This is a genomic window from Flavobacterium sp. U410 (assembly GCF_053570605.1).
Genome location: NZ_JBSEFI010000007.1, coordinates 1 through 57671, shown reverse-complemented (window position 1 = coordinate 57671; position 57671 = coordinate 1). Strand labels below are relative to the sequence as shown.

Sequence of the window (57671 nt, the reverse complement as noted above, 5' to 3'; positions counted from 1 at the left end):
TTTTATATTTATACCAAATATCAAAAATAAACTTAAAAATGTAACTTATGAAGATAAATCAGTTACAAATTGAAATTGACGATTTGATATTAAGAGGAGAATGTCCAGTGGACATTCGGTAACTATCTACAGTTTTTTTAATTATAATTTAATCCTTATGAAGATAAATCAATTACAAATTGAAATTGACGGAATCGACAAAGAAATTCTACGCGATTTAATGGAAGATGCGCGCAAACCCATTCTCCAAATTGCCAACAAAATAGGAATTTCAGGAGCTGCCATTCACCAACGCTTGCGAAAACTGGAACAATCGGGCGTTATCTCAGGCTCTAAATTTGTGGTCGATACCAAAGTTTTAGGCTACAGTACTATGGCATTTGTAGGCGTTTATTTGGAAAGAGCTTCCAGTAATTCAGAAGCTGTTAGAGAACTTCGTAAAATACCAGAAGTGTTAGAATGCCATTTCACCACCGGAAACTGGAGTATTTTGATCAAAATTATTTGTAAAGACAACGAACATTTAATGCAATTGCTGAATAAAAAAATACAGTCGATTGACGGAGTTTCCCGAACAGAAACTTTTATTTCACTGGAGCAACAAATTGATCGACAAATTCAACTGTAAAACAATTCAGTCTTAAAAAGAGAATATTTCCATAAGAAATATATTTCTCTATTTATATTTGAAACCCAAATGTATTCCAAATGAAGCAAACATTTCTTTTCTTATTCTTTTCGTTAACTCTTTTCGCTCAAGAATTTAAAACCGATTATTTTGTTTACCATCAACAAATAAACAAAGCAGAAGAGTTTCTATATGGAAAGAATAACCTTGACAGTTGTTTTTATTATTACAATAAAACTTTTAAGGAATTTGATTTCATTTTTGCAAAAGATCTCATCAATGCTGCACAATTGGCAAAAGTGAATAAATTACCCTACCAAACCTATATTGAACAAGGCTTTGCGCAGGGATTGAAACCGGAACATTTAGAAGCTTTCCCCATTTTTAAAGACGTTTTAAATCAACTAAAAAAAGATAAAAATCTACAAGAAAAATATGTTGAGGGTCGAAAAAAATATTTAAAACGAATTGATTTTGACTATTTAGACAAAATATATGACTTAGCTATCTTCGAAAGAAAATATCAAGAGCTCGACAAAAGTGAATGCAAAAGTAAACTTTCTAGTAATTTTCAAAACCTGGTAACTTGGATTGAAAAGGAGGGATTTCCGGGCGAAAAATTATTAGGTATTAAAGATTCAACTATTTTTAGAGAAATCAAAAGCATGAAAAACGACTTGGTTTCTAGAAGTCGAAAAATCATTCCAAAATCGAAAGACTACAAAGTAATCCAAGAAAGTGACCTTTGCCAAAACACGATTGAAACGTTTCTTTATAATTTAGATTATTGCTTTTTTAAAAACCTGAACACTAAATTTTTATTGAAAGAAATACGAAAAGGAAACCTCCATCCGCATCAAATTGCCCTTTTAAATGACTTTGCTTTTTACAATGTCTCTTACAATGTCTCTTACAACGGACTGAACTCTTGCGGAGGTTCATTACCTTATGCGCTGTTTACCAATTTTATAAACTCCACCGCGACTTTTAACATGGAGCAAGCCAATCAGTCGCGAAAGATTTTTTACATGAACCCTTACGAAACCGACTATAAGAAAAAGGAATATGAAAAAAAATATCAATTGAATTTATCTTCCGGTAATTTCTTCTTCCGATAAAAGCCTAAAAAAATCCAAACTCAATATGAATTTGGATTTTTATTTTATAAGCAATATTTACTTTTAGTCTCTTCTGCCAAAAACCTGCAATGCCCAATATAATAAAGAAGCTACAGCACCGATCGCTGCTACTAAATAGGTTCTGGCAGCCCATTTTAATGAATCTTCTGCTCCTTCATATTCTTGTTGCGAAAGCATATTTTTATTCTTCAACCAAGCTAATGCTCTGTTGCTGGCATCATATTCCACCGGCAAGGTAATTAACGAAAAAGCCGTTGCTATTGCCATTAACACTAATCCTATAACTGCCACAATATAACCTATTGATAAACCTTTGCTGGCAATTCCTAAAATCAAACCTCCTATTACCAACCATTGTGATAATGAAGACGAAATTTGTACCACAGGAACCAACTTAGAACGCAATCCTAACCATTGATAAGCCGTAGCATGTTGCACAGCATGTCCGCATTCGTGAGCCGCAACAGCAGCCGCAGCCGCATTTCTTTGGTTATAAACCGCTTCACTTAAATTTACCGTTTTATCAGCCGGATTGTAGTGATCGGTTAAACGTCCGGGAGTAGAAATTACTTTTACATCATAAATCCCGTTATCATGCAACATTTTTTGGGCAATTTCAGCTCCGCTCATTCCGTTACGCAAATGTACTTTGGAATAATATTCAAACTTACTTTGCAAACGATTGCTGACCAACCAACTTACTAAAGCTATTCCTCCAATCAGTATATAATATCCTAACATAATAATTTCTTTTTCTTTTTAGCTATCAAATTTTAAACCAAACTATACAAATGTCAGTTTGACAGTTTTTGTATTTATCTATTATACGTAATTTTTGAAAAAAGTTACATTCAAAAATGCAAAAAGCACGTATTAAACGTGCTTTTTAACTGTTTTTAACTTATAACTAACTTCTCAGGATGCCTGCTTCAACTCTTTTACTTTTTTCATTTCATTAAAAAGTTCTCTTCTCAATTTTTGTTCGCGTTCAATGCTTGATCTTCTAAACGCTTCATATTCATCTTCCAAATTACTCAAGATCGATTTAGAACTTTTAGTAACTTCATTGGCTCTTACAAATTTTAGAGCAAAGAATCCGATAACTAATAGACTGGTAAAGAACAATCCCCAAAGCATTGTAATATATGCGTATTTATTGATTGCCATTCCCAAAAAATTAATCGTATGTTTTTCATTTTTCAACTGAATGTTTTCTGTTTGTAAACTTTGTAAACTTTCGTCTAAAGCTGAGATCTGATTCATTTTTCCTTCCAATTCTTTCTGAAAATTAACTCGGGCTTGATTTGATATATTCAAAAAAGATTCCAGTTCATTTTTAAAGCTAAACATCGTTTGCTTATCCACTACTTTATAATTTTTGTAGTTTAAAGAATTGTTAAGCAAATGCTCCACTTGGTTTTCCAACTTAGTCTGAGCTTGTTTTTGGTCAGCAAAAACACTTTCCTTTTCAGACGATAACACAACATTTGGCACAAACACCAAAACAGTAAACAAAATTAATACGAAACTAATTTTTTTCATAGAACAGCGATTTGGGGGGTTAGTAAAATAGTAAGTTTAAAAAACTTGCTTTTGATCTATAAATCAAATTACCCTCCTAATATATAAATTTTTTTTTAAACTGCCATATTATTTTTGCGTAAAATAAAGATTTATAACATATTACGCTTTATTCTTGAAGAAACAAACAAATTATCTTACAGTTTTTACCGAATTAAATAAAAATCATAGATTTTTTCAAAAATGCATCACTCAAAACAACAAAGCAAAGATGTTTTTTCTAAGACGAAAAGAATAACTAGATTTTATATCTATAACACGTTGTTTAAAAACTCCATCTGTTAATCCTGTCAGGAAACAAAAAGCCTCAATTGTTTTGCAAAACAATTGAGGCTTTTTAAAGATAATATCTATTAAAAACAAATATTATCCAACGATATTAATAATTTTACCCGGAACGATAATTACTTTATTTGGTGTTCTTCCTTGTAATTGTGCTTGCGTTCTTTCGTCGGCCATAATGATTTCTTCAATTTGTGCTGCCGTTAAATCCAAAGGCAATTCTACTTTAAAACGCATTTTTCCGTTGAAAGAAACCGGATATTCTTTAGCACTTTCTACCAAATAACTCGCTTCAAACTTCGGATAGGCAACTGTAGAAATTCCTTTATAATCTTTTGGCAAATCTTCATTGTTAACTTCTTTACCAAAAGTTAACCACATCCATAAACTTTCTGAAATATGCGGTGCATAAGGCGAAATTAAAACCGCTAAAGGTTCTAAAATAGCACGGTGATGGCATTTTTGTTGCGCCAATTCGTTAACACAAATCATAAACTGAGAAACCGAGGTGTTGAATGAGAAATTCTCGATGTCTTCCGTTGCTTTTTTGATGGTTTTATGCAACGATTTGTACATGTCTTTTGTTGGCTCTTCGTCTGTAACGTTTAAACCGTTGTCGTCAAAATACAAACGCCATAATTTTTTTAAGAAACCATACACTCCGGTAATACCAGCGGTGTTCCAAGGTTTTGCTTGTTCTAATGGTCCTAAGAACATTTCATACAAACGCAAGGTATCTGCACCGTATTCTTCACAAATATCATCCGGATTGACTACGTTGTATTTTGATTTCGACATTTTTTCGACTTCGCGACCTACAATGTATTTCCCATTTTCTAAAATAAATTCTGCATTTGCATAATCCTTATATAAAGGATGTGTTTTGAATTTTTCAATATCTAATTCATTCGTAATATCATTGATACATGACAAATCAACATGAATTGGGTTTATTTCTTTACGAATTCTATCAATTTCAAAGTAATCATATTCTTCTGTAATAAAATTTCTTAAAAGTATTCTTTCTTTAATTATTTCTTTAATTATTTCATCATCAAATGTTACTTTTTTAGCTATAACTTGTCCATCGTCTGTTTTTAAATCTATAATATTTCCATATGAAATAAAAATATCATTAACTACAAACTCTTTGTTTTTTTCAACATAGCCTACATATTTTAAACCTTCTCCAAAATCTTTAAATAGTTTTATTGTGTAAGTAAAAAATATTCTATAAACAAAAGCACTCATTCCCAAAATCATCCCTTGATTGATCAGTTTTTTAAACGGCTCTTCTGTTGGTGCAAAACCTCTGTCTTTTAAAAATTTATTCCAAAAACGAGAATACAATAAATGTCCGGTGGCGTGTTCGCTACCACCAATATATAAGTCTACATTTTCCCAATAGTTCAAAGCTGCTTCGCTGGCAAATTCGTTCTCGTTGTGCGCATCCATGTAACGCATCCAATACCAAGAACTTCCTGCCCAACCCGGCATGGTATTCAATTCTAACGGGAAAACTTTCACGTTATCTATCAACTGAGAACTAACCACTGAACACTGTTCAACATCCCAAGCCCAATCGGTTGCGTTTCCTAATGGCGGCTGACCGTCTTCTGTTGGCAAGTATTTTTCGACTTCCGGTAAACGAATCGGTAAATATTTCGCCTCAATCATTTTAGGCAAACCATTTACATAATACACCGGAAACGGTTCACCCCAATAACGCTGACGTGAGAAAACCGCATCGCGCAAACGGTAGTTTACTTTTGCCTTTCCGGCACCGATATTTTCTAAAGCTTCAATCGCTTTTTTTGTTCCTTCTTTATACCCTAAACCGTTTAAGAAATCAGAATTGACCAATTCAAAACCTTCTTTGGCAGCAAAAGCCGTTTCTGAAATATCTTGATTGAAAATATTTTTGATTTCCGGCATGCCATTCATTCCTCTAAAGAAATTAGCAAACGCATAATCGCGTTCGTCACCGCAAGGAACTGCCATAACCGCTCCGGTTCCGTAACCTGCTAACACATAATCGCCAATCCAAATCGGAATCGGTTCTTTGGTAATCGGATGTTCTGCATACGCTCCGGTAAACACACCCGAAATGGTTTTTACATCGGCCATACGCTCTCTTTCTGAACGTTTTGCAGTAGCTTCAATATACGCTTCCACTGCTTCTTTTTGTTCCGAAGTGGTAATTTGAGCCACCAATTCGTGTTCCGGTGCCAAAGTCATAAACGTAACACCGAAAATGGTATCAGGTCTTGTTGTGAAAACTTCAACTTGATGAGATTTCTCGACTCCGCTCGAAATGACATTAAATTTTACGCTTGCACCAACTGATTTTCCGATCCAATTGCGTTGGCTTTCTTTTAAACTTTCAGTCCAATCGATGGTTTCTAAACCTTGCAACAAACGTTCGGCATACGCTGAAATTCGCATAGACCATTGTGTCATTTTTTTACGAATAACAGGATGACCACCACGTTCTGAAACGCCGTTTACGATTTCGTCATTGGCTAAAACCGTTCCTAAAGCCGGACACCAGTTTACTTCGGTTTCCGCTAAATAGGTTAATCTATATTGTAATAAAATTTGTTCTTTTTCATCGGCTGTAAAAGCATTCCATTCTGTTGCAGAAAAAGGCGCAATGCCATCAGCACAAACCGCATCTACAACAGTATTTCCGTTTTGTTCAAATTCCTGAACTAAAGTTGCAATGCTTTCTGCTTTATTGGATTTGTTGTTGTACCAAGATTCGAACAACTGAATAAAAATCCATTGTGTCCATTTGTAATATTCCGGATTGGAAGTACGTACTTCTCTATCCCAATCAAATGAAAAACCGATTTTATCTAACTGCTCGCGGTAGCGCGCAATATTTTCTTTGGTTGTTTTTTCCGGATGTTGTCCGGTTTGAATTGCATATTGTTCAGCCGGTAATCCAAACGAATCATATCCTTGCGGGTGCAAAACATTAAACCCTTGATGACGTTTGTAACGCGCCACAATATCAGACGCAATGTATCCCAGCGGATGCCCTACGTGCAAACCGGCTCCCGAAGGATAAGGAAACATGTCTAATACATAATATTTAGGTTTATCGGAATCATTAGAGGCAGCAAATGTTTTGTGTTCTGCCCAATACTTTTGCCACTTGGCTTCGATTTCGTTGTGGAAATATTTCATTCAGCTATAATTATCAGTTTACAGTCTCAGTTTACAGTTTCAGAGATTGTTATCGTTAAATTACTGATAACAGCGACTGCAACTGCCAACTATTTTAAAGCTGCAAATTTACATTTTATAATACGAAAGTTAAAACTTTGTTGTTATATTCTATATATACCAAAATTCTTTTTTACTTTTACCGCATAATTTAACGGAAACTATGGCTTCATCTTTTGAAAATTATCAAAAAAGACGTTTAATATCCTCTTATTTTTCTGTAATTCTGAGTATTTTTCTAGTGCTTTTTTTACTAGGATCTTTAGGGCTTTTTGTGATTAATTCTAAAAAAATAACGAATGATTTTAAAGAAAATATCCCGATGACTGTTTTCTTTAAAAATGAAGCTAATGATAGTATTCTGAATGTTTTTGATGCGGAATTGAAGAATTCGCGTTTCATTAAAGAATATGCTTTTGTGCAAAAAGACAGCGCTGCAAAAAACAACGTAGATATTGTAGGTAAGGATTTTATGGAGTTTTTAGGATTTAATCCGTTGCAAAACTCTTTTGATATTAACTTAAAAGGCGATTATGTAGTTGCTGATAGCATTAAAAAAATTGAAACTAATTTCAAGAAAAACGAATATGTTTCGGAAATCATTTACGACAAACAATTGGTTGATTTGGTTAACGATAACATCAAAAAAATTAGTTTTTACATGTTAATCATCAGCGGATTTTTAGCCGTGATTGCTATGTTGTTAATCAACAGTTCGTTGCGTTTGTCTATTTATTCACACCGCTTTACGATTAAAACCATGCAGATGGTAGGCGCTACTAAAGCATTTATTCGCAAACCGTTTATTTGGCGCGGCATCAAACTGGGCTTAGTCGGTTCTATTTTAGCGATTATTGCTTTATATGCCGGCGTGATGTATATTGATAAATATTTCCCAAGTTTACATATTGCAAAAGATTATACTTCACTGGGAATTGTTTTTGGCGGTGTCCTTTTAATAGGAATTGTGATTACTTCTATCAGTACATTTTTTGCCACTCAACGTTTCTTGAACTTAAGAACAGACGATTTATATTAGTCTTAAATTGAATTTTTATGAAAGATAACACACCTAACGAAGAATTTTTATTTGGTAAAACCAATTACGTTGTGCTATTAATAGGATTAGCTGTTATTGGTCTTGGCTTTTTATTAATGAGCGGTGGCGGAAGTGACGATCCTAATGTTTTTAGCGAAGAAATCTTCAACTTCAGAAGAATTCGATTGGCTCCGACTGTGGTTTTAGCCGGTTTTGGAGTTGTTATTTATTCTATTTTTAAAAAAGATAAAAGTAGTAAATAGTGAATAGTAATTAGTTTTTCTTATACTCTGATTACTCTTTACTAATCACTAATCAATAACACATGAATACCTTACAAGCCATTATTTTAGCTATTATTGAAGGAATTACTGAATTTTTACCGGTTTCTTCTACCGGACACATGATTGTAGCTTCTTCTTTTTTTGGCATTGCCCACGATGATTTCACTAAATTATTTACCATTGTTATTCAATTGGGAACTATTTTATCGGTGGTGGTTTTATATTTCAAACGCTTTTTTCAAAGTTTAGATTTCTATTACAAATTATTTGTTGCTTTTATTCCGGCTGTTATTTTCGGATTGTTGTTGGGCGACTTTATCGACAGTTTGTTGGAAAACCCTATAACCGTTGCCATTTCGTTAATCATTGGCGGATTCATTTTACTAAAAGTAGACGATTGGTTTGGTCACGATGAAGGAACGGAAATCTCCTATTTAACCGCATTAAAAATCGGGTTGTTCCAATGTTTAGCTATGATTCCGGGTGTGTCGAGAAGTGGCGCAAGTATTGTTGGCGGAATGACGCAAAAACTATCGCGTACTACGGCTGCCGAGTTTTCATTCTTCTTGGCTATTCCAACCATGTTAGGCGCAACCGTAAAAAAATCATACGATTATTATAAAGCCGGATTTGAACTAACGCAAGACCAAACTTATTTACTGATTATCGGAAATGTAGTCGGTTTTGTTGTGGCCATGATCGCGATCAAATCATTTATCGGTTTTTTACAAAAGCACGGTTTTAAATTGTTTGGGTATTACCGAATTATTGCCGGAGCTATTATTTTATTGATTCATTTCTTTGTTAAACCGTTAATCATTATCTAATGCAAGCCGAAGACTTTACGGAAGGAAAAGTACTTTTGATTGACAAACCGCTGACTTGGAGTTCGTTTCAGGCTGTGAACAAATTGAAATATGTTTTAAAACGAAAATTCAATTTGTCGAAACGCTTTAAAATCGGTCACGCCGGAACTTTAGATCCGTTAGCAACCGGTTTATTGATTATTTGCACCGGAAAGTTTACCAAGAAAATCAATGAAATTCAGACTCAGGAAAAAGAATACACCGGAACGATTCTTTTGGGAGCTACCACGCCTTCTTACGATTTAGAAACGGAAGTGGACCAAACCTTTCCAACCGAACACATTACCGAAGCTGTATTGCAAGAAACTTTACAGCAATTTATCGGTGAAATTTTTCAGAAACCACCTGTTTTTTCGGCTATTAAAAAAGACGGGAAACGTTTGTACGAACACGCCCGAGCTGGTGAAGAAATTGAAATTGAAGCCCGAAAAACTACGATTTACGAATTTGAATTGACTCGTATTGCTTTGCCGGAAGTGGATTTCAGAGTAAAATGCAGCAAAGGAACCTATATTCGTTCGCTAGCGTATGACTATGGGAAAGCATTGCAATCCGGCGGACATTTAACGGCATTACGACGCACTAAAATCGGCGAATACAGTATTGAAGACGCTATTTCTCCTGAAGATTTTGAAAAAATAATTAACGGTGAAAATTAATTCTTTCCTTTTACTGTTTTTCTTCAGTTTTGTGAGCTTTTCGCAGCACAAAATCGAATTGCAAAACGGCGATTTCATTTTCCAATCGATGCATTGCGGTCCGCTTTGTGACGCTATTAATCAAGTTACGGAAGGTTATCACGGAATTGATTTTAACCACATGGGAATGGTTGTTATTCAAGACCAAAAAATCTATGTTTTAGAAGCTTCGGGTGCAGCCGTTAAACTTACGCCTTACGAAACATTTGTCACTTATACCGATTTACCGATGTATGTCGGCCGATTAAAGAAACGCTACCAAAAATTAATTCCGGAAGCGATTGCTTTTGGTTTACAACAAATTGGAATTCCTTATGACGATGAATATTTGTATGACAATGGCAAATATTATTGTTCAGAACTTATTTATGATTGTTTTTTACAAGCCAATAAAAAACCGTTGTTTACTTTATTTCCAATGACATTTAAAGCTCCGGGATCAAACACGTATTTTGATGTTTGGGAAGCGTATTATCAAAAACTCAATGTCGAAATTCCCGAAGGAAGACCCGGTTGCAATCCCGGCGGGATTTCTACTTCCAAAAAGATTAAGATTTTAGGCATCCTATAAAAAGAAAACCGAAACACATAAAGCATTCCGGTTTTAAAAACAGTAGTAATTTAATCCTATTTCACTAAGATTTCTTGCTCAACCAAAGCTAAAAGCTCTCTTTGTGTCGTTTCGCCTTTGTCTTTTAAATACCATTTTTGGAGTTCAATTTTAATAGGTTCATCCACTACTCCATGTTCTGCCTTATAATCGGCAATCATTTTACGAGCCGGCTCAGGACGTGGTCCCCAACTTCCTATTACTTTGTCGGTTTCATTATCAATTATAACCACTTTAGGAATTGATTTGCTACCATTGGTCAAAAACAAATCCATTAATTCTTCATTCTCATCGCGCAAAACAATCTTCAAATCGATTGTGTTAGCTGCATCAGCCATTTTAGCCAGAATCGGAAGGATTTGAGCCGCATCACCACACCAGCCTTCTGCTAAAACCAACCACGTAAAGTTTTTCGGCAAAGCATTAAGCTGGTCTGACACCTCCGGTAAAACCGTTACTGTTTTATCCAAACGGTGCATGCGGGTTTCATTCAATTTGGTATATTCTAACAAAGCATCATCACTTTGTGCATCTCCAGTTTCTCCTTTTTCAAGCAAAGCTGTAATGTGTTCTCTATATTGAGTGTAGCTAAAGCTATGTTCTAAAGCATTTTTAACAATATTTTCCATCTTTCATTTATTTTGGTATCAAATTTAATTCTATTTTTGGATACTCTTTGTTAGTTTGGTTACAAATGGACTTAAAAAGTAAAACTATAGGTATTACACTTTCCGGTGGCGGTTCTAAAGGAATTGCGCATGCGGGCGCTTTGCAATTTTTGGAAGAAAATGGCATTAAGCCCAAAGCAATGTCAGGAACCAGTGCCGGAGCCATCATTGCTGCCATGTATGCTTTTGGAAAAACACCTAAAGAGATTTTAGCTTTTTTTCAATCCATTTACTTATTTCATTGGAAACATTTTACATTAAAAAAAGCAGGAATTATTGATTCCGAATCTTTCCAAATGTATTTCAATGCTATTTTTGGCGATGCTAAAATCGGTGATCTTCCTATTCCCACAAAAATTACGGCAACTGATTTAGTAAGAGGAAAACTGAAGATTTTTAGTGACGATACCAAAATTACGGATGCTGTTTTAGCCTCGGCTTCCTTTCCCGGTGTTTTATCTCCTTACAAAATAAATGGAAAACTGTATAGCGACGGCGGAATATTAAATCACTTTCCTACTGATTTGTTACAAGGTGACTGCGATAGTATTATTGGTATTTATGTTAGTCCGATTCATAATATTGAGGAAAAAGAACTCAATTCGATTAAATCTGTAACCACAAGGGCTTTCGAATTGCTTTCCGGTCACGCGAATTACCAAAAATTCACTTTGTGCGATTGGGTTATTGAACCTAAAGAATTGGCTAATTTTGGCACTTTTGAAACCAGTAAAAGTAAAATGAGCGAAATATTTACTATTGGATACCAAGAAGCTAAAAAGTCCTTTGAAGAATTAAATACCAATACTTGATTTTTGTTCTGAAAAATAGACCTTATGCTTATTTCTTAACATTTTTTGAGGATTTTGTAATTTTGCTTAAGTTTGCAGCATTAAAGGAACAACACAATGAAATATAAAAGGATTCTTCTGAAACTGAGTGGAGAAGCTCTTATGGGCGACAGACAGTATGGTATTGACCCCAAGCGTTTAGCAGAATATGCTAAGGAAATTAAAACAATTCACGACAAAGGAGTTGAAATTGCTATAGTAATAGGAGGAGGAAATATTTTTAGAGGTGTTGCCGGAGCGAGCAACGGTATGGATCGCGTACAAGGCGACTATATGGGAATGTTAGCAACCGTTATCAACGGAATGGCTTTGCAAGGGGCTTTAGAAGAAGCCGGAATGCAGACTCGTTTGCAAACGGCTCTAAAAATTGAAGCGATTGCAGAACCGTATATCAAAAGAAAAGCAACTCGTCATTTAGAAAAAGGACGTATTGTAATTTTTGGTGCCGGTACAGGAAATCCATATTTCACAACGGATACTGCTGCTGTTTTGAGAGGAATTGAAATTGGAGCAGATGTTATTTTAAAAGGAACTCGTGTTGATGGTGTGTATACTGCCGATCCTGAAAAAGACAGTTCAGCTGTTAAATTTGATTTTATTTCATTTGACGATGTACTTGCCAAAGGATTAAACGTAATGGATACTACTGCCTTTACATTGAGTCAGGAAAATAAATTACCCATTATTGTTTTTGACATGAACAACTTTGGTAATCTATTAAAAGTTTGCGAAGGAGAAATCATCGGTACAACCGTAACTATATAATTTTATAATTGTTAAAACAAGCTATAAAAATAAGTCATGACTGAAGAAATTAACTTAATTATAGACGCTGCAAAAGAATCAATGGATAATTCTATTGCACACTTAGAAAAAGAATTTTTAAACATTAGAGCCGGTAAAGCGTCACCTGCTATGTTAGGTGGTGTTTTTGTGGATTACTATGGTTCACAAACGCCATTATCTCAAGTTGCCAACATCGGTGCACCTGATGCAAGAACATTAACGGTAACGCCGTGGGAAAAGAACATGATTCAACCTATCGAAAAAGCAATTATGATTGCTAATCTAGGATTAAACCCGATGAACAACGGGGAAAGCATCATCATCAACATTCCTGCGTTAACAGAAGAAAGACGTAAAGACTTGGTAAAACAAGCTAAATCAGAAGCGGAAGATGCAAAAATTGGCATCCGTAATGCTCGTAAAGATGCTAATACAGATATCAAAAAAGAAGAAAAAGAAGGAACATCAGAAGACATTTGTAAAAAAGCAGAAGAAGATGTTCAAAAATTAACTGATGGTTACATTAAAAGAATCGATGATTTATTGGTACACAAAGAAGCCGAAATCATGAAAGTATAAATTTTAAGTCCCGATTAATAGTCGGGACTTATTTTTTTATCACCTATAGATAGATTCCTCTTTTCTTCACAAATAAGTATTTTTCTTCTTGTGTAAACCTAATTTCTTACCTTTTCCTAAAATTATCATTTTTTATTAAATTCTTCTAAAATAGCACTTCATTTCAATTAAGTTTTGGCTGGAAAATCTCGTTTCCCTATTTTATATAACGAAAGCTGGCTAAAATTCGTGCTAAAGTTTCTTTTGTAACACCTAACTAAAGTTTACTTATCGATTTTGATTTTATATAAACCATAATTTGTAGCAAAGTTCTACATGAAAAATATTTTGCTACACTTTTTGTAGCATTTTTATATTTCAATTTCATTTTGCTACATCTAGTGTAGCCTTTTAAAATGTAAAAATATTTTGCTACAACCTTTGTTGAACGTTAACAAAATATACATGTATTCTCAACCTTTTAAAAAAAACGAATTGTACCGTCTCAAAAATTTCAGTATTACACAATTTTTAACTCCTTTTATTACAATAAAAACAAAACCGTAAAACATTTTCTGTTAAAATCATTTTTTCTAAAAAAAACAAAAAAAATCTTTTCTTACTATTGTACAAAATAGTTACATTTAGCACATTGTAAAAAACATTTGTACCTAATGCAGCTAAAAAAACTATTAACCACAACTCTTCTTACAGTATCGTGCGTTACAGTACTGTCTGCCCAAGACATTCTCTGGGAAAAATCTTATGGCGGCAAACATGCCGAATATCTTTACGAAGCCATTCCCACGCCTGATTACGGTTTTATTCTGGCGGGAAGTTCCGTTTCCGGAAAGAACGGAAATAAGGAGGAACTGAACAAGGGCGATCTGGATTACTGGATTTGGAAAATGGACGAACACGGCAACTTAGACTGGCAAAAAAGTTTTGGAGGCAATCAAACGGATCTCTTGCAAAGCATTGCTTTGACTAATGACGGCGGGTTTATTCTGGGCGGAACTTCTGCTTCGGACAAGGGTTCGGATAAAACCGAAGCTTGCAAAGGGCAGGAAGACTTTTGGGTGGTCAAGCTCAATGCTAAGGGACAGGAGCTTTGGCAAAGGACCATCGGCGGCAGCGGTATGGAAAAGCTTTTAAGCATAGCCCCAACCCGTGATGGCGGTTATATTCTGGGCGGAAGTTCTTCTTCGGATCAACTGAAAAGTACGACAGGGGTTTTGGATCCTTTCGGAAAATCGGAAAACTCGAAAGGGAATCTGGATTTCTGGGTGGTGAAACTGGATAAAAACGGAACCATCGCATGGCAAAAAACCATTGGTGGGCGCTATATGGATGAGTTGCGAAGCATCCATGAGATCCAATCGGGCGGATATATTTTGGGTGGATACAGTAATTCGCCTGTTTCAGGCAATAAAACGGAAGAAAATCCGGGACTGGGCGACTACTGGGTCGTGCAGCTGGATGAGCAGGGCGAAATAGCCTGGCAAAAGGTATATGGCGGGGAACAGGACGACAATTTAACGGTGCTGATCCCCACGCAGGACGGCGGTTATCTGCTGGGCGGCAGCTCTAATTCTGAACCGGGACATGTAAAGACTAAAAGCAATGGCAGCGGAACGGATTTCTGGGTGGTGAAACTGGATGAAACGGGCGGTATTGTTTGGCAACAAACCTATAACTACGGAAAAAAAGACATTCTGACTTCTTTGATCGAAAATCCGGACGGCAGCTTTTTAATCGGAGGTTATGCCCAATCGGAGGTTGAAAAAAGTGGCAGTAATCCTTTGGTTTCCCCAAAAGACAAGGAAGGCATTAACGATTACATTGCTTTAAAGATCAAAGCTGACGGTGAGGAATTGTGGAGCAAAACCGTGGGCAGCAAAGGCGATGAAGTGCTGAAAAAAGTATTGGAAACCCGTGACGGCGGTTATCTGCTTTGCGGAACGTCTAACGGAAGTGTTTCGAGAGACAAAAAAACAGCCAAAGGCGGTAATGATTTCTGGGTGGTGAAGCTTAAAGACAAGGATAAGGAAGAACAGGAACGCATCAGTCTGGAGGCTGTGCCTAACCCGACGGAGTATTTTACCAATGTGATCGTGAGTTTTGAGTACACTAAAGGAACGGCTACATTATACGATTTGAGCGGAAGAACCATACGCTCGGCTTCTATTAACGGGGAAAAGACGATCCCTATGGAATTAACTAACCTGCCTACAGGGATTTATGTGATCGAAATTAAAACCGATACTCAAACCGGGGGTGTTAAAGTGATTAAGAAATAAAATGAATGTAATGAAAAAAGAAATATTATTATCAATTAGTTTGTTGTTCATAAATGTAATATTGGGGCAGACTAATAGTAACACTCCAGATATTTTTCCAGCATCACCCGATGTAACTAAAATTCAAAAATATGGAGAAATTCCGGTTTCTAATTATACAGGAACTGCTCAAATTAATATTCCAATATTTACAATAAATGAAGATGATTTTAATTTACCCATTACCTTAAATTATGATGGAAGTGGAATTAAAGTTGAAGAAGAATCTAGCAGAGTTGGATTGGGCTGGAGTTTGGGATTACAAGGTGTTATTTCAAGAGAAGTAATGGGAAGAGATGATTTTGATAATTTTGGTACTGTAACTTCCTGTTATGTGAATGCAGAGGATAATTCCGGTAACCCTATTCCTGATTTTATAGGTCTTGCCATTCCAGGAAGAGAGGTAACACCAGGTTTACATACTAGAATGATGCCTACGGATTATGTTTTAGATAATTATGTAGAAGGACCAAATATTGATGCAACAAATGATTTTGAACCAGATATTTTCTATTATAACTTACCAGGTTACTCGGGTAAATTCACTTTAAAAAGAAATGGAACAGCTGTTTTACAACATTTAGAACACAACTTAAAGATTGAGTTAATTGATTCTAATGATGTCATTACTAAAAAATGGAAAATAACTACTCCAAACGGAACTCAGTTCTTTTTTGATATTAATGAACATGGATTTTCTGATACCGGTTACTCATATCAAAATGGTGCTCACCCTTATTCAACAGCTTGGTATTTAACAAAAGTTATAACAAATAAAGACAATATAATTACCTTAAATTATACCGATAGTTATTTAAATCCGGATTTTCCAGTTTCATATTGTGGAAGCCCATTTGCATTGTCAACATTTTACAAAAGGTTATCTACTGAGCAAAGTGATGGAGCGGCATTATCTGATAATAGTTACAGACCTTTTAATTATTTTTCTAAAGTTTTAATTACTTCAATTGATTTTCCAAAGGGTAGAGTTGAGTTTGAATATGATAACAGAATAGATTTTGTGAACGATGTTAGAATTAAAGATATAACCATAAAAAATAATCTTTCTCAAAAGATCAAAAGTTATTCTCTTATTCACGATTATTTTAATGCAAATTTTACAGGAGGAACTATTGGTTATTTTTCTAATGTGGTAAATTTTACAAATGACGCTTTAAATAAAAGATTAAAATTAATAGAAGTACAGGAAAAAGATAAAGATGATAATATGGTAATGAATCAAACTTTTGAATATTTTGATTCGCTTTTACCTCCTAAAAATAGCACAGCTAAAGATCATTGGGGATTTTTTAACGGAGTTACTTCAAATATCAGTAACACCATACCTGATATGACTTTCTCATGTCCTATCTATACAAGTACTAATCAATATGCTAATTATATTAACTCTAATACAGAATATACAAGACATAACATTGGGGCTAACAGAGAAGTAAATACGTTATATGCTAATGCTTTTTTACTAAAAAAAATTACGTATCCCACTAAGGGGAGTACAGAATTTGAGTACGAATCAAACACTTATGATCCTACTAGTTCATTTACAGAAGATTCTAATGCAAGTAAAATTTCTATTTTTCAAAACAACAATATTAATGGAAATAAATTTAATTACTGTGGAGGGGTTCGTATAAAAAAAATCACAAATAGTGATAATAATGGAAATATTTATACAAAAAAATTTACATATCATTATACTGAAGACAGAAATAATGATGGTATTTTAGAGAGTTATTCCTACGGAAAACTACTTTCTCGTCCTAGATATTTTGGACATACTGATTTTAATCCTAGTATAGCTGTATATTCTGTTGCAAGTACAATAATTTTAAAAGATAATCCTTCTTATGAAAATGAATTTATTGGATATGATAAAGTTATAGTATATGATGAGAATGGTAACAATGTAAGTAAAGGTAAAAGTATTTACAGTTATAAAAACAGGCCTCCTTATGTCCCTAAATATTATATAGATATAGGTTTTGCTTATAGTGATCAGGGGATAACAAATGATCCAAATAATATTTATGTTCAATATTCCGCTAAAAGACTAGTTCTCATGTTTAATTCGATTTGTTTGATAAATGGGAGTTCTTATTTAGTTAGAAATTATAGTTTTGACTATAAACCTGACGGAGTAAAAGACAGAGTTTATAGCGGAAATGGATCTTTATTAGAAGAGGCAATTTATAAATCTGAATCATCAAACTTTATACTACAAAATCTTAAATCGTACGAATATAATAATACTTCGCTAACAGATGTTAAGATTTGGGGTGTTAAGTTATATCGACCTTTAAAAAGTTATAGTAACGAATCTCAATTGGATTGGGATCTGAATTATATTGGTCCAGCTCCTTTACAATATAATATAGGCACTCCCCCTTATGCTATGGCTTATAATAATATAGTTAATATTACATATCAGTCGATGTTATCTTCCTATATACCGGGACCTAGTGTGGTTAAGGAAAAAAAATATTTTGATACTGGAATTGTAGAAACTACAACGAACTTTTTTTATAACAATTATAAAAATCTAGCTTCAGAAAGAAAAACAACTTCAACAGGCGATATTCTTGAAACCAATTACTATTATGCTCAAGATGCATCTATGTCTGCTGAACCTAATGTAACCGCACTAATAAATAGAAATATGGTTGACCTTCCGTTGAAAGTAGAAAGAAATAAAATTATTAATGGAACAACTGAAAAAATTGATTCACAAATTACTAAGTATGGTAGTTTTCCATCATCTATTTCCGGTCAAAGTTTGTTATTGCCACAATATATTTATGCTGGTAAAGGTACCATGACTGAAAACAAAATAACCTATAACAATTATGATGCATTTGGAAATATATTACAATACACCCCCGAAAGTGGAATATCTACTACAGTAATCTGGGGATATAATAAAACCCAACCCATAGCCAAGATAGAAAATGCTACTTACAATCAAGTGCAGCCATACGAATCTAATTTGCAAACATTATCTAACGGAACAGATGAGAATGCTTTACTCACTGCTTTGAATAGTTTAAGAACGGCTTTACCCAATGCCATGATAACCACTTATACCTATAAACCATTGGTGGGAGTCAGTACCATTACCGATTCTAAAGGTAATAAGATAACTTATGAATATGATAGTTTTAACAGGCTACAATATGTCAAGGACAAAGACGGCAATATCCTAAGCGAGAATGAATATCATTATAAAAACTAAAGCAAGATGAAAAAACTATTTTATTTATTGTCAGTTATCCCTGTTCTTGCTTTGGGACAAAGTCAGGATCAGAATTATATTAAAACCACTAATTATAAGCAAGCCACAACTACACCTATAAGCACTCCCGATATAGATGAGGCTGCCGTGCAAGTAACATATTATGACGGACTGGGAAGACCCGTTCAGCAAATAGCCCATAAACAATCAAATTCAGGAAAAGATATAGTGACACATCTAGAATATGATGCCTTTGGCAGACAAACCAAGGAATATCTACCTTATGCCAACAGCACACCGAGTTTAAATTATATAGATGCCACAACCGTTAATAGTAATCTGAACAGTTTTTACACCTCTTATAACGGGGGAACTACAAATCCTTTCAGCGAAAAGGAATTGGAATTATCCCCTTTGGATAGGGTTTTAAAGCAGGCAGCCCCCGGAAATGATTGGGCTTTAGGTAGCGGTAAGGAGATCAAGTTCGATTACCAGACCAATATTGCTAATGAAGTCAAACACTTAAAGGCTACTGCAACATGGGACGTTTCTTTAGGAGTGTTAACAGATAATGGATATTACTCGGCTAATGAACTTTATAAAACAATTACCAAGGACGAGAATTGGACATCAGGTCTTAATCACACAACCGAAGAGTTCAAGAATAAAGAAGGAAAGGTTATTTTAAAACGCACCTATAATAGCAATGTTGCACACGACACCTATTATGTATATGACCAGTACAACAACTTAACCTATGTCATTCCTCCGCTTGCCGGCGGAGCCATAGACCAGACCACACTGGACGGTTTGTGTTACCAATATAAGTATGATAAACGAAACCGCTTAGCGGAAAAGAAACTACCCGGCAAACAATGGGAGTTTATAGTCTATGACAAACTGGATCGTCCGGTTGCTACAGGACCCGCCTTTAATCCGTATGGCAATGGAACTACAGGTTGGCTAATTACCGAATATGACGTCTTTGGCAGAGTGGTAAAAACCGGATGGAAGCAAATGACTGCCGATGCCAATGCCCGAACTACCCATCAAAGCAGCATCAACAGCGGTAGTAATCCGTTTACTTTATCGCAAAATGAAACGCTTACTCAGAACTATTATGATGATTATAGTTTTACGGGAGCTCCTACCCTGCCCAATGATGTAGAGGGACAGACATTAGCCACCAATGTAAAAGGACTACCTACAGGTTCCTGGGTGCGGGTGCTGGACAGCCCCGGAAGCAGTACGGCTGAAATTTCTTATACGCTGTATGACGAAAAATACAGACCGGTGCGCACCCACACCACCAACCATCTGGGTGGTTATACCCAAGTGGATACCAATCTGGACTGGGCGGGTAAAACCATTTATACCGTTACCAGTCATAAGTATGATGCCGGTGCTACAACGCTTAGCATTATTGATATGTTCACGTATACCGAACAGGACAGACCGCTAAAGCATAAACAGAAAATTGACGGAGCATCGGAAGAATTGATTGCGCTGAACGAATATGATGCCTTGGGACAACTGGTGGTTAAGCTGGTAGGCGGAACCGGAACAAACGGACTGCAAAAAATAAACTATTCCTACAACATCCGCGGATGGCTTAACGCAATTAATAACACGAACAATCTGGATGATGACCTTTTTGCCTTTGCCATTAAGTATAACGATGCCGAAGAAGCAGACAAGCTCTACAACGGGAATATCAGTGAAACCTACTGGAAAACCGCCAATGACGACATTTTAAGAAGCTACGGGTATACCTACGATCATTTGAACCGCCTTACCGAGGCGAATTACACATGGCCCAATATTGCCCATGCCGATAGTTTTATGGAATCGGTGCGGTATGACAAAAACGGGAATATCACAAAATTAAGACGTAACGGAGACGGTGATGACGTGAGCTATGCCATTGAAATTGACAATCTGGAATATTCTTATGACACTGAAAACAAAAACCGACTGCTCAAAGTAATTGATTATTCAAACGTTCCGCAAGGCTTTAAAGACGACAGCAACGGCATAAGCGATCCTGAAGACGATTATAAATATGACGCTAATGGCAACCTGGTTGCAGACCAGAACAAAGACATTGAAGACATTACCTACAACCATTTAAATTTACCCGTAACAATAAAATTTGCAACTACCGGTAATAAAATTTCGTATCTTTATAACGCTGCAGGCACCAAAGTAAGAAAAATAGTAAGTACTAATTCCGAAATCATTACAGATTATATGGCAGGCGGCTTTCAGTATCTTGAAACCAAATTAAACTATTTTCCTCATCCCGAAGGCTATGTTACCATTGTTGATGACAAGTTTCGTTATGTGTATAATTATACAGACCATTTAGGAAATGTAAGGCTCTCTTATTCTGATGCTGACGCTGATGGAGCCATTGACTCCCATGAAATCATGGAAGAAAACAACTATTATCCTTTTGGGCTGAAACATCAAGGGTATAATAGTGATATGGTGCTGTCGAGTAACTATAAATACAACTCCAAAGAGTTCCAGGATGAGTTGGGGCTTAATGTTTATGCTTATGGTTGGAGGGATTATGACCCAGCAATAGGGCGTTTTAATAAAATGGATAGATTTAGTGAAAAATATTACCCATTAACTCCATATGGGTATGCTGGAAATAATCCAATTATATTCAACGATATTCAAGGAGATAGTATTGGTGTTGGTAAGGACCTTTTTGAAAGATTTAGAACAGAAGTTCAAAATAGAAGAAATGGAATAATTAATGAAAGACAATCAAGAATTAATGATGTATTGGCAAAAGGGAAGTCTGATAAAGCTCAAAGGTTAAAAGAAAAATTTGCAAGTGAAGATGCTAAAGCAGGTTCAGAAATGAGTGTTCTAAATAATACACTAAGTGAATTATCTTCGCTTGAAAGTTCTTCTCAGGTTTATAACCTTTATGAAAATTCTAGTGATGTATCTTCAACAGCTGATGGTAATACAACTTATGATGTTAATTCAGATGCCGTCAACATAAGCTCGAAAGGAAAATTTAGTATGGGGGTATTTGCTCATGAATTAAAACATGCGTTTCAATTTGAAACAGGAAAGCTCTCTTTTGGAGCTGGTGGTAAAGTAGGTGGAGCTTTGTATGATTTGACTGATGAATATGAAGCATTTGATAGGGGCTCTTTCTTTGGTGGTTTAAATTTATCTAGAAGCGAAATAAATGCAGCATATCCAAATAGACCACAAGGACCATTAAACTTAAGCACACCTGGAAGTAAAACTAGTCTTGGTCAACAAATGAAAATTCAAACATATTCAAATTCTATAAGGGGTACGGCGCAACAACAATTTTATATAAACTGGAAAAATGATAAAAAATAATTTAAAATTAGCTCTTTATCTTTTAACTGGCACCTTTTTTTCGTGCGGTTCATTGACAAAAGATGATGTTTATGGTAATTATGAGTATAATTCAAAAATTTCAAAAGGAAGTTTAGTACTGAGTAAGGATTATTTTGAATATTCATATGAGGCTCCAATGGAAAGTTATGAAAGTAAAGGTAATTGGAGTTTTAATAATAATAGATTATTATTAAAAAGCTATGAAAACTATAAAAACAATTTTATTATTGTTGAGGAAGTTTTAGATGAAAATAAAAGATTTGTAAGACTAATTGATGATACAGATGCTCCAATTATTGGAGCAACAGTGATTATTAATTCAGATTTGATATTTCAAACGAATGAGTTTGGAGAGATTAATTTAAAAGATAATAAAATTAATAATATCCTAAAAATTGAAGTTGAATTGATTGATTTATTGAAAGAAGATAGGGTATATATACCAAATGATAAAATTTCAAAAAGTTTTATAATTAAAGATATACCAAAAGATTATAAAAAAGTTTTCTTTAATGATTCAATGAGAATAGATAAAAATAAAGTTATTATTTTTAATCAAGAGTATATTAAAAATAATAATTAGTATAATTATGAAAAGGCGATTCCTAACCGTTTCGCCTCAATCCACAAACCCATTACAAAGCACATATAAACCCCAGACCAACAAAACCAATACACATCATTCAAACGATTTAAAAGGTCTTAAATGAGCCGTATTGGGGTTGTGGGAGTTAACAGTTAAGTTGATTAGAATATAAAAAAACTCCAACCATTGACTGTTAATAGATTGCCCAAAAAGTCAGATATTATTTGGTGCTATTTTTATGAAAAGAAAAGCAACATACAATTTGTCATTTAATAGAAAGTGTATTAAACAGATTCTGAAATAAATTTTAAGTCCCGATTAACAATCGGGATTTTTATTTTGAATACCTTTGCATTGAAATATGTAATCCAATAGATGTCAAAAAAGCTATTAGTCCTTTTTTTATTTTTCTTTGTTCAGTTTTCTATAGCCCAAACCTTCATCAAAGGTCAAATTATAGATTTTGACACTACTATTCCTATTGCTTTTGCTAAAATAACCTATAAAGGAGAAACTTTTAAAGCTGATTGGGAAGGAAAGTTTTCCATATATGTTAATGAGTTTGACAAACCACTTATCATTGATTACAAAGGCTATTACCAAAAATACGCTTATCCGCAAGACAACAATAAACTTTGGGTGATTCGTATTACGGAAAATGAAAATGCACCGCAAAAAGAAATTTATTCCGAGCATCAGGTAGATCAAATGATCAAAAAGGTCATTGAACGCAAAGCGAAAAACAATCCGGAAACCGGATTAAAAAGCTTTGAATATAAAAACTACGAACATTTACTAGTTACTGCAAATCCGGATAGCATTTCTGACAAAGTTGACAGTATTATCAAGAAAAATATCTTTGGAAAACAAATTGTCAAACTTGACTCTTCCAATTATAAATTCAAAAAATTTGTCAAAAAACAGCACATTTACCAAACCGAGAAAGTTAATTTAATCCAACATAATGACCAAGGCACTAAAGAAACTGTTTTAGGCGCTCGAATGGCCGGATTAAAAAAGCCTCTTTATGAATTTTTAGGTTTAAAATTAGTTTCCTATTCCGTTTACGACAATCCTTTTGAAATTTTAGAAATTCCGGTACAAAATCCATTGTCTAAATTTGGTCGAAACCTATATTCATTTCATTTAGTTGATTCGGTAAAAATTGACAACCGAAAAACGTATCGCATTTATTTTCAACCCAAAAAATTAAAACTAAACCGTCTTAGAGGTTTGCTTTTTGTAGATGCTGAAAATTTTGGCATTGCCAAAGCCTACTATCGTATTTACGGTATGGTAAATATTGATGCTACTTATACTTTTGATTACTTAAAACCGTATCAGATTTGGTTCCCTAAAAAACGAACTTTTAATGTTACCAAAGGCAGTAGCAATTATGATTTAAAACTATTTGGACAAACCATAGAATTCAATTCCAGTCTGGAAACTGAAATTAGCAAAAATGCTTCTGACCGAATTTATCTTCATTTGGAATCAACACCTTCCGATATTAAAATAAATCAAGATTTTACGATTTCTCAGCCTGAAATAATGATTGATGTTCCCGAAAAAAGTCTGACTCAAAAAGAATCATTTTGGCAAAAATATCAAAAAGACACACTAGACACCAGAAAGCATAGAACTTATACTTCTTTGGATAGTATTTCAAATGCCGGAGATATTGAGTACAAACTGTTCTTAGGAAAGAAAATAATCAATGGTTATTTACCCGTAAGTATTGTCGATTTAGACCTGCGAAGCTTAATCAAGTACAATAATTATGAAGGATTTCGTTTAGGTGTTGGAGGAATTACCAATCCTCGACTATCTAAAAACTACAAACTGGCTTTTTATGGCGCCTTTGGTTTAAAAGACGAAAAATATAAATTTGGAATTACACCTTCTTATTTAGCGAATAAAGAAACTGAAACTTGGCTGAGCGCTTCCTATAGTGATGATGTTTATGAGATTGCGCAAACAACTTTCGCAACCGATTCGCGCCGATTTAAAATCTACGATCCGCGTCCTATCAACATTTCTACCTTTTATAACAATAAAATGGCTTCCGTTTTTGTAGAAAGTAAATTTTTAACCAAAGCCGACACTTATTTTTCGCTTTCCAGAAGCGCCATTACACCTTTATTTTATTACGAATTTGTAAACGACGGAAAACTTTATAGCAAATATACCATTACAGCTGCCCAGTTTGCCATACAGTGGAATCCATTTAGTGAATATATGCAAACACCAGAAGGAAAAATTGAAATCGAAAAAAGACATCCTAAGTTTTCCTTCCAAGTTACACAAACCTTACCAGGAAGTTTAGACAATGATTTCACGTTTACCAAATTTGATTTTAAAACATTTTACGAATTACCTTATTTATCAGGACAAAAAAGTTCGCTTTTATTACAAACCGGTGTAGCTTTAGGTGATGTTCCACTGACACATTTGTACAACTTACAACCCAACAACTTAAACAGAGATGCGGTTTTACAACGTATTACTTTTTCCGGAAGAAACAGTTTTGAAACCATGTATTTTAATGAGTTTTTCTCTAACCAATATGTTTCATTACAATTGCGTCATACGTTTAATAAAATTCGTTTGGGTTATTTATTATCTCCTGAATTTAGTGTTGTTACTCGAATGGCTTGGGGAGATACCAATCACAAAAATGAACATCTTGGGATTACTTACAAATCTTTAAACAAAGGTTTCTTTGAAAGCGGAATTGAAGCCAACAAATTATTTAAAGGACTTGGTATTTCAGTGTACTTTAGATATGGTCCAAACCAATTAGCTCATTTTGATGACAATTTAGCACTCAAAATTTCGTATCATATCGACTTGTTTTAAAATCAACTGAGTCAAGCCTTTAAATTTATCTTAATTCTTTGCATTGTCATCTAGCTATTTAAGCAATAATATGTACCTTTGCGCTTCAATTTTTTTACAATGTTAAAGTGGTTAAGTACCAGTTTCTGGGATTTCATAGCTCGAAAAATTTTACGCAATAGAATTGCGCTTCTTATAGTCATAATTGGCTTCACTGTTTTCATGGCTTCGCAATGGAAATACATGCGTTTTACATACACTGAAGCTAACCTTTTACCTGATCATCATGAGGTTAATCAACAATACAAAAGCTTTTTAGATAAATTTGGAGAAGAAGGCAATTTAATTGTCATTGGTTTCAAAGATTCTACTTTCTTTACATCTAAAAATCTCAAGCTTTGGGAAAATTTTATTTCCGAAATTAAAAAGGATAAATCGGTTGAACTTACACTTTCTATTGAAGATTTAAAGGTTTTAGAAAAAGATACGGTAAACCAAAAATTTAAATTGGTTCCTTTCATCAATTCTGAAAAAGTTACCGATAGTTATTTAAAAGAAAAACAAGCAGAACTTTTTAAAGACTTGCCTTTTTACGAAGGTATGTTGTTCAACAAAGAAAGTGGCGCTGTGCGTTTTGCTATTTATTTAGACAAAAAGATAGTCAACACTTCTATTCGTAAAGATTTCATTGACAAATATCTAAATCAAGATAAAATAGACGCTTTTGAAAAAGCATCAGGAATTGATTTACGTGTTTCAGGAATGCCTTATATCCGAACGTTAAACTCTCAAAACATTATAGACGAAATCGGTTTATTTGTTGGAGCTGCATTAGGTATAACCTCTTTGTTATTTTTCTTCTTCTTCAGAAGTTTTAGAGCAACCCTACTTTCTATGACGATTGTGACTATCGGGGTTATGTGGTCTTTCGGAACTTTAGGCTTGTTAGGTTACGAAATCACAGTTTTAACAGCCATTATTCCTCCGCTAATTATTGTTATTGGAATTCCAAACTGTATTTTCCTAATCAATAAATACCAGCAAGAAATTAAAAAACATGGTAACAAAATAAAATCATTACAACGTGTTATTTCAAAAGTTGGGAACGCTACTTTAATGACCAACTTAACAACGGCAGCCGGTTTTGCAACTTTTATTGTAACCGAAAGCGAATTGTTAAAAGAATTTGGAATTGTAGCTTCGTTAAACATTTTATTCTTGTTTTTATTGTGTCTTATTATCATTCCTATTGCATACAGCTACATGCCTCTTCCTAAAGAAAAACATTTAGCGCACTTAGGTAAAAATTACATGAATTCTTTCATCCAATGGATCGAAAATACCATCAGAAAACATTCGGTTGCAGTATTTGCAGTGGCTACTGGTTTGTTGGTCTTTGGAATTATTGGAATTTATAAAATCAAAATTTCGGGAAGTTTAATTGAAGACATGCCTAAAAAAGCAGCATTTTTCAAGGATATTGTTTTCTACGAACAAGAGTTTGATGGTGTAATGCCGTTAGAAATTATGATTGACACCAAACGTCCGAAAGGCGCTTTGAAATCAACGACATTAAAACGTATCGAAGAATTACAAGAAGTTATTCATGAAATTCCAGAATTATCCAAACCGCTTTCAGTGGTGAATTTAGTAAAATATGCTAAACAAGCGTATTACAACGGAAATCCCGAGTTTTACGAATTGCCAACACGTCAGGAAGAAGCTTTCATTTTATCGTACATCAAGAATTCGACTAAAAAAGGAAGTGAAAACATGTTGAAAAGCTACATTGACAGCACCGGACAATATGCGCGTGTAACAACTTTTATGCGTGACATTGGAACGGATAAAATGGCTAAAATTGAAGAGAAACTTCAGGAAAAAATAAACAAACTTTTCCCAGAAGAACGCTATACTGTTACCATGACAGGAAAGGCTTATGTATTTGAAAAAGGAACGCATTACTTGGTTCACAACTTAGTTTTATCGCTACTATTCGCTATTTTCTTAATTTCATTATTAATGGCTTATTTGTTCCGTTCGTTCAAAATGATCATTATTTCATTGCTGCCTAACATTCTACCTTTAGTAATGACTGCCGGATTAATGGGCTTTTTAGGAATCCCTATTAAACCTTCTACTATTTTAGTATTCAGCATTGCTTTTGGTATTTCGGTTGATGACACCATTCACTTTTTGGCTAAATATCGCCAAGAGTTAAAAGCAAATAACTGGAGAATTAAACGTTCGGTTTATGCTACAGTTAAAGAAGCCGGAATAAGCATGTTCTACACTTCTGTAGTGCTGTTTTTCGGATTTTCGGTATTTACCTTGTCTAGTTTTGGCGGAACCGTTGCCTTAGGAAGTTTGGTAGCAACCACTTTGCTTTTCGCTATGTTATCTAATCTTATTCTCCTTCCTGCTTTATTGCTCTCTTTAGAAAAGTCAGTAGCAAGTGAAGAAGAATTTCCTGAACCTACTTTTGATATTTTAGCAGAAGATACCGAAGAAGATAGTACAAAAAAACAATAAAGTTTATATTTGCATAAATTTTGATTTCCATGAAGAAACACATAAAAATTGTAGACCTTTTAAACAACACAAAAACATTACAAGAAGTTACTGCTAAAGGATGGGTTAGAACCTTTAGAAACAACCAGTTTATTGCGTTAAATGACGGTTCTACTATTCACAATATTCAATGTGTTGTCGATTTTGAAAACACACCTGAAGAAACTTTAAAACGCATTACAACCGGAGCTGCCGTTGCAGTAACCGGAACGCTTCAAGAAAGTTTAGGAAAAGGACAAACAGTAGAAATTCAAGTAACCAAATTAGAAATTTTAGGAGATAGCGATGCCGAAAAATATCCTATCCAACCTAAAAAACACTCTTTAGAATTTTTACGTGAAAATGCACACTTGAGAGTTCGCACCAATGCTTTTGGTGCCATTATGCGTGTGCGTTCTAAACTTTCTTTTGCTGTTCACCAATATTTCCAAGAAAGAGGCTTTTTCTATGTAAATACACCTATCATCACAGGATCTGATGCGGAAGGTGCCGGAGAAATGTTTAAAGTTACGGCTTTGCCTTTTGACGGAACACCAAGAACAGAAGAAGGAAAAGTGGATTATAAAGAAGATTTCTTTGGTAAAGAAACGAACTTAACGGTATCGGGACAGCTAGAAGCCGAAACGTATGCTATGGCTTTAGGTCAGGTATATACTTTTGGTCCAACATTCCGTGCTGAAAATTCAAATACATCGCGTCACTTAGCAGAATTCTGGATGATTGAGCCGGAAGTTGCTTTCAACGACCTAGATGCCAACATGGATTTGGCTGAAGATTTCATTAAATATGTGATCAAATATACGGTTGAAAAATGCGAGGATGATTTAAAATTCTTAGAGCAGCGTTTAGCAGAAGAAGAAAAAAACAAGCCACAAGCAGAACGTAGCGAAATGAGTTTGTTAGAAAAGCTAAACTTTGTTTTAGAAAACAACTTTAAACGCGTTTCTTATACAGAAGCTATTGAGATTTTAAGAAATTCAACACCAAATAAGAAAAAGAAATTCAATTACTTAATTGAAGATTGGGGTGCTGATTTACAAAGTGAGCACGAACGTTTCTTAGTGGAAAAACACTTCAAATGTCCGGTAATTTTATTTGATTATCCGGCAAATATCAAAGCATTTTACATGCGTTTGAATGAAAATACAGAACCAGGAAAAGAAACCGTTCGCGCTATGGACATTTTATTCCCGGGTATTGGAGAAATCGTAGGTGGTTCTCAAAGAGAAGAACGCTATGATGTTTTAATTGAGAAAATGAAAGCTTTAAATATTCCTGAAGAAGAAATGTGGTGGTATTTAGACACTCGCCGTTTCGGCTCAGCCGTTCACTCAGGTTTCGGTTTAGGTTTCGAACGTTTAGTGCTTTTCGTAACCGGAATGACTAACATTCGTGATGTAATTCCTTTCCCTAGAACTCCGCAAAACGCAGAATTTTAAAAATAAAAAGAGGTCATTAAAATGACCTCTTCTCTTTTTAACAAAACCCAAAATTAATCCATTCTTTTTTCAAGAATGTTACCATTATTGCTAAAAAGTACTTTCCAATCTTCCGAGAAAGAAGAATCTAGCTCTACAAGATAATTTACACTTGTTGGCGCTGTAATTTTCTTTACATCATCAATTGTATAATTTCTATACTCTGTTTCTATTTTTGCCAAGACTTGCTTTGGAAGATCACTTTTTGAAATTTCTTCTTCATGTCGTATCCATTTTCCTGAATTATCATACCATATTTCGTGATCTGTTCCTAACAATCCTGTTTCAAATTCTACTTTATATTGATTTCCTTCTATTTCCCATTCTATATCGTGTGCCTTAGGGTATTTTTTTTGAAAATCATTGACAATTACTGATGGTACTTGGCTTTGAGAAATTTCTTGCCCAAAAACAACAGTTGTGAACAATACTACTAATGCCGGAATTAAATTATTTGCTTTCATCTTTATTTGTTTTTAAATTAATATTGTAAAACTACTATCCAATTCTGGAAAGAATTTGGAATCTCTAAAGCTCATAGATAATTCTGAGAAAAGAGTTCATTTTTTCGCCTTTACTTGTTACCGGAATTCCTGCTACAACACCAATAGCCAATTGCTTATTTACTTTCATTTTGAATTGAGGATGTGCTACCAAATTGAACGTACCTTTTTCCCATTCCTGATTACATTCTAGTCCTATGAAATGTTTTGATCTTGGAAAAACATAATGAATAGACGCATTTAATAACCAATTTGTATTAAAAATCTTTTTTCCAAATTCTTGTTCAATCAATGGTGAAAAAAACAACAAGGTATGTAGATTTTTACCTAAGCGCTTTGCTGCAACAAAATAGGGTGCATAAATTGTTCCTGTAAAAAGATTCTGATTGCCGTATTCTTTAAAAGTAGTCAGTTCAAACGACTGAGTATATCCTATAGCTGTAGTAGCAGTATAATATTTAGATACCCAAAAAGAATACTGCGCTGAAAATTTAACGCTTTCCAATTTATTTTCAGGTACTTCTGCCACATTTCCTGAAGAATTATAAAACGAAAAATCGGCTTCTGCTTCTAAACCTAAACGATTTACGGGAGCCCATTCATATTCGGCCAGAAACAAATATTCGCTATAGCTATTTTTATCTGTGAATTCGCTACCAATGTTAATTTCTTTTTCTCCTTTCCTCGCTCCGAGATCTCTCGCCAAATCCATATATAATGGTTCTGCGTGAGATACTTTTTCAGGAAGAACAACTTTGTTTAATTCTTGCGCTTGAACTTTTGAAAAAATTGCAACAATACACGTTACAACTACGACTTTAAAATATTGCTTTATCTTATTCATAGGACAAAGCAACAAAACGATACTGGAAAGAATTTGGAATAAAATCTGATGCGATCAGGCTATTCTAATGTGGTGTCAAAAACAACAGTAAAAGAATGTAATTGGTCTTCATCAAATTGATATTTCAGCTGAAACCCATATAAATTACAAATGGCTTTTACAATAGCCAATCCTAATCCGGTTCCGCCATTATTGACAGATGATTTATAAAAACGAGTAAATACTTTTTTATCGTCTAATGGCACTATACTTCCTGTATTACGAACTGTAAAAGAATTATTTGATAACTGCATTTTTACTTCACCATTAGTTTTATTGTGAATAATGGCATTTTTTATAAGGTTTGAAGCAATAATTGATGCTAAGGATACATCCATTTGTAGCATTACTTCCTTTTCTTCCTGTAATTTAATTGTAATATTTTTAAAGTCTGCAAACTCCTGAAAATCTATCATTACTTGTTGAACTACAATATTAAATGCAACAGGTTCATTATTAAAAAACTGTTTATTTTCAATTTTAGCTAAAAATAATAGTGATTGATTTAACCGAACCATTCTTTCAATTATCTCTAAAATTTCAGCAATATTTCCCGCCTGCTCTTCTCCCAGATTATGCTGTTCCAGAAGCAACTCTAATTTATTGGTAGTAATTGCCAATGGTGTTTGCAATTCATGAGATGCATTTCCTATAAATTGTTTCTGCTGTTCAAATGCCTCCACACTATGCTGTAATAATGTATGAACTGCTAAACTTAAATCATTAAATTCTTTTGTATTACTGATAATCTGGGGCAGTTGTTTTTTAGTGTTTAATCGGAATTTCTTCAGTTGTTCCAAGAAATCATAAAAAGGCTTCCATAACCTTTTCAAAACCAATCCATTTACTATAATAATACTGACAACCACTATTATATACAACCAAAAAATACCCCAAAAGAGACTTTTTATTAAATCGTCTTCTTCTACCATTGGGTTAATAATCTTTAATTGATAGTAATTTCCATTACTTTCAAATACTGTTGAAAGCATTCTAACCGGCTCTAATTCCATCTCTTGGTCATCATCATCCTGCATATAAACCAGAGTATCCTTATACTGAGTTCTTGCTGAAAGAGCTAATCTTTCACCAATTGTTTTAACAGTATAATTTCTTTCATCAAAATAATTGTTTTCTTGAATAGTATATTTATCCGCTCTTAAAATAATCAATCGTTTATGATTTTCTAACTCTTCATCAATGCTACTTTTAATCTCACTAAGCATATTGAAATAAAAAATAACAGACCAGACAGCTACAATAAATAATATTGAAGCAGAAAGGTAAAAAAGAGACTGGTTCTGTAATTTCATTTTCATTTTTCAACAACTTTGTAGCCAATGCCATAAACCGATTCTATCTCTATTTGAGCATTTGATTCCTGTAATTTTTTACGCAGGTTTTTTATCTGGTAGTAAATAAAATCAAAATTATCGGCTTCATCAATATGGTCTCCCCAAACATGTTCTGCCAATGCCGTTTTGACCACCAATCTATTTTTATTCAATAAAAAGTAATTGAGTATATCAAATTCTTTTCGGTTTAAAGAAACATCGTTGTTATTGATTAGTAATTTCCGCTCAGTTACATCCAAAACAACATTAGCCATTTCAATTGTATTCTTTCCTTCAAAGGTCTTTCTTCTCAATACAGCTTTTACCCGGGCATTAAGTTCTGCTAAATGAAAAGGTTTTATAAGATAATCATCGGCTCCGAGTTCTAATCCTTCCAATTTGTCATCCAATGAATTTTTAGCTGAAATAATAATCACATTTGCTAATTTCCCTGATTCCTGAAGTTCTTTTATCAGTTGCAATCCATTTCCATCCGGCAGCATAATATCCAGTAAAATACAATCATAATCATAGAGTGCAATCTTCTCTGATGCACTCATAAAGTCGGAAACGGATTCCGTAACAAATTGTTCCTTTTCAAGAGAAATAACAATTGATTCAAGTAAATCTTTTTCGTCTTCTACTACTAAAATCTTCATGACATACAAAGTTATATTAAAAATCTGGAAAGAATCGGGAATAACAAAATCAATATTTGTACTATCTTTGCCTTATAGGTAAATATTATTATTTATGTTAAAACAGAATCTACAATTAAAACTTTCACAAAAACTTTCGCCTCAGCAAATTCAGTTGATGAAGTTGATCCAATTGCCTACTCAGGCTTTTGAACAACGATTACAAGAAGAATTAGTTGAAAATCCCGCTTTGGAAAATGGCAAGGAAGACACTGTAGATTTTGAGGACGAATACAGCAGTTCTACCGAAGAAGACTATGACGATTATGACAACGAACGCATTGATGCCGAAGATATTAACATTGACGAATATCTAAGCAACGATGAAACACCTGATTACAAATACCAAAGCAACAATTTTAGCGATGACGATGAAGACCGCAGCATGCCTTTTGTAGCAGGCGTTACCTTTCATCAGGATTTGTTGAACCAATTAAACACGTTTATCTTAACCGATGACGAAAAAAATATTGCCGAATTTTTAGTCGGTAGCATTGATGATACGGGTTATTTGCGAAGAGACATTCAGGATATTGTAGACGATTTAGCTTTTACCCAAGGTGTTTATACCGATGAAGCTACTGTAGAACGCATTCTTTTAACGGTAGTTCAAGAATTAGAACCTGCCGGAGTTGCGGGTCGCGATTTACAGGAATGTTTGTTGTTGCAGCTCAAACACAAAACTCCTACCGATTCTATAGCTTTAGCTATTGACATTATCGAAAATCAGTTTGATGCTTTTACCAAAAAACATTACGACAAACTGATTCAGAAATATGAAGTTTCCAAAGAGCAATTGCGCAAAGCGATTGACGAAATTGAAAAGCTGAATCCGAAACCGGGCGGCGCTTATGACGGAAACCAAAAACCCATTGAGCATGTAGTTCCTGATTTTACCATACGAATTGTGGATGGCGAATTAGAATTGAGCTTAAACGGAAGAAATGCACCAGAGTTGCATGTTTCTAAAGATTATCAGGAAATGTTGCAAACCTATAAAGATTCGAATGAAAAATCGAATTCTCAAAAGGATGCGGTACAGTTTATCAAGCAGAAATTAGATTCAGCTAAATGGTTTATTGATGCCATAAAACAACGTCAGGAAACGCTTTTTGTGACCATGAATGCCATTATGCATTATCAGGAAGAATATTTCCTAGACGGCGACGAAACGAAGTTAAAACCAATGATTTTAAAAGACATTGCCGACATGGTTGGTCTTGATATTTCTACGGTTTCGCGTGTGGCCAATAGTAAATATGTAGAAACGCCTTATGGCACTAAATTGATTAAAGAATTCTTTAGTGAAGCCATGAAAAATACCGAAGGTGAAGATGTGTCAACTATTGAAATTAAAAAGATTTTACAGAATGTTATTGAGGAAGAAGACAAACGAAAACCGCTTCCTGATGATAAGCTTGCCGAAATATTAAAAGAAAAAGGATACCCTATTGCCAGAAGAACTGTTGCCAAATACAGAGAGCAGTTGGATATTCCGGTAGCACGATTGCGCAAGAAAATTTAACAAAAGAACCTATAGCTGACTCTATAGCCCCGGTTGAAGCCAACTGCCGTGCAGTGCGAAAAACGGGAATAGAGTTTGCTGACACCACTAAAGATTCGCTTCATGAAAATAGAAAAGTTTTTACCGCTTTTTTCGTATATCTTCCATCCTATTTTTATTCCGCTATATGGTTCTGTTTTTTATTTTTTGACGATACCTAATGTGCTTTCCACTACTACAATCTATATGATTTTAGTTCAGATCAGCATTATCACATTAATGTTACCCATTGCGCTATATTTCTTGTTGATTTCTATGGGGTTGATCAAATCGTTTACGGAAGCAACGATTAAAGAAAGGCGAATTCCCGTTTCTATACAGGCAATTCTCTTCTTTATTTTGCTTAAATTCAGTATTACAATAGAGAATCTTCCGGAATTATTTTTGTTCTTTTTCGGGGGACTTTTGAGTACTATTTTGGCTCTGATCGGTATTATGGGGAATTATAAGGCAAGCCTTCACATGATTGGCATTACTTCGTTAGTCACATTTATGTATTATGTTTCAGTAAATTATCAATTACCTTATATTAATATGGTTGCTTTTGGTTTTATTTGTGTGGGTTTTGTGGCTTCTTCAAGATTATATATGAAATCCCACACTCCAAATGAGTTAATTATCGGGACTTTAATCGGAACTATTCCTCAAATCATTTTATGGCATTATTGGCTATAAAATATAGAACATAAATCCGATATTAAAAGAACTCATTTTTAAGTCCTGATCTTCAATTTTCACATCTTTAAAAATAGGTGTTAAGCCATAATAAGCATACATATTCACCGTGTTATACCCGAAACTGATATACGGTCCAAATTGCCATTTATTAACATCATTGCTATTCTTTATTTTATAATTAGCAGAAGAAGATTGAAAATCAGTTTTACTCCCTATTAAATAACTAGCTTTAAAGCCGGTATAAATACGCCAGAATTTATGATTTAAAGGTGTGGCATTTCTCCAACGAATTTCTAACGGGATATCAATGTAATGCAATACTAACTTATTTTTATCGTATGAATTTTCAATAACATACACATTAGGATCAGCATTTTGTACTTGTACATTGTGCTTAATATTGTTATAAGAATAGCCTAAACCTAAAGCTACAGACCAATCTCTACTTTTTGAAAAAGGGATATCTCGTAAAAAGCCTAAAGCAATTCCTGTTGAAAAAGAATATTGCTTGTATCCTGCTGGTTTATTCTGTAATAAGTTATAACTTATAGAAGCATAAAACTGGTCTTCTCTAAAAAGAGAATCTATTACTTTATAGGGGGCATTTAATCCTTCTTTTAGAGTTTCTGTTTCCTGTGCTTTTACTAAAGACATACTAAAAAGCAAGATCATCAAAAGAAATTTCAGTTTCATACACATTGTTTTTTGCTAAATTACTACAAAAATAGCTAGTAATAAAAAAGGTGCATCAATTGATGCACCTTTTTATATAAATTCATAAGACTAATTATTCTCCTACTGGGTTACCTTGCGTAGTTGTATAATTTACCTTTAATTGATCTACTTTACGTAATTCTGTTTTGATATCTTGTACCAGACCCATTTTCACATCTTTATCAATCTTCAAAGATGCTGTTAAATATTTTTCATCTTCAGAGTTTCTAGAAGCTCTTTCTGTAAACACAAAGTTTCTAATATCTCCTACTGAAGAAATTTTATCATTTAACTGAATACGGTCAGATGATCCTAAACTTGATCTGTAAGTTTCTTTTGCTTTACCTGCATAAACATACATCACGTATTGCTTTTTATGTAATTTAGCCGTTTGATCTGCTTTCGGCAAACGGTTTTCAATCTTCAAATCACTATCTTTCATTGTTGTAGCAGTCATGAAGAAGAACAATAGCATAAATACAATATCCGGTAATGATGCTGTAGAAATTGCTGGCAGGTCGCCTGATTTTTTCTTTTTAAATTTAGACATGTTTTCTAAAATTTAAAGGATTAATAGCTCTTTTTCGGTTCTGCTTCAGAAAGACGCATTGGATACATATTCTGAATTTTTTCCACTTTCGGCTTTAAGTCGTCCACTAAGCCCTCAACCGCTTTTGAAGCAGGATCGTTATAAACATACTCCATTTCTCTGTATGTTTTTCCATATCGCTTCATTGACTCTCTATCTCTCAAAATATAATAAGCAGCTACTAATTCATTTTGCACAGCAATGTATGTTTCATAAGTAGTTTGCCCATCATTCATTAAAGAAATAACTGCTTTGTCAGGATTGTCAGAAGAATTAGAATCTCCTTTTCCTTTACAATATGCACAAGTTCCATCTCCATTATTATCTAGAAAATCAACAGCAGCTTGTCTTAACTCTTTTAAAGTCATCAGTTTTTCGTTAACTAACAATTGATTGTCTTTGTTAACTAAAACACGCATGATGTTTCTTTCATTAATTGGTGGAGCTGGAGGATTTTCCTCATATCTAGGCAAAAGACGATTGATCCCTTGATCTACTCCAATAGTAGTAGTAACCAAGAAGAAAATTAAAAGCAGGAAAGCAATATCTGCCATTGAACCGGCATTTACCTCTGGTGCTACTCTTTTTGCCATAATTATTTTTTAATTTTATTAAAACCGGTCCATACCATAGTTCCTACAGCTACAATTGCTAAAAGATAAAATGTATTTAAACCAGTACTTACTAATTTTGATGTCGTTCCTGATACTACTCCTGCATTTGTCTTTACATCAGAGCTGTCTGCAATAACAAAAGAAATCACAACTACTGCCAAGAATAAACCAACAGATATTAATGTTTTCTTTAAAGTATCTTTGTGTGTAAACAAATTTTTCAACACAAATACCAAAACAATGGCAATACATGCTATAAATGCGATATAAGACACATTGATTAGCGGAGAAATCCAAGCGCTGTCTTTGTCTTCTGAAGCCAATATTCCTCCAAGGAATACCACGCTCAAAACACTCATTACAGCAGCTATAATTTTTACTATTTTATGTAAATTCATAAGAATGAATATTAAAAATTGAGTTTATTATTTTTTACTGTAATCAGACAAAATATCGATTAAGCTGATAGATGCATCTTCCATATCATTTACGATTGAATCGATTTTAGCAACGATATAGTTATAGAAAATCTGAAGGATAATTGCAACGATCAAACCAAATACAGTTGTTAATAAAGCAACTTTAATACCACCTGCTACTAATGAAGGCTCCATTGAACCTGCAGACTCGATTTGGTCAAATGCTTCAATCATACCAATTACCGTTCCCATGAATCCTAACATCGGAGCAAGAGCGATAAATAATGATAACCAAGAAACGTTTTTCTCTAATTGTCCCATTTGTACTCCACCGTAAGCTACAACAGATTTTTCTGCTGATTCCATACCGTGAGAATATCTATCTAAACCTTGATAAAAAATAGATGCTACCGGACCAGCTGTATTACGACAAACTTCTTTAGCAGCTTCAACACCACCTGAATTTAAAGCATCTTCTACCTGTGAAACTAATTTTTTAGTATTAGTAGTTGAAAGATTCAAGTAGATAATTCTTTCGATTGCAATAGCTAAACCTAAAATCAAACAGATTAATACGATTCCCATGAATCCAGGTCCACCCTCAATAAATCTTTTCTTCAACTCTTGAGTAAATGTTACATTCTCAGCGGTTTGATCGTCTGTAGCTTCTTCAACTACTGCTACTTCTTCAGTTGTAGCCGGAGCTTCCTGTACTTGTTCTGTTGCAGGCGCTTCTGTTGCTGTAGAATCTTGAGCTTGAACATTTCCAAAAGTCATAAGCCCTGTGATTGCCAAAATAGAAAATAATCTTTTCATCGCTTTTGTTCTTAAAATTTAATTAGTTAATTGGGTTTAAAAGTATAAAATATTTATTAATTTAAAATTCATTTTTAATGGCAGAGAGGAAGGGATTCGAACCCTCGATGCTCTTTTGAAGCATACACACTTTCCAGGCGTGCGCCTTCGACCACTCGGCCACCTCTCTATCAAATACATTTGATTTCAAGGACGCTAAATAACGTAAAAATTCTCAGGTATGAAAATTTTAACTTCATTTTTTAATTCATTTCTCCTCTTAACGAGGTTTCAAATATCGTTTTAAAAACATCTGTAGCTATTTTTTGACCTAATAAATACATCAATTTTGTAATTGCCGCTTCGGTTGTGATATTATGTCCTGAAATTACGCCAATGTTTTTCAGCCGTGTACTTGTCTCATATTTACCCATGTTTACAGAGCCCCCACTACATTGTGTAACATTAATAACGCAGATATTCTTTTTTATTGCCTTTTCTACTTCATTTAAAAACCATTCCTCAGATGGTGCATTACCGGAACCGTAAGTCTCTAACACTATTCCTTTTAAATTTTTTATATTTAAAAGTGCTGCAAAAACCTCGGCATTAATACCCGGAAACAACTTTATAATAATAACATTATTATCGAAGGTTTTATGTACTTTCAGTTTTTTATTTCCTGCTTTTCGCCATAAAATATTTTTATTGACTTTTAAATGTACTCCGGATTCGGCGAGTTCAGGAAAATTCGGAGATGTAAAAGCATTAAAATGTTCGGCACTTATTTTTGTTGTCCTGTTTCCTCTATATAACTTATATTCAAAATAAAGCCCTACTTCCTGTATTATTGGCTTCCCGTTTTCTTGCAGAGATGCAATTTGGATGGCCGTAATCAAGTTTTCCTTCGCATCAGTTCGCAAATCTCCGATAGGCAATTGAGAACCTGTAAAGATTACCGGTTTTGCTAAATTTTCTAACATAAAACTTAATGCTGATGCGCTATAAGACATGGTATCTGAACCATGAAGTACAACAAAACCATCAAAAGAAGTATAATTTTCTTCAATCAATAACGCCATTTTTTGCCAATGGGCTACACTCATGTTTGAAGAATCAATAGGATTATTGAAAGAAACCGTATCGATTTCGCAGTCTAATAATTTTAACTCAGGAATATTACTTAAAAGTTCTTTAAAGTCAAAAGCTTTCAGCGCACCGGTGTCACTATCTTTTACCATTCCGATAGTTCCTCCTGTATAGATCAAAAGTATTTTAGCCTTTGATACTTGCATTTTCATACTTCATTTTATTTACCACAGGGTTTGCATACATCGCTAAAAATCCATTTTTCATCGTTTCATTTTCTGCATCAATACGCATTTCTAATCGGCGCTCAAAAAGCTGCTTTTCTTTTTCTGTATACTGTGATGTAAACTGCTGATTTCCATTTAAAAGATCGTAAGCAATATAATTGGTAGGCCAAAGTTTATACGATTGCAAAATAGAATCGTCTATAACTTGTGCCAAAGCTTGTATTTGTTTGTTAGCGTTATCTGTTTCTACTTTTATAGCATCAAACTCCTTATTCAGCACATCGCCAACATGGATATGAATCCGTTTCTTTTGCCCTATGATTCCGCTGATTAAGTTCACGAAATCTTCGTTTTTCTCCTTCACATAAACCTCATCTTTTGCCTGAGCTAATAACTGTGGCATTTTCAAAGCATCTGTAGGATCATATTCGTAAGAAATAGAAACCGGAACAATTTTTAATTTTTTAAAGTAATCCAAACAACATGTTTCATCTGAAGCCATTGCTATCATTTTGAGAACTCCTTGATGGGTTGCATCATTTCCGTCTTTAGTTCTACCTTCTCTTTGCGCTACCCAAACCGAACGGTTTTCTTTCGCTAAAAGCTGGTACATATATTCAGACATCAATTTAGAACTTTGCAACAATTCTCTTGGCGGGAGATTACGTTTTACCAAAAAATTTCGGTTTAACCTTGACAATTTCAATAAAATATCTTTCTGAACCAGATTATCTCCAATAGCTGAAGCTGTCATGATTAATCCGTGTTCAAACAAAGAAACGTTTAATAAAGAAGTATCCAGAATAATATCTCTGTGATTCGAAATAAATAAATAGGAAGTATTGGGTTCTAATTTTTCAAAACCAGAAGTGGTCAATCCATCCGAACTTTTTTGCAATACCTTTTGAATAGATTCATAGATAAGATTGACTTGGAAATCCCGGATAGAATGTGTTTTTTTTAATTGCTCTTGCCAAACTTCCTCTTCCATATCCGGAAACGTAAAATTCATGATAGCCTTCAACATAGGATTACCCAGAATAGAACGCAACGCTTCGTTTACTTCCGAATCATAATAAGGCCTAATGTCATCAAATTTTGTCATAATGGTAAAAACAAAGCACAAAAAAACAAAAAAAATAGCACATACACCTTATGAATACGTTAAATTCCAAAAACTTCGCAAGCGCTTTGCGTTGTTATTTCTGCTATTTCCGCATCAGAAACTCCATAAATCTCTGCTAATTTTTTAGCAACCAATGGAATATAACTACTCTCATTGCGCTTTCCTCTGTAAGGAACCGGGGCCAAATAGGGCGCATCTGTCTCTAAAACAATATGTTTTAAATCAATTTCATTTAAAAACTGATCTATTTTTCCATTCTTAAATGTTGCCACACCTCCTATTCCTAATTTCATATTGCAATCTATAGCTCGTAGTGCTTGATTGTAATCTCCTGTAAAACAATGAAAAACTCCTGAAAGTTTCTCGTCTTTCTCCTGTTCTAGAATTTCAAAAGTTTCATCAAAAGCATCTCTACAATGAATATTAATAGGTAAGTTATATTGTTTTGCTAAATGGATCTGATGTTGAAAAGCTCGCTGCTGTTCTTTCAAAAAGGTTTTATCCCAATACAAATCGATTCCTATTTCTCCAACCGCATAGAATTTCTTAGAAGCCAATTCTTGTTCCACAAAAGCTAGTTCTTCCAAATAATTTTCTTTTACATAGGTAGGATGCAAACCCATCATCAAAAATACATTTTCCGGAAACTCATTGGCAACTGCATACATTTCTTGACTATATGACGAATCTATAGAAGGAACAAACATTTTGGTTACACCAGCTTCAATAGCTCTTTGCATCATTAATGAACGATCTTCTTTAAACTCTTCAGAATATAAATGAGTGTGAGTATCTATTAACATTAGCTTATTTCATTTTTTCGTTTCGGGCACAAATTTACAAAGATTAAATCAGGTTTATTCTAATCTAATATTAAGACTTTCTTCACTTTTTAGAAGTGAAAAAATTATTATGTTTGATCCATGGAAGATTTGCAAGATTTTTTAAAGGAAAAGAAATACAAAAAGATACGTTTTAAGGTTCTAAAAACTCAACATTTGTTAATTAAAGCAAAAATAAATGACGTTAGCGGACTTTTTATCCTTGACACAGGTGCCAGTAATAGCTGTGTGGGTTTTGAAGGGATAAAAAAATTCCATTTGCAATCGGAAGAATCAGAGACCAAAGCATCAGGAGCAGGTGCTACAGGTATGAATACGCTTTTGGCTAAAAACAATCTTTTACAAGCCGGAAGATGGAAAGACAAAAAATTACATCTTATTGTTTTTGACATGAGTCATGTAAACAACGCATTAGAACAATACAAAATAAAACCTGTTGATGGTATTATTGGTGCTGATATTCTTTTAAAAGGAAAAGCAATTGTGGATTACAGTAATCATTTATTGTATTTAAAATAAACACGCAACTGTTAATCTAAGGAATTATTTTCATTACTCAAAAACTTCCTTGAGTACGTCTAATGATTTCGGTTTTTGAAAACCTTCTATATTTAAGGTATAATAATCTAAAAGTATTTTTAAAAGCATCTTTCTTTGCTTGCCTGAAAACAACTTTTGTTCGTCCGAAAATTTAAGTTCCACTAATTTTTTAAACCAATTGGTTTCCTCTTCCGACAAACAGGTCAATGATTGGAAAGGAACAAAAACACCTTCTGTCATTTCAAAAAAAGGCCGTTCACTATTTGTTTGCGGATAAAATCCCAAATAACGTGTAAGTTGCAATAAGGTTATCAAATGAAAATTAGAAATCTCTTGGTGTGTATCAAGCCAAGTCAATGCTGTTTCTAAAAACGTAAATAACGTTTCATTCTTCCCGTCTTCTTTAAGAGCATGATGCAAAACATCTGAAAGAAAAAGTGTAATGGTTGTTTTATATATATCTTGAGGAATGGTTTGAAATGGAACTTCTATTCTAACTTCTTTGAAACGTTCTAAAGTTCCTTTATTTTTATGATACGCTTCTATTCCTAAGATAGTCAACGGCTGAAAAAAAGCATTTTTTTGTTGGTTTCGCTTTCCCGAAAAAGCATTAGGCACAAAATAAGACTTTATACCATCTGAAAGCGTAAAGCATTTCACAATTAGGCTTTTCTCCTGATATTTTAGAGACGATATAACTATTGCTTTGGTTTTAACAAGCATAATTTATCGGATAATCATAACTTTTTTTACTGTAGTATCCATTCCGTCTTCAGTAGCCACAAAAATCATATACACTCCGGAAGCAACTTTGTATTTTCCAAAAGCTGTTCCATCCCATTCAATAGTTCCTCCTGCCGAAGTTGTTTCAAAAACCAAATTTCCTTCTATATCTGTAATTTTCACGTTTGCTTTATCTGTTAATCCCGCTATTTTAATAGTTCCGTAATAGTTTGGCCTTACCGGATTAGGATAAACATATACATTGGCTAAATCACCACTAGGCTTAGTAGAAGTTCCTAGAAAAGACACCATTCCCTTATCTGTAGCAAAAAAAACTTCTCCTGTTACACCGTCAATTTCGATGTCGTTCACGTTATTACTCGGAAGTGGCGAATTACTTTTGTTAAATTGATATATGGTTTGTTGTCCGTTTGCAGACACTAAGAAAACCCCACCGTCAGCTATAGACACCCATTTTCTGTTTGCTCCGTCTACTTCTATATCCAATAATGGCTGTTCATAGAACAGTTCTTGTGCTAAATCTCCTTCTTGAATCACAATATTATTTACCGTTAACTCACTTTCATTTGTAAAAAGATTGACATTTGACAAGACACATAATCCCCTAATAGTAGCAATCCAAAGCTGATTATTATTATCAATAACCAATGCTCTAACATCATTACTCGGCAACCCTTGGTCTGTTTTTATTTGAATGAATTTATTACTTTGTGTATCGTTAAAGGCAATTAAACCATCATTACTAGTAGGAATCCATTTGGTTAAATTTTTATCAATAGCCAAAGAGGCAAATTTAAACGCTCCGGATGTCATATAATCTGAAAGATTATAGGATTGCCACTGTCCGTTTGACCTCATAACTTTTAATCCTCTTTCTATAAAGCCATTTGTTACCCACAGATCTCCATTTTTATCAAAAGTAGGACTATTTACCCTAACATCTATAACACTAGGGTTGTCATTATCTACTAACGATTCCAGACCATTTGTCCCTGTGTTTGATTGATTATAAAGTGTAAACACCTCTTCTTCTAATTTCAACAATCCCGAATAGTACGAACTAAAGTAAATCTGATTAGCATTATTGGGGTTAACACCTATTCCTGAAATTGATTTTGCATTTAGAACATCCGAATAAGTATAATTAAACCAGCCTGCTTCTTCTCCGTAATTGCTTACTCCTAATTCATCTAGCGGATAAGGATTATAGTCAATATCATAATTTCCATAAGCCACCCAGAGATTGTTTGTTGCTTTTTTTACTCTGAAAATATAATTTTGAATAGGCCCGTTGGGCGACAGATTTTCAAAAACACTTAGATTTGACAAAGAAGCCGAAAAAAGTCCGTTTGCTACTGTACCTATGAACAACTCATCTCCGACCACTGTTGCTGCAGAAAACGTTACAGTATAATCCGGGATATTTGTCACATGAGCAACTTGAAGAAATGTTTCATCTAAAACGTAAATGTGATTTTGAGTGGTTATTGTTAAGTGATTTTGGTTTACTTTAAAACTAATTCCTCCTTGACTTAGACTCAAAACATTTACAAAACTACTTCCATTATATCTGTAAACTATTGAATTCATATTTAATGCCACTAATTGATTGTTAAAAGTTGTTATTCCACTCCAATATCCTGAATCAAAAGTTTGCCATTGCGAATAGTCGTAAATAAACGGATTGGTTAACAGCGCTTTTCGCATTCCAAAATTTTGCGTAACTGCGTATAAGTCGCCATTAAAAACTGTCGTTTGATAGACTTTTGTTTCCTCTCCAGAAGTTCCTATGAAATAAGTAGAAACGAATTCGTTCGTTGCTAAATTTAAAACAGAAATTCCGTAATCAGTTGAAATATAAAGTCGTCCTTCATATTCATAAAAATTATTAATTCTCTTGATATTTGGTGAAACCGGAACTTCTTCTATAATATCTACTTTGGTCACAACTGTTCCGTCTTGATTCACAATCAAAAGCAAACCGTTATCATTTCCTGCAATTAACTTTTTGTACGTATCCGAATAATATATTGTTGTTATTGAATTTGGCTTAAATCCGGAAATAGAAGTGATCTGATCTACATTCGACAGAAGCAAATCCTTGTAGAACACAGAGACCTCTGTAGCTGCATAAATCTTATTTGAAGCAGAAGCTACATCAACAATCTCATTATATGAAAAATAGCCTTTCCATAATTGGTTGTTTTGCGAATAAAAAACAGTTATCCAGCATAAAAAACTAAAAACAAAAACGACTTTCTTCATCTGATTTACTTTTTACAAATATAGTATAAACGAAAGAATTATTCTTTCGGTATATTTAGAGAACAAAAAAGGCTCTCAAATTGAGAACCTTTTCTATTTTTTTATTATTTAAGAAGCTTATACAACCCCTTGAGCCAGCATAGCGTCTGCTACTTTAACAAAACCGGCAATATTAGCACCTTTTACATAATTTACATAACCATCTTCTTCTACACCGTATTTTTTACATTGGTTATGAATTCCTGCCATGATTTCTTTTAAACGAAGATCTACTTCCTCACTTGTCCAATTCAAACGAATTGAATTTTGTGTCATTTCTAAACCAGATGCTGCTACACCACCAGCATTAGCTGCCTTACCCGGAGCAAAAAGAATTTTTTTAGTTAAAAACACTTTTATAGCTTCTAATGTAGAAGGCATATTTGCAGCTTCAGTAACACAAAGCACACCATTATTGACAAGATTAATTGCATCTTGCTCGTTTAATTCATTTTGTGTTGCACATGGAATGGCTATATCTACTTTTACTTCCCAAGGGCTTCTTCCTTTCACAAATTTAGCATTAGGATATTTCTCCAAATACATTTCTGCTTTGTTTTTACCACTAGCTCTCATTTCCAGCATAAAATCTATTTTCTCTCCCGAAATTCCTTCTTCATCATAAATATATCCATCAGGACCAGAAATCGTAACTACTTTCCCTCCTAATTCCGTTACTTTTAATGCTACTCCCCAAGCTACATTTCCAAAACCAGAAACAGAAACTGTTTTGCCTTTAATAGATTGACCAATTGTTTTTAACATTTGATCCGTAAAATAAACGACTCCATAGCCCGTTGCTTCAGGACGAATTAATGATCCTCCGTAAGCCAAACCTTTACCTGTTAAAACACCGGTAAACTCATTACGAATTCTTTTATATTGCCCGAACATATATCCAATTTCTCTAGCTCCAACACCAATATCTCCAGCAGGCACATCTAGAGCAGGACCTATGTGTCTACACAATTCTGTCATGAAAGATTGGCAAAAACGCATAACCTCTGCATCTGATTTTCCTTCCGGATCAAAATCAGAACCTCCTTTACCGCCACCCATTGGAAGAGTTGTCAAACTATTTTTAAAGATTTGTTCAAAAGCTAAAAACTTTAAAACAGACAAATTTACTGTCGGATGAAAACGAATCCCTCCTTTATAAGGACCAATCGCTGAATTCATTTGAATTCTAAATCCTCTATTCACTTGAATTTCTCCCGAATCATCTACCCACGGAACACGGAAAGTAATTGATCTTTCTGGCTCAGCAATTCTAAGTAAAAGATTTTTTCCATCATATTTTTTTTGCTCAGCAATGAAGGGAATTACAGTTTCTGCAAATTCTCTTACAGCCTGAATAAATTCCGGCTCATTAGGATTTTTGGCTTCAACCTGAGCCATGAAATCACTTATTTTCTGTTCAACTAATTGTGACATTTTTTAAAAAAATAAGAATAATAAGATTTTTTTTGTTTTTTTGTTTTTAGAAAATCATTTATAAAACGGAACAAATATACATCTTATTACGAAAAAAGATTTTTTTTTGGCAAAATTTTATCAAATTGTTAATTAGAGATGTTCTATGTTTTAAATTAGCTTTTTTTAAACAGAATTTTAAGTTTTTTTTTTGAAGTGTACATTGTTTTTATATATTTGTCAGATAATAGAAAACTTTTAGTGATGACTAAAAAAATAAAACACCTACTGTTATTGTTACTTTTGGCTCCATTTACTATTCACGCTCAATTTGGTTTTTCTCATGAGATTGGTGCATTTATTGGAGGAGTTGCTTTTCAGTCTGACTTTGGAGTACGTAATGACTTCAAAACAAATTCTGGGAATACTGGTTTTGCCATCGGTTTAGTTCATTATATGAACTTCTCTTATCGTGCGGAATGTAATTGTTATACTCCTGATACTTATTTTAATGATCACTTTAAACTACGTTCAGAGTTGTCATATAATAGTACAAAGCTTGAGCATTTTGGAAAATGGGCCGACAAACAAAATATATATGGCGCTCAGTTAAAAGCCATGAAAGGGGAAGCTAAAGTGACAGATATAGGAATGCAATTGGAATATTACCCTTTAAGCATTAGAGAATTTACTTCTTCTGAAGGATCTTTTGCTCCATTTATCGGATTAGGGGCTCACTTTTCTATTTTTTCAAATGACACCTACTCTACATTAGGTCCATTAGGAACTACAGCAACTACTTATCCTGATTATTTACCGGATGGTTGGTCTAACGATGGCGGTACTACTTGGTCTGTAGTTTCATCTGTAGGATCTCGTTATAAATTAACTGAACTTTCAGACTTATTTGTTGAACTACGTTGGCAATATTATTTTTCTGACTGGGTTGATGGTTTGAGAAAAAATCCTGATATCTATAGTGAAAACAAAGCAAACGATTGGAATCTTTGGTTAAACTTTGGTTATATCTACTATTTAGATTAATATTCTTAAGTATACAGTACAGCAATAAAAAAGAGAGATCTATTAGATTAGATTTCTCTTTTTTATTTAAACTTTTTTAGAAAACAAAAGTAACCTTACATGTAATTAACCAAGAAACAATAAAATATGTTTCTTGGTTGAAAAATAAGAATTAACTGTTTTTTTTAATACGCAACCTTTTTTATTATCCTACATCTAATAGATAATATAATAAAAATATAATTGCTATGAAAAAAATTCTCAAACATCAAAAAACAGTACAAGGATTTATTTATTTAATCCTTTTCTTACTTATCAGTTGTAATGATGATGACAACCCAAAAACTAATGTTTACGTCCCTACTGCGGCTGAATTCAGTTCACTAAGAGATGATGCTCTGGAAACATTGACTCAACATTTTCAATTTGATGTTGAAAATGGCTACACTTCAATAATTACAGAAAAGGAGTAACAATTAGTATTGATCCTAACTGCTTACGTTTAAACGGGAATTCAGTTACCGGAACTATTGATTTAGATTATGTAGAAATCTTTGATGGTGGAAACATGATTACAACAAACAAGTCTACTATGGGATTAATGAATGACGGAAACAAATCACTTCTGATATCTGGAGGAGAATTTTATATCAATGCAACACAAGGCGGTCAACAATTAAGTATTAACTGTCCTATGACATTAGCAATCCCTACTTCATTAACTAACCCAGGAGGAGACAATACAATGTCTTTATGGAACGGAGTGATTGATGAAAATGGCAATATAACCTGGGAAGAAGACACAGCGAACCCTGTCGGCAATGAAGGCGTTTTTATTGAAGGTCAAGGTGAAACTGCCGTTTATTACGCTTACTTCGATAGTTTCGGATGGACAAATGTAGATCGTTTTTATAATGATTCCAGACCTAAAACTACAATCTTAGCAGATGTCCCGGATGGTTATAACAATGACAACTCTGCTATTTATATTCATTATGACGGAGAAGGAAATGCCTTAGCTCATTTAGACAGATATGATGAAGAAACAGAACTGTTTTCTGAACACTATGGCCAAATACCTATTGGTTTGGAATGTCATATTATTTTTGTTTCAGAGCAAAATGATAATTGGTTATATGCTATAAAAGAAGTTACTATAACAGCCAATACTGTCTATAGCTTTTCAATTTCCGAAACCAGTGTAGTTACTGAAGAACAATTAATAGATGCAATAAACGCTTTGCCTTAGAAAATAAGATTATTAACAAACTAAAAATGGCTCATAATGAGCCATTTTTAGTTTGTATAGATGTTTTCTCTCAATTGTTTAAACATTTCTGTTGTCATTGACTCCATATCATAATCATTCTTCCATCCCCAATCTTGTCTTGCTGAAGAATCATCAATGCTTGCAGGCCAGCTATCAGCTATCTTCTGTCTGAAATCAGGTTCATAAGACATTTCAAAGTTCGGATAATGTTTTTTAATCTCTGCTGCAATTTCTTCCGGTGTAAAACTCATTGCCGCTAAATTATAAGATGAACGAATCTTTATTTTTTCTGCAGGCGCTTGCATAATTCCAATCGTTGCTTTAATTGCATCATCCATATACATCATAGGAAGCTCTGACTTTTCGGATAAAAAACTGGTAAACTTACCTTCCGTAATAGCCTTATGATAAATATCAACCGCATAATCTGTAGTTCCTCCTCCTGCTTCTGTGCTCCAACTTATTAATCCCGGATAACGAATACTTCTAACATCTACTCCGTATTGGGAATAATAGTATTCACACCAACGTTCACCACATTGTTTTGAGATTCCATATACTGTAGTCGGCTCCATAATTGTGAATTGAGGCGTAGTATGTTTTGGGGTAGTAGGCCCAAAAACAGCAATACTAGAAGGCCAGAATATTTTTTGGATTTTCCCGGCTTTAGCCAAATTCAATACATGGAACAAAGAATTCATATTCAAATCCCATGCAAATGCAGGGTTTTTCTCAGCTGTAGCTGAAAGTAATGCAGCCATCAAATATACATCTGTAATTCCATATTGTTCTACTAAATGTTCAATTTGATTATAATCTAAAGCATTAACCACTTCAAAAATTCCGTTGTTAACTACATCATTATTTAATTTTCTAATATCTGATGCTACTACATTCTCAACACCATAGGTTTCACGAAGTTTAGCCGTTAATTCAGTACCTATTTGACCACAGGCTCCTATAATAAGAATTTTAGTTTTCATTTCGCTAAATTTGCAAACAAATATAGTTTATTTCCCAATATGCTTTTTGTTAAAATTTAAAATATTCAGACAATAAGTAGGTAATTTGTGAAATATTTTTAAAATATGGCGCCAAAACTAATTATTCAATAAATTTAAATGCACTCCCTTATAAACTTTGTTAAGTTTTTTTTGAAATAGAATGCTAAAGCTCAAACATTTGTATTTTTGTCCAAATTTCACATCATGAAAAAGATATCATTATCACTTATTATACTCATCAACTTATTTCTTTCCAACTGTGATAAATTTACAGATGAAAAAGAAATTGCAAAACGAGAGCAAATCAAGAAAGATTCTATCTTTGCTGCCATTTCAAAAAAATGGATTTTTAATTTTCCTTCTTCGGGAATAGAAGTAACCCAAGCAATGGATGAATGGAATAAATGGACTCAGTTTAAACAAGAATTACAACAAAAGCCCAAAACTTCTCTATTAGCTTTTCAAATGAAAGTCAAGAATGTCTCTACAAAATCAGACAGTTTATATTTAACCGTCCCAAATGATTTCAACAATGCTCAAGTACGAAGCAGATTAAGAACTTTAGATACTAAAATAAAATCACTTGATACTTATATCCATTTGCAAAGCATTCCTCAACAGAAAGTTATCAGTCTCATTTCTGAAATTAACGAGGAAATCAAAGGGGTTTATAATCAAATGGAAGAAGTAGTGATTAAAAAAGCTATTCCAAAAGAAGTGGGCGAAGATGAAATGCTTAGAGCTTTGGATACTACGAGAAACGCTAATTTTGAGAAAATGCAAAATGCTATGCAAGAAAAGGAAAAATAAATACTACTTTTATTCTAAATGTGTCAACAAATGAAAAAAACTTTACTTTTTTTAACTACTGTCTTCTTCTTTATAACTTTTTCAAATTTTGCACAAAGCATTATTTTTGAAGATAATGCTTCTAACTATTCTGGAAGCTGGACAAACGGAAGCAATTTTGGAACTGGATTTACAACTTGGGATTTATGGACGCAAAACACAGATGTTTCTAATTTTGCCGGACATTTTTTAGCCAGTTCAGCAAGTAATGGATTTGGAGATATTGATTCTTCCGGAGTAAGCTTTGGAATGTATGGAAATCCAAATGGTGCAAATGTTCAAGCCAATGCGCAACGCTTTTTAAACAATACAGGTTCAACTGCTGTTGGAGGAAGAGAATATTTGCTTCCGGGACAAAGTTTCTCAATTGATTTAGCCGTTGCTTATCGAAATGGCTATAAAGGCATTGACTTAATGGATCAAAATTATGCTATTTTATATAATTTTAATGTTGCCAACGATATTTATAGCACGACTGACTCCGCTGATTTAGGGTGGGCTTACAATCAAGCTTCTGTTTTCAATATAACCGTTCATCAATTTGACACCAATTCCTTTGAAGTAATAATCGATCATGGAACAGACTCACATTCGTCAGGAGCTTTAACCGGACAATTTTCAGGTTTCAAATTATATGTAGGCAATACAACTGATAGTAATGTGTTAAACAATTTATTCTTTAACAACTTGAAAGTAGAAGAATGTGCTATGACTACCACTTGGGACGGAACATCTTGGAGTTTTGGATTACCTACTAACAAGAAAAAAGCCGTATTCACCGGAAATTACACAGCAACAACTGATTTTAGTGCTTGTTCTGTTCAAATAAGCAACAACGCCACCGTAACCGTAAACAGTGGAATTAATGTTACCTCTACGAATGAAGTTATTGTTGATAATGGTGCGCACTTCATCTTTGAAAACACTTCTGCTTTATTGCAAACCAATTCCTCTGCTGTTAACACCGGAAATATAACCTATAAAAGAGATTCATCTCCTATGCGCATCTATGAATTTACATATTGGGGATCTCCTGTTAACGGGCAAGCTCTAAGTGTTTTTTCTCCTTTAACATTATCAGATAAATTCTTTTCATTTGATACTGCTACGAACAATTGGGTGTTAGAAAACTCCGGAAATACTATGATTCCCGGCAAAGGCTATGCTGTACGTGCTCCTCAGGGATTTACAACCACTGCTCAAGTTTATAACGGAGAATTTATTGGCTCTCCTAACAATGGCGACTATAGTATTTCATTGATTGACCATAGTATTGCCGGAGCTTATAACTTTATAGGAAATCCATACCCTTCTGCTATTAGTGTAGCTTCATTAATCAATAATTCTACAATAGGAACCCTTTATTTTTGGACTCATAATACTGCTATTTCTAATAATGAATTTACTTCTGATGATTATGCAGTTCGAACTAAATTATTTGGAACAGCTGCCGTTTCAGGAGGAACTATTCCCGGAGCTTATGTTTCTGCAGGGCAAGGATTTTTTGCCTCATCCAGTGCGAATTCTACACTTACTTTTACTAATGCAATGCGAGTTAGCAGCAATAATACCCAGTTCTATAGAAGCACTACAAGTTGCTCCGATCCTGCTTATTATTCCTTTTATTTAAATATGACCAATACAGGAGGAGCATTCAAGCAATTAGGAATCGGCTATGTTGAATGTGCTACAGCCGGTTATGACAATGGTTTAGATGGAATTTATGCCGCCGGAACTTATATCAGCTTCTATTCTGTCATTTCAAATTATAATTTGCAAATTAACTCCTTAGCTTATCCTTGGAATATTACCGATACTATCCCGCTAGGATACATTTCTAACATTACAGGGAATACTACTTTCCAAATAGAATTTGACGCTTCAAATCCTAATTATGATCATTTTTTTGATGATAAAGACATCTTTATTGAAGATACAGAAACAAATACTTATCATAATTTAAAAACAAGTCCGTATGTTTTTAATTCTAATGAAGGAACTTATAATAGTCGCTTTGTCATTCATTACCAAAATAGTACATTGACTAATCCTGCTTTTAGCTCCCAACAAGAAATTGTATTTTACAATCAAGACAATCAATTAGAGATTCATTCTAGTCAATCAGAAATTCAGCATGTAATGGTTTATGATATTAGCGGAAGACTTTTAGTAAACCAAAATAACATCAATAACAAAATCTTCGCTATAGCGAAAAACACGATACAAAAACAAGTTGTTTTAATTACAACTATTTTAAAAGACGGAACAACGTTAAACAAAAAATATATTTTTTAACTTTTGTTTCACGAAACTTAACCATCGCCTGATTCCATTTAGTGCGATGGTTTTTTTATTTTTGTACCTTACTTATTCTTAAAGTTTTGAGCAAAAGCGATATTTTACATTTATACGAAAAAAACGGAACGGTTTCGGCTGTTAGTGAAGCTATTACTAACCGAAAAAAAGTTGCTGTTACCGGCTTAACGGGTTCTTCTCTATCTTTCTTTAGCAGCGCCTTATTCCAAAAAAGCGATTTGCCTTTGCTGTTGCTTTTCAATGATAAAGAGGAAGCTGCCTATTATTTGAATGATTTAGAAAACCTCATTAATAAAGATGATGTTTTATTTTACCCCGGTTCGTATCGCCGTCCTTACCAAATTGAGGAAACCGACAATGCCAATGTTTTGCTTCGTGCCGAAGTTTTAAACCGAATCAACTCGCGAAAGAAACCGGCTGTTATTGTTTCTTATGCCGAAGCGGTTTTTGAAAAAGTAGTCACCCGAAAGGAATTAGAAAAAAACACACTCAAAATACAAGTTGGCGAAAATCTATCCATTGATTTTATCAACGAAACGCTATTCGAATACAACTTTAAACGCGTTGATTTTGTTACCGAACCCGGAGAATTTTCCGTTCGTGGCGGAATTGTAGATGTTTTCTCGTTTTCCAATGACAATCCATACCGAATTGAATTTTTCGGAGACGAAGTAGATAGCATCCGTACGTTTGATGTAGAAAGTCAGCTTTCTGTTGAAAAACTAAAAAAGATCAGCATTATTCCTAATGTTGAAAACAAATTACTAGAGGAAAATCGCGAAAGCTTTTTGGAATACATCAATGAAAAAACGATTCTAATTATCCAAAATACCGAATTTTTGGTTCACCAATTGGATAAATTATTTAGCAAAGCCAATGAAGCTTTCGATAAACTATCGGCTGATATTAAACACAACAAACCCGAAGAATTATTTGTAAACCAAAGTGCCTTTTTGAAAAAAGCACTCGATTTTTCTGTTATTGAATTAGACAAAAAGCCTATTTTCAAAAGCGATAAATCTTTTGAATTTCACACGCTTCCTCAACCGTCATTCAACAAACAATTTGATCTTTTGCTGAATAATTTAAGTGAAAATCACTTTAACGGTTATACCAACTATTTGTGTTGTTCCAATGAAAATCAGGCATCGCGCTTTCATGATATTTTTGAAAGTATTGACGAAGAACAGCACGAATCCAATCGCAAACAATACAAAACCATCGTTTTACCTTTATATCAAGGATTTATTGACGAAGAAAACCGAATTGTTTGTTACACCGATCATCAAATTTTTGAGCGCTACCACAAATTCAGCATTAAAAACGGATATTCTAAAAAACAGACTATTACGCTTAAAGAACTAACCTCACTTTCTGTTGGCGATTATGTAACGCACATCGATCACGGAATTGGGAAATTTGGCGGTTTGCAAAAAATTCAGGTGGAAGGCAAAACACAAGAAGCTATCAAATTAGTCTATGCCGATAACGACATTGTATATGTTAGTATTCATTCGTTGCATAAAATTTCCAAATACAACGGTAAAGATGGTGCGCCGCCAAAAATATATAAATTAGGAAGCAGTGCTTGGAAAACTTTAAAGCAAAAAACAAAAGCGCGCGTCAAACACATTGCTTTCAATTTGATTCAATTGTATGCGAAACGCCGATTAGAAAAAGGATTTCAATATGCTCCGGATAGTTATTTACAAAAAGAATTAGAAAGTTCTTTTATTTACGAAGATACTCCCGATCAAATAAAAGCTACAGCCGATGTAAAAGCCGATATGGAAAGCGAAAGACCAATGGACCGCTTGGTTTGTGGTGATGTTGGTTTTGGTAAAACGGAAGTTGCTATTCGTGCTGCTTTCAAAGCGGTTGACAATGGAAAACAAGTTGCCATTTTGGTTCCTACGACTATTTTGGCTTACCAACATTATCGAACATTTTCTGAACGATTAAAAGACATGCCGGTTACAGTAAGCTATTTGAATCGTTTTAGAACAGCCAAACAAAAATCGGAAACTTTAAAAGGTTTAGAGGAAGGGAAAATCGATATTGTTATTGGTACACATCAATTGGTCAACAAAAATGTAAAATTCAAAAATTTAGGATTACTGATTATTGACGAAGAGCAGAAATTTGGTGTTAATGTCAAAGACAAATTAAAAACGATTGCAACCCAAGTAGATACTTTAACGTTAACGGCGACACCTATTCCTAGAACACTTCAGTTTTCTTTGATGGCAGCTCGAGATTTATCGGTTATTACCACACCGCCGCCTAATCGTTATCCGATAGAAACTCAGGTGGTGCGTTTTAACGAGGAAATTATTCGTGATGCTATTTCATACGAAATCCAACGTGGAGGCCAAGTCTATTTCATCAACAACCGTTTAGAAAACATTAAAGAAGTTGCCGGAATGATTCAACGATTGGTTCCCGGAGCTAAAGTGGGCATTGGTCACGGACAAATGGACGGAAAAAAACTGGAAGAATTGATGCTTGCTTTCATGGAAGGCGAATTTGATGTTTTAGTAGCTACAACTATTATCGAAAGTGGATTAGATGTACCGAATGCCAATACCATTTTTATTAATAATGCCAATAACTTCGGTCTTTCTGATTTGCACCAAATGCGCGGTCGTGTGGGTAGAAGTAATAAAAAAGCGTTCTGTTATTTCATTACGCCACCTTATTCGGCAATGACGGAAGAAGCCAGAAAACGTATTCAGGCCTTGGAACAATTCAGCGAATTAGGAAGTGGTTTTAACATTGCTATGAAAGACTTAGAAATTCGAGGTGCCGGAGATTTATTAGGCGGAGAGCAAAGTGGTTTTATCAATGAAATCGGTTTTGATACCTACCAAAAAATCATGAATGAAGCTATTGATGAATTGAAAGAAAATGAGTTTAAAGATTTATACCAAGAAGAAAATAATATTGAAACCAAAGAATTTGTAAAGGATATTCAAATTGATTCTGATTTTGAATTGTTGTTTCCTGACGAATACATCAATAATATTACCGAGCGTTTGAATTTATACAACGAGTTAAGTACCTTAAAAACCGAAGCTGAACTAGAACGTTTTGAACAGCACTTAATTGACCGTTTTGGTCCGTTGCCTAAACCGGCTTTGGCTCTTTTGAACAGTGTTCGTATTAAGTGGAAAGCAACCGCTATGGGAATTGAACGCTTGATTTTAAAACAAGGCAAAATGGTGGGGTACTTTATCAGCGATCAACAAAGCGATTTTTATCAGAGTAACCGCTTTATGAAGGTTTTACAATTTGCCCAACAAAATGGAAACATCTGTAAAATAAAAGAGAAGCAAACTAAAAATGGTTTGCGTCTGCTTTTGAGCTTTGATCAAGTTAAGAGTATAAGCAAAGCTTTAGAATTGTTGAAAGCGTTTTAAAATTTTTTAGGAGGAACAGAATTTGTCAATATCATTATTGTGAACATGATAAATCCAACCCAATAAAAGCATTTTGCGAACTTTATAAGTTTAGTCTTGTTTTCTAAATAGAATTTTATTGGCTGCCTATTTAGATTATCCGCATTGTGTTTCTTATGGAATTTTTCCGGTCGATTGAATATGTATTCTACAATATATTTATTCCAAAAAAATACAACTATAAAGAGAATCAGAATAGTTAAAAGCTTATTTAAGAATTCCATTTAATTAATTTTTACATTTTCAAAGATAAAAAAAACAAAAAGTCCCGAAATCTTCGGGACTCAATGTTTCTTTGATAAGAAATAAAATTACTGCTATTAACCGAGACAAACTTAACACTTCAAATGTTAATCTTGGTACAGTTTTTCTGTATATTTTGTTAAAATGTGTTTTTTATCATTGAAAAGTAAAAAAAGTCGTTGAAACAAAAAAATTGAATCTACACTTTTACTCCCTTATTAAAGTATAATCGCCAAAAGGAACAGAAAAAGAACGCGCCACAGAGGGTGTTCCGTCTTCTTTATACCCACAATAATTAGTCTCTAATCTGAACTGCACTTTTAATTTTTGAACACCGCCTTCAGCGACAACTCTCATTGTCCAGAATCCCTGAAGACAATCATCATCATTTGCCGGTTCTGTAAAAGACATTCCCAATCGTTTTTCATCAGTACTGCACTCCTCACATACCGGATAACTCGTCTTCCTCATTTGACTTAATGACCACATATTATAAGCATAAGCACTGGTATAATTATTACTTAAATTACTTAATGTATTTGTCTTTTCCACCCCACTTTCTATATACTGGAATTCGCCCACTAAACAATCTTCATAATATTTATTGCTAACATTCATCATTTCTCTTTTCACAAAAGAAACTTTTAGGATAGTGGTTCCTTCCGTATAGCTCCAGGCTCCCACAAACTGATCAAAATAATAATCTACATCTTTATAATAAGCTCCATTTACATCTCCTAGATAAAAATTCGG

General features: G+C 34.0%; 47 protein-coding genes and 1 tRNA gene. 26 read left to right on the top strand and 22 right to left on the bottom strand.

The annotated features are described in order from the left end of the window. Positions 1 to 157 precede the first annotated feature (157 nt). Entirely contained in the window at positions 158 to 628 is a 471-nt protein-coding gene (locus tag ACUSJC_RS06725) for an Lrp/AsnC family transcriptional regulator (RefSeq protein WP_449268792.1), read from the top strand. An 80-nt stretch (positions 629 to 708) separates the two neighbouring features. After that, the gene (locus ACUSJC_RS06720; RefSeq protein ID WP_449268791.1) at positions 709 to 1746 is read left to right on the top strand and encodes a hypothetical protein; all 1038 of its coding nucleotides are present in this window, start codon (positions 709 to 711) and stop codon (positions 1744 to 1746) included. A gap of 63 nt (positions 1747 to 1809) precedes the next feature. Here ACUSJC_RS06720 and ACUSJC_RS06715 read toward each other — a convergent pair whose 3' ends face one another. The 3 genes from ACUSJC_RS06715 to ACUSJC_RS06705 form a co-directional block, all read right to left on the bottom strand. Next, positions 1810 to 2508, bottom strand: coding sequence for a zinc metallopeptidase (locus ACUSJC_RS06715; protein ID WP_449268790.1), 699 nt, complete (start codon positions 2506 to 2508; stop codon positions 1810 to 1812). Positions 2509 to 2682: 174 nt separating this feature from the next. Continuing rightward, on the bottom strand, positions 2683 to 3309 hold the full coding sequence (locus tag ACUSJC_RS06710) for a hypothetical protein (RefSeq protein WP_449268789.1): 627 nt from the start codon (positions 3307 to 3309) through the stop codon (positions 2683 to 2685). Positions 3310 to 3714: 405 nt separating this feature from the next. Then, positions 3715 to 6822, bottom strand: a complete 3108-nt coding sequence (locus ACUSJC_RS06705; RefSeq protein WP_449268788.1) for a leucine--tRNA ligase — start codon at positions 6820 to 6822, stop codon at positions 3715 to 3717. Positions 6823 to 7024: 202 nt separating this feature from the next. Between ACUSJC_RS06705 and ACUSJC_RS06700 the strand changes: the two genes are divergently transcribed. The 5 genes from ACUSJC_RS06700 to ACUSJC_RS06680 all read left to right on the top strand — a co-directional run bounded on the left by ACUSJC_RS06700 (position 7025) and on the right by ACUSJC_RS06680 (position 10319). Further along, positions 7025 to 7900 carry a cell division protein FtsX gene (locus ACUSJC_RS06700; RefSeq protein WP_449268787.1) on the top strand — a complete coding sequence of 292 codons (876 nt, stop codon included), beginning with the start codon at positions 7025 to 7027 and terminating at the stop codon, positions 7898 to 7900. Between the two features lie 17 nt (positions 7901 to 7917). Then, on the top strand, positions 7918 to 8163 hold the full coding sequence (locus ACUSJC_RS06695; protein WP_449268786.1) for a DUF3098 domain-containing protein: 246 nt from the start codon (positions 7918 to 7920) through the stop codon (positions 8161 to 8163). 62 nt (positions 8164 to 8225) lie between these two features. Further along, a complete protein-coding gene (locus tag ACUSJC_RS06690) occupies positions 8226 to 9011 on the top strand; it encodes an undecaprenyl-diphosphate phosphatase (RefSeq protein WP_449268785.1) in 786 nt (261 codons plus the stop codon). Then, positions 9011 to 9709, top strand: coding sequence for a tRNA pseudouridine(55) synthase TruB (truB, locus tag ACUSJC_RS06685; RefSeq protein ID WP_449268784.1), 699 nt, complete (start codon positions 9011 to 9013; stop codon positions 9707 to 9709). The genes ACUSJC_RS06690 and truB overlap by 1 nt, the downstream gene beginning before the upstream one ends. After that, entirely contained in the window at positions 9699 to 10319 is a 621-nt protein-coding gene (locus ACUSJC_RS06680) for a YiiX/YebB-like N1pC/P60 family cysteine hydrolase (protein WP_449268783.1), read from the top strand. The genes truB and ACUSJC_RS06680 overlap by 11 nt, the downstream gene beginning before the upstream one ends. A gap of 56 nt (positions 10320 to 10375) precedes the next feature. Here the strand turns inward: ACUSJC_RS06680 and ACUSJC_RS06675 are convergent, their stop codons facing one another. Continuing rightward, entirely contained in the window at positions 10376 to 10987 is a 612-nt protein-coding gene (locus tag ACUSJC_RS06675; protein WP_449268782.1) for a thioredoxin family protein, read from the bottom strand. A gap of 65 nt (positions 10988 to 11052) precedes the next feature. On the opposite strand from ACUSJC_RS06675, the gene ACUSJC_RS06670 reads away from it, so the two are divergent. The 10 genes from ACUSJC_RS06670 to asnS all read left to right on the top strand — a co-directional run bounded on the left by ACUSJC_RS06670 (position 11053) and on the right by asnS (position 29640). Then, entirely contained in the window at positions 11053 to 11838 is a 786-nt protein-coding gene (locus ACUSJC_RS06670; RefSeq protein ID WP_449268781.1) for a patatin-like phospholipase family protein, read from the top strand. A gap of 96 nt (positions 11839 to 11934) precedes the next feature. Beyond that, the gene (gene pyrH, locus ACUSJC_RS06665) at positions 11935 to 12642 is read left to right on the top strand and encodes a UMP kinase (RefSeq protein WP_449268780.1); all 708 of its coding nucleotides are present in this window, start codon (positions 11935 to 11937) and stop codon (positions 12640 to 12642) included. 36 nt (positions 12643 to 12678) lie between these two features. Then, positions 12679 to 13242 carry a ribosome recycling factor gene (gene frr / locus ACUSJC_RS06660; protein ID WP_449268779.1) on the top strand — a complete coding sequence of 188 codons (564 nt, stop codon included), beginning with the start codon at positions 12679 to 12681 and terminating at the stop codon, positions 13240 to 13242. 653 nt (positions 13243 to 13895) lie between these two features. Next, entirely contained in the window at positions 13896 to 15521 is a 1626-nt protein-coding gene (locus ACUSJC_RS06655) for a T9SS type A sorting domain-containing protein (protein WP_449268778.1), read from the top strand. A 10-nt stretch (positions 15522 to 15531) separates the two neighbouring features. Next, a complete protein-coding gene (locus tag ACUSJC_RS06650; RefSeq protein ID WP_449268777.1) occupies positions 15532 to 18810 on the top strand; it encodes a hypothetical protein in 3279 nt (1092 codons plus the stop codon). A 6-nt stretch (positions 18811 to 18816) separates the two neighbouring features. Further along, entirely contained in the window at positions 18817 to 22185 is a 3369-nt protein-coding gene (locus tag ACUSJC_RS06645; RefSeq protein ID WP_449268776.1) for a DUF6443 domain-containing protein, read from the top strand. After that, positions 22172 to 22789 carry a hypothetical protein gene (locus ACUSJC_RS06640; protein WP_449268775.1) on the top strand — a complete coding sequence of 206 codons (618 nt, stop codon included), beginning with the start codon at positions 22172 to 22174 and terminating at the stop codon, positions 22787 to 22789. Before ACUSJC_RS06645 ends, ACUSJC_RS06640 begins: the two co-directional genes overlap by 14 nt. A gap of 378 nt (positions 22790 to 23167) precedes the next feature. After that, positions 23168 to 25651, top strand: coding sequence for a DUF5686 family protein (locus ACUSJC_RS06635; RefSeq protein WP_449268774.1), 2484 nt, complete (start codon positions 23168 to 23170; stop codon positions 25649 to 25651). A gap of 99 nt (positions 25652 to 25750) precedes the next feature. Continuing rightward, positions 25751 to 28162 carry an efflux RND transporter permease subunit gene (locus ACUSJC_RS06630; protein WP_449268773.1) on the top strand — a complete coding sequence of 804 codons (2412 nt, stop codon included), beginning with the start codon at positions 25751 to 25753 and terminating at the stop codon, positions 28160 to 28162. A 29-nt stretch (positions 28163 to 28191) separates the two neighbouring features. Then, positions 28192 to 29640, top strand: coding sequence for an asparagine--tRNA ligase (gene asnS / locus ACUSJC_RS06625; protein ID WP_449268772.1), 1449 nt, complete (start codon positions 28192 to 28194; stop codon positions 29638 to 29640). A 53-nt stretch (positions 29641 to 29693) separates the two neighbouring features. On the opposite strand, the gene ACUSJC_RS06620 is transcribed toward asnS, so the two are convergent. The 4 genes from ACUSJC_RS06620 to ACUSJC_RS06605 all read right to left on the bottom strand — a co-directional run bounded on the left by ACUSJC_RS06620 (position 29694) and on the right by ACUSJC_RS06605 (position 33058). Then, positions 29694 to 30143, bottom strand: a complete 450-nt coding sequence (locus tag ACUSJC_RS06620; RefSeq protein ID WP_449268771.1) for a PepSY-like domain-containing protein — start codon at positions 30141 to 30143, stop codon at positions 29694 to 29696. Between the two features lie 64 nt (positions 30144 to 30207). Beyond that, the gene (locus tag ACUSJC_RS06615) at positions 30208 to 31026 is read right to left on the bottom strand and encodes an HAEPLYID family protein (RefSeq protein ID WP_449268770.1); all 819 of its coding nucleotides are present in this window, start codon (positions 31024 to 31026) and stop codon (positions 30208 to 30210) included. 59 nt (positions 31027 to 31085) lie between these two features. Next, positions 31086 to 32378 (bottom strand): sensor histidine kinase, encoded by a 1293-nt coding sequence (locus ACUSJC_RS06610; RefSeq protein ID WP_449268769.1) that lies wholly within the window; start codon positions 32376 to 32378, stop codon positions 31086 to 31088. 2 nt (positions 32379 to 32380) lie between these two features. After that, entirely contained in the window at positions 32381 to 33058 is a 678-nt protein-coding gene (locus tag ACUSJC_RS06605; RefSeq protein WP_449268768.1) for a response regulator transcription factor, read from the bottom strand. A gap of 94 nt (positions 33059 to 33152) precedes the next feature. Here ACUSJC_RS06605 and rpoN point away from each other — a divergent pair, with 94 nt between their 5' ends. Next, positions 33153 to 34622 (top strand): RNA polymerase factor sigma-54, encoded by a 1470-nt coding sequence (gene rpoN, locus ACUSJC_RS06600; RefSeq protein WP_449268767.1) that lies wholly within the window; start codon positions 33153 to 33155, stop codon positions 34620 to 34622. Positions 34623 to 34724: 102 nt separating this feature from the next. Continuing rightward, entirely contained in the window at positions 34725 to 35336 is a 612-nt protein-coding gene (locus ACUSJC_RS06595) for a hypothetical protein (RefSeq protein WP_449268766.1), read from the top strand. On the opposite strand, the gene ACUSJC_RS06590 is transcribed toward ACUSJC_RS06595, so the two are convergent. The 9 genes from ACUSJC_RS06590 to ACUSJC_RS06550 form a co-directional block, all read right to left on the bottom strand. Further along, the gene (locus ACUSJC_RS06590; protein WP_449268765.1) at positions 35331 to 36032 is read right to left on the bottom strand and encodes a porin family protein; all 702 of its coding nucleotides are present in this window, start codon (positions 36030 to 36032) and stop codon (positions 35331 to 35333) included. The two genes, ACUSJC_RS06595 and ACUSJC_RS06590, sit on opposite strands and share 6 nt — an antisense overlap. Before the next feature lie 94 nt (positions 36033 to 36126). After that, the gene (locus ACUSJC_RS06585) at positions 36127 to 36603 is read right to left on the bottom strand and encodes an ExbD/TolR family protein (RefSeq protein ID WP_449268764.1); all 477 of its coding nucleotides are present in this window, start codon (positions 36601 to 36603) and stop codon (positions 36127 to 36129) included. Positions 36604 to 36623: 20 nt separating this feature from the next. Next, entirely contained in the window at positions 36624 to 37235 is a 612-nt protein-coding gene (locus ACUSJC_RS06580; protein WP_449268763.1) for an ExbD/TolR family protein, read from the bottom strand. A 2-nt stretch (positions 37236 to 37237) separates the two neighbouring features. After that, positions 37238 to 37654, bottom strand: a complete 417-nt coding sequence (locus ACUSJC_RS06575; RefSeq protein WP_449268762.1) for a hypothetical protein — start codon at positions 37652 to 37654, stop codon at positions 37238 to 37240. Between the two features lie 27 nt (positions 37655 to 37681). Continuing rightward, positions 37682 to 38491, bottom strand: a complete 810-nt coding sequence (locus tag ACUSJC_RS06570; protein WP_449268761.1) for a MotA/TolQ/ExbB proton channel family protein — start codon at positions 38489 to 38491, stop codon at positions 37682 to 37684. Positions 38492 to 38569: 78 nt separating this feature from the next. Beyond that, positions 38570 to 38660: transfer RNA gene (locus ACUSJC_RS06565), tRNA-Ser, on the bottom strand. A gap of 73 nt (positions 38661 to 38733) precedes the next feature. Beyond that, positions 38734 to 39765, bottom strand: a complete 1032-nt coding sequence (locus ACUSJC_RS06560; protein ID WP_449268849.1) for an asparaginase — start codon at positions 39763 to 39765, stop codon at positions 38734 to 38736. Beyond that, positions 39746 to 40891: a 1-acyl-sn-glycerol-3-phosphate acyltransferase gene (locus tag ACUSJC_RS06555; RefSeq protein ID WP_449268760.1), complete on the bottom strand. Its 1146-nt coding sequence runs from the start codon at positions 40889 to 40891 to the stop codon at positions 39746 to 39748. Before ACUSJC_RS06555 ends, ACUSJC_RS06560 begins: the two co-directional genes overlap by 20 nt. Before the next feature lie 59 nt (positions 40892 to 40950). After that, on the bottom strand, positions 40951 to 41715 hold the full coding sequence (locus ACUSJC_RS06550; RefSeq protein WP_449268759.1) for a TatD family hydrolase: 765 nt from the start codon (positions 41713 to 41715) through the stop codon (positions 40951 to 40953). 120 nt (positions 41716 to 41835) lie between these two features. On the opposite strand from ACUSJC_RS06550, the gene ACUSJC_RS06545 reads away from it, so the two are divergent. After that, on the top strand, positions 41836 to 42273 hold the full coding sequence (locus tag ACUSJC_RS06545; RefSeq protein WP_449268758.1) for a retropepsin-like aspartic protease: 438 nt from the start codon (positions 41836 to 41838) through the stop codon (positions 42271 to 42273). Positions 42274 to 42306: 33 nt separating this feature from the next. Here the strand turns inward: ACUSJC_RS06545 and recO are convergent, their stop codons facing one another. From recO to gdhA, 3 genes are all read right to left on the bottom strand, one after another. Next, entirely contained in the window at positions 42307 to 43017 is a 711-nt protein-coding gene (recO, locus tag ACUSJC_RS06540; RefSeq protein ID WP_449268757.1) for a DNA repair protein RecO, read from the bottom strand. A gap of 3 nt (positions 43018 to 43020) precedes the next feature. After that, positions 43021 to 45303 carry a type IX secretion system anionic LPS delivery protein PorZ gene (gene porZ, locus ACUSJC_RS06535; protein WP_449268756.1) on the bottom strand — a complete coding sequence of 761 codons (2283 nt, stop codon included), beginning with the start codon at positions 45301 to 45303 and terminating at the stop codon, positions 43021 to 43023. 117 nt (positions 45304 to 45420) lie between these two features. After that, on the bottom strand, positions 45421 to 46776 hold the full coding sequence (gene gdhA, locus ACUSJC_RS06530; RefSeq protein ID WP_449268755.1) for an NADP-specific glutamate dehydrogenase: 1356 nt from the start codon (positions 46774 to 46776) through the stop codon (positions 45421 to 45423). A gap of 243 nt (positions 46777 to 47019) precedes the next feature. Between gdhA and ACUSJC_RS06525 the strand changes: the two genes are divergently transcribed. The 3 genes from ACUSJC_RS06525 (at position 47020) to ACUSJC_RS06515 (ending at position 49027) form a co-directional block, all read left to right on the top strand. Further along, positions 47020 to 47799 carry a THC0290_0291 family protein gene (locus tag ACUSJC_RS06525; protein ID WP_449268754.1) on the top strand — a complete coding sequence of 260 codons (780 nt, stop codon included), beginning with the start codon at positions 47020 to 47022 and terminating at the stop codon, positions 47797 to 47799. Between the two features lie 227 nt (positions 47800 to 48026). Then, a complete protein-coding gene (locus ACUSJC_RS06520; protein ID WP_449268753.1) occupies positions 48027 to 48251 on the top strand; it encodes a hypothetical protein in 225 nt (74 codons plus the stop codon). Positions 48252 to 48346: 95 nt separating this feature from the next. Further along, positions 48347 to 49027 (top strand): hypothetical protein, encoded by a 681-nt coding sequence (locus ACUSJC_RS06515; protein WP_449268752.1) that lies wholly within the window; start codon positions 48347 to 48349, stop codon positions 49025 to 49027. 47 nt (positions 49028 to 49074) lie between these two features. On the opposite strand, the gene ACUSJC_RS06510 is transcribed toward ACUSJC_RS06515, so the two are convergent. After that, on the bottom strand, positions 49075 to 50031 hold the full coding sequence (locus ACUSJC_RS06510) for an L-threonine 3-dehydrogenase (RefSeq protein WP_449268751.1): 957 nt from the start codon (positions 50029 to 50031) through the stop codon (positions 49075 to 49077). Between the two features lie 225 nt (positions 50032 to 50256). Here ACUSJC_RS06510 and ACUSJC_RS06505 point away from each other — a divergent pair, with 225 nt between their 5' ends. The 3 genes from ACUSJC_RS06505 to mfd all read left to right on the top strand — a co-directional run bounded on the left by ACUSJC_RS06505 (position 50257) and on the right by mfd (position 56636). Next, positions 50257 to 50862: a hypothetical protein gene (locus ACUSJC_RS06505; protein ID WP_449268750.1), complete on the top strand. Its 606-nt coding sequence runs from the start codon at positions 50257 to 50259 to the stop codon at positions 50860 to 50862. 30 nt (positions 50863 to 50892) lie between these two features. Next, entirely contained in the window at positions 50893 to 53196 is a 2304-nt protein-coding gene (locus tag ACUSJC_RS06500; protein ID WP_449268749.1) for a T9SS sorting signal type C domain-containing protein, read from the top strand. Between the two features lie 152 nt (positions 53197 to 53348). Continuing rightward, positions 53349 to 56636, top strand: a complete 3288-nt coding sequence (gene mfd, locus ACUSJC_RS06495; protein ID WP_449268848.1) for a transcription-repair coupling factor — start codon at positions 53349 to 53351, stop codon at positions 56634 to 56636. Positions 56637 to 57125: 489 nt separating this feature from the next. Here mfd and ACUSJC_RS06490 read toward each other — a convergent pair. Beyond that, a partial coding sequence (locus tag ACUSJC_RS06490) for a DUF6705 family protein (protein WP_449268748.1) occupies positions 57126 to 57671 on the bottom strand: 546 nt, incomplete at its 5' end.

Excerpts from the sequence above, each read along its gene's own strand:
- rpoN (WP_449268767.1), top strand. The coding sequence starts at position 33,153 with ATGTTAAAACAGAATCTACAATTAAAACTTTCACAAAAACTTTCGCCT.
- ACUSJC_RS06510 (WP_449268751.1), bottom strand. The coding sequence starts at position 50,031 with ATGAAAACTAAAATTCTTATTATAGGAGCCTGTGGTCAAATAGGTACT.
- ACUSJC_RS06560 (WP_449268849.1), bottom strand. The coding sequence starts at position 39,765 with ATGCAAGTATCAAAGGCTAAAATACTTTTGATCTATACAGGAGGAACT.
- pyrH (WP_449268780.1), top strand. The coding sequence starts at position 11,935 with ATGAAATATAAAAGGATTCTTCTGAAACTGAGTGGAGAAGCTCTTATG.
- ACUSJC_RS06620 (WP_449268771.1), bottom strand. The coding sequence starts at position 30,143 with ATGAAAGCAAATAATTTAATTCCGGCATTAGTAGTATTGTTCACAACT.
- ACUSJC_RS06715 (WP_449268790.1), bottom strand. The coding sequence starts at position 2,508 with ATGTTAGGATATTATATACTGATTGGAGGAATAGCTTTAGTAAGTTGG.
- ACUSJC_RS06585 (WP_449268764.1), bottom strand. The coding sequence starts at position 36,603 with ATGTCTAAATTTAAAAAGAAAAAATCAGGCGACCTGCCAGCAATTTCT.
- recO (WP_449268757.1), bottom strand. The coding sequence starts at position 43,017 with ATGCTTGTTAAAACCAAAGCAATAGTTATATCGTCTCTAAAATATCAG.
- truB (WP_449268784.1), top strand. The coding sequence starts at position 9,011 with ATGCAAGCCGAAGACTTTACGGAAGGAAAAGTACTTTTGATTGACAAA.
- ACUSJC_RS06640 (WP_449268775.1), top strand. The coding sequence starts at position 22,172 with ATGATAAAAAATAATTTAAAATTAGCTCTTTATCTTTTAACTGGCACC.
- ACUSJC_RS06525 (WP_449268754.1), top strand. The coding sequence starts at position 47,020 with ATGACTAAAAAAATAAAACACCTACTGTTATTGTTACTTTTGGCTCCA.
- ACUSJC_RS06500 (WP_449268749.1), top strand. The coding sequence starts at position 50,893 with ATGAAAAAAACTTTACTTTTTTTAACTACTGTCTTCTTCTTTATAACT.
- ACUSJC_RS06505 (WP_449268750.1), top strand. The coding sequence starts at position 50,257 with ATGAAAAAGATATCATTATCACTTATTATACTCATCAACTTATTTCTT.
- ACUSJC_RS06630 (WP_449268773.1), top strand. The coding sequence starts at position 25,751 with ATGTTAAAGTGGTTAAGTACCAGTTTCTGGGATTTCATAGCTCGAAAA.
- ACUSJC_RS06590 (WP_449268765.1), bottom strand. The coding sequence starts at position 36,032 with ATGAAACTGAAATTTCTTTTGATGATCTTGCTTTTTAGTATGTCTTTA.
- ACUSJC_RS06575 (WP_449268762.1), bottom strand. The coding sequence starts at position 37,654 with ATGAATTTACATAAAATAGTAAAAATTATAGCTGCTGTAATGAGTGTT.
- ACUSJC_RS06570 (WP_449268761.1), bottom strand. The coding sequence starts at position 38,491 with ATGAAAAGATTATTTTCTATTTTGGCAATCACAGGGCTTATGACTTTT.
- ACUSJC_RS06675 (WP_449268782.1), bottom strand. The coding sequence starts at position 10,987 with ATGGAAAATATTGTTAAAAATGCTTTAGAACATAGCTTTAGCTACACT.
- ACUSJC_RS06555 (WP_449268760.1), bottom strand. The coding sequence starts at position 40,891 with ATGACAAAATTTGATGACATTAGGCCTTATTATGATTCGGAAGTAAAC.
- ACUSJC_RS06605 (WP_449268768.1), bottom strand. The coding sequence starts at position 33,058 with ATGAAGATTTTAGTAGTAGAAGACGAAAAAGATTTACTTGAATCAATT.
- ACUSJC_RS06650 (WP_449268777.1), top strand. The coding sequence starts at position 15,532 with ATGAAAAAAGAAATATTATTATCAATTAGTTTGTTGTTCATAAATGTA.
- ACUSJC_RS06670 (WP_449268781.1), top strand. The coding sequence starts at position 11,053 with ATGGACTTAAAAAGTAAAACTATAGGTATTACACTTTCCGGTGGCGGT.
- ACUSJC_RS06615 (WP_449268770.1), bottom strand. The coding sequence starts at position 31,026 with ATGAATAAGATAAAGCAATATTTTAAAGTCGTAGTTGTAACGTGTATT.
- ACUSJC_RS06720 (WP_449268791.1), top strand. The coding sequence starts at position 709 with ATGAAGCAAACATTTCTTTTCTTATTCTTTTCGTTAACTCTTTTCGCT.
- ACUSJC_RS06545 (WP_449268758.1), top strand. The coding sequence starts at position 41,836 with ATGGAAGATTTGCAAGATTTTTTAAAGGAAAAGAAATACAAAAAGATA.
- gdhA (WP_449268755.1), bottom strand. The coding sequence starts at position 46,776 with ATGTCACAATTAGTTGAACAGAAAATAAGTGATTTCATGGCTCAGGTT.
- ACUSJC_RS06645 (WP_449268776.1), top strand. The coding sequence starts at position 18,817 with ATGAAAAAACTATTTTATTTATTGTCAGTTATCCCTGTTCTTGCTTTG.
- ACUSJC_RS06515 (WP_449268752.1), top strand. The coding sequence starts at position 48,347 with ATGATTACAACAAACAAGTCTACTATGGGATTAATGAATGACGGAAAC.
- ACUSJC_RS06580 (WP_449268763.1), bottom strand. The coding sequence starts at position 37,235 with ATGGCAAAAAGAGTAGCACCAGAGGTAAATGCCGGTTCAATGGCAGAT.
- ACUSJC_RS06710 (WP_449268789.1), bottom strand. The coding sequence starts at position 3,309 with ATGAAAAAAATTAGTTTCGTATTAATTTTGTTTACTGTTTTGGTGTTT.
- ACUSJC_RS06550 (WP_449268759.1), bottom strand. The coding sequence starts at position 41,715 with ATGTTAATAGATACTCACACTCATTTATATTCTGAAGAGTTTAAAGAA.
- ACUSJC_RS06610 (WP_449268769.1), bottom strand. The coding sequence starts at position 32,378 with ATGAAATTACAGAACCAGTCTCTTTTTTACCTTTCTGCTTCAATATTA.
- ACUSJC_RS06725 (WP_449268792.1), top strand. The coding sequence starts at position 158 with ATGAAGATAAATCAATTACAAATTGAAATTGACGGAATCGACAAAGAA.
- ACUSJC_RS06700 (WP_449268787.1), top strand. The coding sequence starts at position 7,025 with ATGGCTTCATCTTTTGAAAATTATCAAAAAAGACGTTTAATATCCTCT.
- ACUSJC_RS06690 (WP_449268785.1), top strand. The coding sequence starts at position 8,226 with ATGAATACCTTACAAGCCATTATTTTAGCTATTATTGAAGGAATTACT.
- ACUSJC_RS06595 (WP_449268766.1), top strand. The coding sequence starts at position 34,725 with ATGAAAATAGAAAAGTTTTTACCGCTTTTTTCGTATATCTTCCATCCT.
- ACUSJC_RS06635 (WP_449268774.1), top strand. The coding sequence starts at position 23,168 with ATGTCAAAAAAGCTATTAGTCCTTTTTTTATTTTTCTTTGTTCAGTTT.
- porZ (WP_449268756.1), bottom strand. The coding sequence starts at position 45,303 with ATGAAGAAAGTCGTTTTTGTTTTTAGTTTTTTATGCTGGATAACTGTT.
- asnS (WP_449268772.1), top strand. The coding sequence starts at position 28,192 with ATGAAGAAACACATAAAAATTGTAGACCTTTTAAACAACACAAAAACA.
- ACUSJC_RS06705 (WP_449268788.1), bottom strand. The coding sequence starts at position 6,822 with ATGAAATATTTCCACAACGAAATCGAAGCCAAGTGGCAAAAGTATTGG.
- ACUSJC_RS06655 (WP_449268778.1), top strand. The coding sequence starts at position 13,896 with ATGCAGCTAAAAAAACTATTAACCACAACTCTTCTTACAGTATCGTGC.
- ACUSJC_RS06695 (WP_449268786.1), top strand. The coding sequence starts at position 7,918 with ATGAAAGATAACACACCTAACGAAGAATTTTTATTTGGTAAAACCAAT.
- ACUSJC_RS06520 (WP_449268753.1), top strand. The coding sequence starts at position 48,027 with ATGAAAAAAATTCTCAAACATCAAAAAACAGTACAAGGATTTATTTAT.
- frr (WP_449268779.1), top strand. The coding sequence starts at position 12,679 with ATGACTGAAGAAATTAACTTAATTATAGACGCTGCAAAAGAATCAATG.